This is a genomic window from Leifsonia sp. HAY1-4F (assembly GCF_056755275.1).
In genome coordinates this window covers 1-53,899 of sequence record NZ_JBNDHX010000003.1, presented here as the reverse complement: position 1 = coordinate 53,899, position 53,899 = coordinate 1, and the positions used below count along the sequence as shown (strand labels likewise).

Here is a 53,899-nt window from a genome sequence, read left to right as displayed (position 1 = left end):
CGTAGCGCGGCCGAGAGTAGTGGTCATACCCTTCGGACGCGGAAACGCGCCGGCCCGTGATGGGCCGGCGCGTTCCATGAAGGCATTGCCGGGGTCAGCCGACGCCCAGGTACGCCTCCTTGATGGCCGGGTCGGCCAGCAGTTCGCGGCCCGTGCCGGCGTGGGTGATGTAGCCGGTCTCGAGCACGAAGGCGCGATGTGCGCGGGCCAGCGCCTGGTTGGCGTTCTGCTCCACCAGCAGCACCGTGGTGCCCTGCTTGTTGATCTCGGTGACGATGCTGAAGATCTGGCGGATGAACTGGGGCGCCAGTCCCATCGACGGCTCGTCGAGGAGCAGAAGGCGCGGACTCGACATCAGTGCACGACCGATCGCGAGCATCTGCTGCTCGCCGCCGGACATGGTGCCGCCGACCTGCGTCTTCCGTTCGGCGAGGCGCGGGAACAGCGAGAAGACGCGGTCGAAGTCCTCGCCCATCTTCGAGCGGTCCTTACGCCCGAACGCACCCATGTCGAGGTTCTCCAGGACCGTCATGCCCGGGAAGATCCCGCGCCCTTCGGGTGCCTGCGAGATCCCCCGGATGACGCGGATGTGCGCCTTCATCTTGGTGATGTCCTCGCCGTCGAACATGATGGACCCCGCCGAGGGGTTCAGGATGCCCGAGATCGTCTTCATCGTCGTGGACTTGCCGGCGCCGTTGGCACCGATCAGGCTCACGATCTCGCCCTCCTCCACCGAGAAGGACATGTCGTGGATGGCCTCGATCCGGCCGTACGACACGCTGATGTTCTTCAGCTCAAGCAACGTCATCTTCAGGCTCCCCGAGGTAGGCGGCGATCACGCGCGGGTCGTTCCGGATGGCCTCCGGAGTGTCGTCGGCGAGCTTGCGCCCGAACTCCAGCACGACGATCCGGTCGGTGACGCCCATGACCAGCTTCATGTCGTGCTCGATCAGCAGCACGGTGTAGCCGTCGGCGCGGATGGTCCTGATGAGATCCATCAGGTCCTCCTTCTCCGCCGGGTTGAAGCCGGCCGCCGGCTCGTCGAGGCACAGCACCTTGGGATCTGTTGCGAGGGCTCGCGCGATCTCCAGGCGGCGCTGATAGCCGTACGGAAGCGATCGGGACAACGAGCCGGCGTGGTCGGCGATGCCGACGAACTCCAGCAGCGCCATGCCGCGCTCGATGGCCGACTTCTCCTCCCGCGTGTGCCGCGGGAGGCGGAGCAGCGCGCCGGGCACGGACGTGCGGTGCCGCGCATCCAGGCCGACCACCACGTTCTCCAAGGCTGTCATCTCGCCGAACAGGCGGATGTTCTGGAAGGTGCGCGCCAGGCCCAGCCGGGTGATCTGGTGCTGCTTGCGGCCCCGGATCGTCTGGCCCTCCAGCAGCACATCGCCGCTTGTCGGCTTGTAGACGCCGGTCATGGCGTTGAAGCAGGTGGTCTTGCCCGCGCCGTTGGGCCCGATGAGGCCGAGGATCTCTCCCCGGCGGATGTCGAACGTCACGTTGTCGAGGGCCGTCAGACCGCCGAACTTCACGGTGAGGTTGCGCACCTCCACGATGTTCTCGCCGACCTCGACCGCGATCTCGCGATCCGGTGCCGCAGCCTCGGCGACCGCGAGGTCCACGCCGGCCGCCTCCAGCTCGTCTTCGTTCACGCCGAGGACGGGCTCGTCCTCGGGGACGGTGTTCTGTGCGTCGGTCATCGTGCGCCTCCCTCCGCGCCGTCTCCGCCCAGGGCCCCTCGGTCGACGACGGGCGTCGGCCTCGTCGCGGTCGGAGTCCGGCCCTTCATCGCCTCGGCCACCCGCCGGTAGGCCAGCGTCCCGTACGCCAGGAGCTTCTGACGCGCGGGGAACAGTCCCTGCGACCGGAAGATCATGATGAGCACGAGCGCGACGCCGAAGATCAGGTACTTGTAGTCCGCGATCACGGTGAACCGGAGCGGGATGTACGCCACGATCGCACCGCCGAGCATGGCACCGACCTTGTTGCCTGCGCCGCCGAGAACGACGGCGGCCAGGAACAGGATGGAGGTCTGCACGTCGAACTTCTGGTTGTTGACGAAGCCGACCTGACCGGCGAACAACGCGCCGGACAGTCCGCCGACGCCGGCGCCGATGGCGAAGGCCCACACCTTGTACTTGAACGTGGGGACGCCCATGATCTCGGCGGCGTCCTCATCCTCGCGGATGGCGATCCAGGCGCGGCCTACGCGGCTGCGCTCCATGTTCCCGACCAGCAGCAGGATGACGATGATGATCGTGATCGTCAGCCAATACCAGGGAATGCCGTTGGAGTTGGAGAAGATCGGGACGCCCTGCGCGTTGTTCCCCGGCGGGTGGCCCACGTTCTGGAAGCCGACCTGGCCCTTCATCGCCGGGATGATCGTCGCGAGGATGCGGACGATCTCACCGAACCCGAGCGTGACGATGGCCAGGTAGTCGCCACGGAGGCGCAGCGTCGGAACGCCCAGGATGACGCCGAAGGTCATCGTGATCCCGATGGCGACCGGGATGGTCCACAGGTACGGGATCTTGACGAACGGCGAGTCGGGGCTGGTCAACATCGCGGCGGTGTACGACCCGACGGCGAAGAACGCCACATAGCCGAGGTCGAGGAGGCCGGCGTAGCCGACGACGACGTTCAGGCCGACGGCGATGAGCGCGTAGACCGCCATCGAGAAGCACGCCAGCGACCAGTCGTTGCCGGGCTCCGTGCTGAGCGGGAAGAAGTTCAGATAGGGCAGGGCGTAGGCGATCACCACGACGATCACCAGCCAGGCCCACTGTGCGGGCCGCGACAGCGTGTTCCAGCGGTCTCGAAGCCGCTGGAACGGGCCGTTGCCGCGCTTCGCGCGTGCGGCCTCCTGTGCATCGAGCGCCTGCTCCTCGCGGCCGTCGGGGAGGACCCGGGGACCTTCGGTCATGCTCATGCGCGGCTCCTTCCGAGCGAGGTGCCGAGGATGCCACTGGGCTTGACGAGCAGGACCAGGACCAGCACCACGAAGGCGACGACGTCCGTCCACTGCGAGTCGCCCAGCAGGATCTGGCCGTAGTTGCCGATCACGCCCAACAGCAGGCCTCCGAGGAGGGCGCCGCGGACGTTTCCGATTCCGCCGAGCACTGCCGCCGCGAACGCCTTGACGCCGAGGATGAAGCCGCCGTTGTAGATGACGCCGGATGGCACGAGCATCACGTAGAAGAGCGCGGCCGCACCTGCCAGGATGCCGCCGGTGATGAAGGTGATCTGGATGATCCGCTCCTTGTTCACGCCCATCAGGGTCGCCGTGTCCGCGTCCTGCGCCACCGCGCGGATGCCACGGCCGGTGCGCGTGCGCCGGATGAACCAGTCGGTCGCGATCATCAGGATGACCGCGGCGATGACGATGATCAGCTGCTGGCTGTTCACGATCGTCCCGAAGACGTCGAAGATCGGCTTCGGGATGAACATCGTCACCGCCGGCTCCGCGTTCGCTCCCCGGATCAGGAAGATCAGGTACTGGATCGTGAACGAAGCACCGATCGCCGTGATGAGGAACACGAGGCGTGGCGCGTTCCGTTTTCGAAGCGGGCGGTACGCCACGCGTTCAAGGATCCAGGCGGTGACCGCCGAGGCCAGCACGCCGACGAGCAACGCGAGTATCAGGTCGCCGATGAGTGCGACCGGGCCGAGCGTCGGGGCGCTCGGGCCGAAGCCCAGTGTGGTGAGGGTCACCACGACGCCGTACGCGCCCATGATGAACACCTCGGAGTGGGCGAAGTTGATCAGGTTCAGCACGCCGTAGACGAGCGTGTAGCCGACCGCGATCAGGCCGTAGACCGCACCGAAGGTGAGGCCGTCGAACGTGGCGCTCCAGAAGTTCTGGGCCAGAGCGTTGACGTCGAAGTTGATCCAGGAACTGTCGAGGGCGGGATGGAGGACGAGGGTTTCGAGCATTCGAGCATCCAGAGTTTCAGTGCCGGGTCACCGTCGATCCGGCAGGCAAAGCGAGCGTAGCCGAAAATGGAGGGTGCCGCGGGCCGCCGGGACCCGCGGCACCCTTCATGGGGTCGGCTCAGCCGATGGTGCCGATCGGGACGATCTTGCCGTTGTCGACCTTGTAGCCGTAGACGGCAGGCGCCTGCAGCTCACCGGTGGAGTCCCACTTGTAGTGCTTGCTCAGGCCGTCCGCGTCGTAGCTCTTGACCCAGGCGAGCAGGTCGGCGCGGGTCGTCTTGCCCTTGTCGATGCCGGCGAGGAGAACGGTGGCCGCGTCGTAGCCCTCGATCGAGTAGGTGCCGGGCTCCGCGTTCGCGAGCTTCTTGTAGGCCGACTCGAAGTCCGGGATGAGCTCGCCCGGGATGCAGGGGCAGGTGAAGTACGCGTTGCTGGACGCGTCTCCGGCCAGCTTGATGAACTGGTCGTCCTTCACGCCGTCGGGGCCGACGAACGTGCCCGTGTAGCCCTTGTTGACCAGCTGCTGGTCGAACGGAGCACCCTCGGCGTAGTAGCCCGCGTAGTACACCGCGTCCGGCTTCGCGTTGAGGATCTTGGAGATCACCGCGGAGAAGTCCTTCTGGCCGGTGGTCACCTTGTCGGTGCCGACGAGCGCGTCGCCGAGCGCCTTCGAGGTCTGGGTGCCGAGGCCGATTCCGTAGTCGGAGTCGTCCTGGACCAGGTAGACCTTCTTGGCCTTCAGCTTGTCCGTCAGGAACTTCGCTGCAGCGGGGCCCTGCACGGCGTCGTTGCCGAGGCCGCGGAAGAAGGTCTTCCAGCCGTTCTGCGTCAGGCCCGGGTTGGTGGCCGACGGGGTGATGTGGACCAGACCCTGCTGCTCGAAGATGTTGCCGGTGGCCTTCGACTCACCCGAGAACGGCAGACCGACGACACCGATGATGTCGCTCTCGTTGACCGCCTGGGTCACGGGGCCGGTCGCCTTGTTCGGGTCGCCCTCCGTGTCGAACTTCTTGAAGCCGACCTGGCATCCCTTGTTGGCCTCGTTGTGCTGGTTGATGGCCAGCTGGATGCCGTTGTAGATGTTGATTCCGAGCTGGGCGTTCGGGCCGGTCTCGGCGCCGAGGTAGCCGATGGTCAGCCCGGCAGGACACGTGGCCTTCCCGTCGCCGGCGGGGAGCACGGCGTCCTTGGGGACATCGACCGACGTGATCGCCGGGATGTTCACCTTGGAGGAGTTCCCGTTGGTGGATCCGCCCGTGGACGGCTGGTTCGCACATCCAGCGAGCAACAGTGCGACTGACGCTGCAACAGCCGCACCGATGGTGACTTTCTTCCTTAGCATCTTCTGCCTCTCGACGTAAATCCGTCACGAACTCGCCGTTTTAGCCGGTTCGTGCCACGAATATGTGTGCTGAGAATACATGGCCCGCAACGTTTTGCACCCACGATGCGCGCGCAGATTTACACGATCGAAACCAAAGTGATCCGGTGACTTCACAGCGTGAGGGAGCTCGCATAGGCTGAATTCCCGCGTGAATCGGCTCGAGGAGGTGTGCTGCGATGCGTGTGACGCGGCTCCCCATCCCCGATACGCTGGGAACCCCGGAATCAGCGGCCTTCGAGGAACTCGTCGGCGTGCTCAACGGGATCGTTGTGGACCTCTGGGGCGACGACGATTTCGTCGAGACGGCGGAGCAGGCGCTGGCCGCCCATCGGGAGCAGGACTACACCGAGCGGATCGTGTTCGTCGCGATCGAAGAGGGTGCGATCGTCGGGCGTGTCGAGGCGGTCTTCCCGCTCAACGCGGACTCGGAGACGGCCTCACTGCTCGTGGATGTGGTCCCGGCACTGCGCGGCCGCGGGATCGGGACCGCCCTGCTGGAGAAGGGCCACGAGCTCGCGGCCGAAGGCGGCCGGCGCGTGGTCTCCGCGTACACCGAGCATCCCATCCGCTCTCTCGAGGGCGCCGAGCGGCTGGTGCGGGCGTCGGCAGGGTCAGCCGGACTGCCTGCGGAATCGCCTGCCGTGCGGTTCGTGCGCCGTCACGGCTACGGCCTGGGGCAGATCGAGCGCTCGAGCGAACTGCATCTCCCCCTCCCGCCGGAACGCGAAGCGGGGCTCACCATGCCGCTGAACGGGTTCCGCCTGGTCTCCTGGTGGGGCGCGGCGCCGGACGAGTTGCTGGAGCGTTTCGCGGCGATGAAGGCCCGGATGTCCACCGACATCCCACAGACCGGGATCGCGGTGGATCCGGAGGACTGGGACGGCGAACGCGTCCGCTCCCAGGAGCGCACGCTGGTGGCGCGCGGAGAACCGCTCCTCGTCACGGCAGCCGTGCACGAAGCGACCGGTGAGATCGCTGCGTACACGGAGCTCGCCGTGCCCGCGGATGGGACGAAGGCCGAGCAGTACGACACGCTCGTCGCGCGGGCGTACCGCGGTCACCGCCTCGGCACGGCGGTGAAGCTGCGGAACATCCAGGAGCTGGGACGCCGCGCCCCGCACATCCGCCGCATCCTCACCTGGAACGCGGACGAGAACGACCCCATGCTGGCGATCAACCGGGCCTTCGGCTTCCGTCCGCACGCCCTCACCGGCCACTGGCAGAAGACGCTGGAGTAGCGGCTGGGCGGAGTCCTGACCACCCGCGAAGCTAGAAGTGCAGGGTCGGGTCCATACGCTGGTGCAGTATCCGGATCACATCCACGCCCTCGGCATTCACGACGTAGAAAACGAGATGACTGCCGATCCCGTAGCGGCGGTACCCTCCGCGAATCTCGTCACAGGCGCGACCACGAACGGGATCGTCAGCGACACGCTCGATCGCTGCTCTGATCTCGCTCACGTAGGTCTCGGCCTGACGGATGTCCCAGTGTTCCTCGGTGAAGTCCCAGATCGATGAGAGGTCCCGCTGCGCAGCGGGAGTGAGACGGAAACCCGTCATGACCGCTTCATGGCGATGAAGGCGTCGAAATCGAAAGCCTCCGGCTCACCACTCGCTTCGCCCGCCACAAGAGCGGCACGGAGGGCTGCCAACTGCGCCTCCTGGTCCTCGAGCAGCCTGAGACCAGCGCGAATGACCTCGCTAGCGGACCGATAGCGGCCGGATGAGACCTCATGCGAGAGAAACTCCGAGAAGTGGTCGTCGAGGCTGATCGACGTGTTCTGAGCCATGACGCCATGATACCAATTATTGGTAAATTACGCTCAACCTGCTCTGGCTGATCGTGCAGCGATCCTCACACGCTGGCAGTGGGGACAGAAGTGGGAGCCACGGTTCATGAACTGCTCCCGGACGATCGGCGTGCCGCAGCGCGGGCACGGCTCGCCCTGACGACCGTAGGCGTTGAGGCTGTGCGAGAAATAACCGGAGGCGCCGTTCACGTTGACGTACTGGGCGTCGAAGCTCGTCCCGCCCTCCGCGAGGGCCTTCTCGAGCACGTGGCGCACCTCGGCGAGCAGTGTGCGCACCTTCGCCCGGCTCAGGGAGTTCGCGGGCTGGGCGTAGTGGATTCGCGCAGCCCACAGCGCTTCGTCGGCGTAGATGTTGCCGATGCCGCTGATGAGACGCTGATCGAGCAGCGCGCGCTTGATGTCCGTATTCTTCCGGGCGAGTGCTGCAGCGAAGCCGGCGTCGTCGAATGCCGGGTCGAGCGGGTCGCGCGCGATATGGCTGACCTGGGTCGGGACGAGCGGCTCATCCGTGCCGAGCCCGCCGGGAGCGCCGTCGAGGGTCGGGACCAGAGCATCCACCGCCATCGAACCGAAGATGCGCTGGTCGACGAAATGCACCCACAGCTCGCCGTGCACCGGATGCGCGATGTGAAGGCGGATGCGCAACAGCCCGGCCTCCGCCGTGCCGGGCTCCCGCAGCAGGATCTGCCCGCTCATTCCGAGATGCGCGACGATCGCGCGCCTCGGCCCACCCTCGAGCGGGATCCACAAGAACTTGCCCCGGCGCACCGGGCCCTGCATGAGGCGACCGCCGAGCAGCGCCTCGAAGTCGCCCACGACCGGGTCGTGGCGCCGGAGCGACCGGTGCTCGAAGACCTCCACGCCGAGGATGGTCGCGCCGGTGACCGCCGGAGCGAGACCGGCCCGGACGACCTCAACCTCGGGAAGCTCGGGCACGTCGTCTCGTCAGCTCCGTCCAGGCGCTCAATGCTGCGGCCATCTCGGCCTGCTTCTTGCTGGTGCCGTCGCCCGTGGCCGTGATGAGTCCCCCGACCGCGACAGTGGCATGGAAGGTCTTGGAGTGGTCCGGGCCCGTGTTCGTGACCGTGTACACCGGGAGTCCGGCGCCTCGATGGGCGGCGATCTCCTGCAGGCTCGTCTTCGGATCCATGGCGGCGCCGAAACGCTCGGGGTCGTCGAGCAGCGGCTCGATCAGCCGCAGCACGAGTGCCGTCGCCGCATCGCCGCCGGCGTCGAGGTAGGTCGCTCCGATGAGGGCCTCGACGGTATCGGCGAGGATGGACGCCTTCTCGCGTCCGCCGCTCTGGTTCTCGCCGCGCCCCAGCTTGAGGTACTCCCCCAGACCGATCCGGCGGGCGACCTGAGCGAGCGCGACGGAACTGACCAGGCTGGCGCGCCGCTTGGCGAGCTCGCCCTCATCGAGGTGCGGGTTCTCGCGGAACAGCTTGACCGTGACGGCCTGGCCGAGGATCGAGTCGCCGAGGAACTCGAGGCGCTCGTTGTTCGGGATGCCGCCGTGCTCGTACGCGTAGGAGCGGTGCGTCAGCGCAAGCTCGAGAAGCTCGGGGTCGATATCGACCCCGAGCTTCTCGAGGAGTGCGCTACGGTCCGGATTCTCTCCGACCATGCGACGATCAGACGTCGGCGACCTTGCGGCCCTTGTACTCGAGGAAGAGGGCCGTGCCCGCCGAGTCCTCGACGACCTTCGCGCGGTGCGGAAGGCTGTAGGTGACCTTGCCGTTCTCGATGGTCTTGACCAGGGTGGGGACCTCAGCCTTCCACTGCGAACGACGGGCGTGGGTGTTGGCGCGCGACTGTTTCCGCTTGGGGACGGCCATGACTATCTCTTCTCTGTATTCGTTCCGGCGGTGTTCGGTCCGGCGGTGTTCGGTCGGGGTTCATCGGTGTCGGAAGCCTGGAAGGCCGCAAGCGCAGACCACCGAGAATCGATGATCTGCGAGGACTCGCGGTCCGGTACATCCGCCAGCCTCTCCCCGGTCTCGGGGTCGAGACCCGGGCAGTCCGGCCGGCACACCGGCTGGAACGGCAGTGCCAGCACCACCGTATCCCTGATCAGAGGTTCAAGATCCACGTGGTCGTCGTGAACCTCATGATCGAAAGCTTCGTCAGAAGGATACGCGAAAAGTTCCTGGAAATCGACTTGAACGGGCTCCTCGATGTCGATGAGGCATCGCCCGCACACCCCGACGGCGGTGGTCTGGGCGTCGGCCGTGACGAGGATCCCCTCGTGCATCGACTCCAACCGGAGGTCGAGATCGATGGTCTCACCCTCGGGCACACTGAGCAGCCCCTCGCCCAGCTTCTCCGTCACCGGGATGCTGACGCGCTGCTCGCGCATCGAGCCGGGGTGGCGGATGAGGTCGTACACGTTGACGGCGTACGGGGAGTTTTTCGTGGTCACGAGCAACTATTTTACGCGGCACTCCGGGGACGTGCGGCGGAAGGCCATCCCGCTGGCAGCAAGGACACAGGAAGCAGCGCCGCTTTGAGCCGTAGCGCGGGACCGGCCTGCGCCCCAAGCTCCGACAGGACGAGAGCCAGGTCGTCGGCGAGTCCCCCCTCCCAGCGTCTCGACGGCCGCCCGTACGCATCCCGCTCCAGCTCGGCGAGGAGACGCATCACCCCCTCCTCCGCCGGCGTCCCGGCGACGGCAGCGGCGATCCGGCCGGCGAAGACCCGCGGGGTCTCCGTCGGCGGCGCGGTCCAGCCGAGGTCGCGGACCGTGTCGCGCAGTTCATCCCAGACGAGGGATGCGCCTCCCCATTCGTCGCTCAGCTCGCGCAGTCGCCGTCGTCGCCGGATCCTGCGCCATACCGCGGGAACCAGCAGCACCGCGATGACCAGGATCGCCGTGCCGATCCCGGTCGCGAGCGGCTGGGCGGCGGAGGCTGCGTTCGGTGTCGCGGAGCCGCTGAGGTTGGCCGGGTCCGTCGGCGTCAGGGCCCGTGGCGCTGCTCCCGACGTGGCGCCCGCGGCGGCCGCCGGGGCGGCCGGCCCGGTCAAGGGGCGGGTGTAATCCGGAACGGTGCCGCGACCGACCGTCGGCTCGAACGGCACCCAGCCGACGCCGGCGAAGTACAGCTCCGGCCAGGCGTGCAGATCGTCGCTGGTGACCGTGTATTCGCCGGGGTTCGTGGCCGTGCCTCCGCTGTTCGCGCCGGGGAGATAGCCTTCCGCCACCCGCGACGGGATTCCCAGCGTTCGCGCCATGAGCGCCATGGCCGAGGCGAAATGCACGCAATATCCGCTCTTCACTTGAAGGAACCGGGCGATGACGCGTGCACCGTCGCCGTCGTAGCCCTGCTTGAGTGGCGTCTGGGTCGAATAGACGAAACTGTTGTCGCGGAAGTAGTCCTGTAGAGCGACCGCTTTGTCGTACTCCGTGAGCGCGTCCTTGGTCGCCGTGAGCGCCGTCTGCTCGATGATCGGGGGCATGTCGGACGGGAGGAAGAGGTCGCGCAGCACCCCCGCAGGGACCAACCCGCCGGCGGCCTTGAGCTGGTCGGCGGTCGGTTCCAGGATGAGGCTCGTCGCGATGTAACGCTGTCCTTGAGTCGTCGCGTTGATCCCACCGATCGTCAGGTCGTCCGGATCCCAGGACCAAGTGCCGTTCAGGCCCTTCACCGACTGGACGGGCGCGGGCGTCGGAAGCCAGCGGCTCGTCATGTTCTCGATCGCGACCGTCGTCGTGATCTTCGCCGTCTTCACCTGCTTGGACAGCCCCGCGACGGGGCCGATCTTGACGCCGTCGCCGAGCCTGTTGGTGTCGCGCTCGCGGTGCTTCCAGACGGAGCCGGTGAACTGATCGAGGGAGGCCAGCTTGAGGTACTGACCGTTCGCCGCCGAGGTCGTGTAGGTCAGGGCACGGACCGCTGCAGGCCGGCGCAGGTCCTTCCCGAGGTCGACGAGCGGCGTGACGGTTCCGCCGATGGAGATGCCGCCCGCTGTGAAGGAGGTGGCTCCGCCCGCTTCGAACCCGGGTGCCGTTCCGCCGAGGACCACGGCGACGGCGACAGCCGCGGCGCCGACGGACAGGGCCGCGCCCGACCGCGGTGTCCCGGGCCTCCGGGTGCGGACGTCGCAGCGCAGCAGCCACAGATACGCCGCGGCGGACGCGGCCAGCGAGATCGGCTCGAGGCCGTCGCCGAGGAGCGCGCCGGGCACCACGAGCACGGCGCCGACCCCGAGCGCGGTGAAGGCCGGCGCACGCAGTGCCACGGCGACGGTGTCGAGGATCAGCGCGACCAGGCATCCCCCGCCGACCACCAGGAACAGGAACTCGGGCAGCGCTTCGGCCGGCGTCCCCTGCTGATAGATCGACAGCATCGCTTGCTGCAGGTACTGACCCCAGCTGACGAACGTCGCCGGCGTCGGGATGAGGCCGAGGAGCCCGGTGCCGTGCCCGAAGGTCACGGTCATGATCGCTGCCGACTCCACCAGGAGGAGCAGGGGAACGACGCCGCGAGGCACTCCGAGGTTTCGCAGGGCGGCCCCGGTGACGAGCACCAGTGCCGCCGCCGACACGAGGGCCAACCACCACCCGAAGCCCTGGATGAGCCCCGACAGCGCATAGCTCAGCGCGAGCACCTGCAGCAGGAGCGCCCCGGTGATCCGCCAGTAGCCGGACCTGCGTCGCCCCGCGATCTGCGGCATCGCCAGTGCGAGAGACTCAGTCGCCACCGGACAGCACCCCCGCCCGGTGGCGCTGCAGGGCGCGCTGCCAGCATGCGGCCGGGTCCTCGCCCGCGGCGTACGTCACGCAGAGCCAGCCGGCGTCGGCGAGGACCTCCGCCGTATCGGCGGGCTGCGACGCCGCGACGAACGCCACGGCAGGGTCTCCCATCGACCGCAGCGCGGCCAGTGCGCCGAGCTCGGCGGGTGGAGCTCCGGTGAGCACGAGGAACACCGGGACCGCCCGCCCGGCACGCCGGAGGCCGGCGCCGAGCTCCACCACCGCGTCGTCCCGCTGGGTGGCTGCGGGCTCGACCGCGGCGAGGTCGGCGAGCAGCATCCGGTCGGCGGTGCTCACGTCGTAGGTCGCGGTCGTCGCGCCGAGCGTCCCCGTGCGCCCGGCGCCGCTGCGGCCCGTGAGCTGGCGATCGCCGGTCTCCACGACACTCACGGCGAAGCCCTCGTCGAGCAGGTGGACTCCGATCGAGGCGACGAGATCGACGAGCGTCTCGAACTCGTCGTCGGCGACGTCGTCCTGCCCCTGAGGTCGAACGGGCGCCGGGCGCGTGTCCATCAACATCCACGCCTCGGGATTGCTGCGCTGCTCCTCCTGCCGCACCATCAGCTGGTCGTGCCGTGCCGTGGCGCGCCAATGGACGCGCCGGAGCGGGTCGCCCGGGCGGTACTCGCGCGCGATCAGCTCGTCGGCGCTCGGGATGCTGTGCCGCAGCAACTCGTGCTCCGTGCCCTCGCTGTGCGCCACATCCAGCACTCCCCGGCCCAGCTGCCGGACCTGCGGAGTCACCAGGAGCAGCCGGGGCTGGCCGACGGCGTACTCCGCGTACGCGATGCCGAACGGATCGGCACGGCTCACCACGAGCGGGCCGACCGAGTGCGCGCCGCGCCGGTCCGGCACCACATCCTGTCGCAGCACGACCGTGTCGCGACCGAGACCGCCGTCGACCTGGTGGGCACCGAGCCGCGGGAACGGCGCGGACGGCTGCACGCCGACCGCCGGCGGCGCCGACTCCCGCCAGCCGGCCGCCGGGCTGGGTCTCGGGGACTCGTTGCGTACGGTCGTCACGATGGAGGCCTGCTCCCCCACCCCGACCACGTCGGGATGGAATGCGCGGGCCACCGTGAGGCGGGGACGGTCGATGGTGACGGAGATCATCGCCGCGAGCGGGAGCACCGTGAGGAAGACGCCGACGAACAGCACGTCCGTGCGGCCCAGGATCACGGAGGCGACGAGCGCCACCACGCCGATGCCACCGAGCGTCCAGCCGCGCGCGGTCGGGCGCGGCCGCTTCAGCGGCGAAAAGGCGCGACCGCGGGCGGGCATGCTAGCGGCCTGTCGGACTCACTGCGCCGGAGCCGAGCGGGACCGGAGTTGATGCGACGATCCGCCGGACGATGTCGGCGATGACCGGAGCGCTCTCGTGGTGGTGACCGAGGGCCCGGCTGGTCGGGAGAAGGCGATGGCCGAGAACCGGGACGGCCAGCGCATCCACATCGTCCGGCAGCACGAAGTCGCGGCCCGCGAGCGCAGCCATCGCCTTCGCGGCGCGGATGAGCTGCAGGGTGGCGCGGGGACTGGCGCCGAGTCGGAGATCGCGGTCCTCCCGCGTCGCGCGCACCAGGTCGACCGCATACTGCTTGACCGGGGTGGACGCGAAGACGTTCCGCGCGGTCACCATCATGGCCCGCAGTTCCTCTGTGCTGACGACAGGACGGATGCGCGAGAGCGGACTCGACGTGTCCCGGGTGGTCAGCATCGCGAGCTCCGAGCCCTCGTCCGGGTACCCCATCGCGATGCGGGCCATGAAGCGGTCGCGCTGCGCTTCCGGAAGGGCGTAGGTGCCCTCCATCTCGATCGGGTTCTGCGTCGCGACGACGATGAAGGGAGCGGAGAGAGGATAGGTCGAGCCGTCGACGGTGACCTGGCGCTCCTCCATGCACTCCAGCAGGGCGGACTGGGTCTTCGGGCTCGCCCGGTTGATCTCGTCGCCGATCACGATGTTCGCGAAGATGGCGCCGGGCTTGAACTCGAACCGCCGCTCCGCCTGGTTGTACACCGAGACGCCCGTCACGTCGCTGGGCAGCAGGTCGGGGGTGAACTGGATGCGGCTGACGGTGCAGTCGACCGATTTCGCCAGCGACTTCGCCAGCATGGTCTTCCCGACGCCCGGGACATCCTCGATGAGCAGGTGGCCCTCGGCCAGCAGTACGACAAGCGCGGTCTGGACGGCCTCGTGCTTGCCGTCGATGACGGACTCGACGTTCGTGGTGATCTGGTCCGCGGCGCGCCGCAACTCGTCCAGCTCCATGCCGGGCGCTGCGACCGTCTCCTCGACCGGGGCGACGGAGGACTCGGTCGGCTGACGCGTCGCGTAACTGTTCATGGTCGCCGTCCTAAGTGTCTTGGAGGTACTCGTGCACGACCGGCGGCACGTACGGGCTCACGTCGCCGCCGAGCGCCGACACCTGGCGCACCAGGGAGCTCGAGACGTGCGCGTTCGCCGGGTTGGGCAGCAGGAAGACGGTCTCGACATCCGCCAGGTGACGGTTGACGATCGCCATCGGCGTCTCGTACGCGACGTCCACCTGCGAGCGGATGCCCTTCACCAGGACGTGGGCTCCTACGTCGGTGCAGTAGTCCACGAGCAGGCCCATCGTCCAGGAGGCGATGACGATCCTGCCGACGATTCCCGCGTCCTCGATCGAGCGCTCGAGCAGGGCCACGCGCTGCGCGATGGGCAGCAGAGCCGATTTGTCCGGGTTGTGGACCACCACCACGTGGACCTCGTCCCACAGGCCGGCGGCACGCTCGATCACGTCGAGGTGCCCGAGGGTGACCGGGTCGAACGATCCAGGGACAACGGCGATCCTGTTCATAGACCTCCAGACTATCCCGGGCATCCCGGCATTTCGTTGTGAATCCGTTACCAAACCGTTTCACTCCACGGACGCGGCCCAGCGCCTCCCCGGGGTGGCGGAGGCTAGGACTTGCCGAGGAAGGCGCGTTCGCTCTCGTCCAGCCAACGGGCGAGTGCGGCGGCGAGCGCCGGGTGCTGCGACAGCGCGGGGTCGCCCTCCAGCGTCTCCTCCGCCGCGATGCGTGCCTCGGCGATGAGCTCGCCGTCCGTGGCGACGCGCAGCAGCCGCAGAGACGAGCGGCCGCCCGACTGCCTGCTGCCCAGCACGTTCCCCTCCCGGCGCAGTTCGAGGTCGATGTTCGCCAGCTCGAAACCGTCGAGCGTGGCGGCCACCGCCTCCACCCGCTCGCGGGCCAGGCTGCCCTGCTCAGCGGCCGTCACGAGGAGGCAGAGCCCGGGGATGCCGCCCCGGCCGACGCGGCCACGGAGCTGGTGGAGCTGTGACACACCGAAGCGGTCGGCATCCAGCACGACCATGGCCGAGGCGTTGGGGACATCCACGCCGACCTCGATCACCGTCGTGGCGATCAGAAGGTCGAGGGTGCCGGCGGCGAACGCGCGCATGACCTCGTCCTTGGCGTCGGACGGCAAGCGGCCGTGCAGCACCCCGATCCGGGTCTCGGCGAACAGCGGGTCGGCGCGCACCTGCGCCGCTACCGCCTCGACGCTCGCGATCGGCCGGGCGGGCACGCCCTCCTCCCCTGCCGTCGGCGTGTCGGGCTCCGGCTCCTCGCCGTCGTCCTCCGCATCCTTGCCGGAGATCGCCGGGCAGACGACGAACACCTGTCGCCCCTTGCCGATCTCCTCCGACGCCCGCTCCCAGATGCGGCGCTCCCAGCCCGGGCGGTCGGCCAGCGGGACGACGAAGCTCTCGATGCCCTGCCGGCCGGCCGGCAGCTGCGCGATCGTGGACACGTCCAGGTCGCCGAAGACGGTCATCGCCACCGTGCGCGGGATGGGGGTCGCCGTCAGCACGAGGACATGCGGAGGCGTCCCGCCCTTGGCGCGCAGGGCCTCCCGCTGCTCCACGCCGAAGCGGTGCTGCTCGTCCACGACCACGAGCCCCAGGTCGAAGAAGGTGACGGCATCGCCGAGCAGCGCGTGCGTGCCGACGACGATCCTGGCCTGCCCCGAGACGGTCCGCAGCAGGGCGCGCTTCCGCTCCCCCGCCGAGAGCTGACCGGTTAGGAGGGTCGGCATGAGCTGGGCGGAGAGGTCGGGCCCGAGCATCGCCGCGATGGACCGCAGATGCTGCGCCGCCAGGACCTCCGTCGGCGCCAGCAGGGCCGACTGGCCACCCGAGTCCGCGACGGCGAGCATGGCCCGCAACGCCACGAGCGTCTTGCCGGAGCCGACCTCGCCCTGGACGAGCCGGTGCATGGCGGCGGTGCCCGCCAGGTCCTGCGCGATCTCGCGTCCGACCGCGTCCTGATCGCCGGTGAGCGAGAACGGCAGGGCAGCGTCGAAACGCTCCAGCAGTCCTCCCGGGACCGCCTCTCGGGGCGTCGCGGCGACGGCCCGCGCCGCCGCCCGCTGCTGTAGCAGAGCCGCCTGCAGGACGAACGCCTCCTGGAATCGTAGGGTGTCCCGCGCGCGCTGCCACTGCGCATCCTTCTGCGGCCGGTGGATGCCCTCCAGGGCTTCCCGGTACGGCATCAGTCCGCGCTGCACGACCACCTCGTCCGGGACCGGATCGGCGATCGCTCCGAGTGCGTCGAGCGCCAGCCCGACCGCCTTCTGCACCTGCCAGCTGGCGATCGTCCCCGTCGCCGGATAGATCGGGATGGGCGTCTGCGCCCACTCCTTGGCGGCCGCGCTGCCGGGGCTCACCGCATTCTCGGAGTCCGATTCGAACAGCTCGTAATCGGGATGCGCGAGTTGCAGCGCCCCGCGGTAAGCCGAGACCTTGCCCGCGAAGATCCCGCGGACGCCGGGGACGAGCTCCTTCGAGCGCCAGGCCTGATTGAAGAAGGTGAGCGTCAGGATCCCCTCGCCGTCCGTGATCTTCACCTCGAGGATGCTGCCACGCCGCGCCCGCATCGGTCGCTCCTGCACACGGATGACCTCGGCGATGATCGTGACGTTCTCATCGAGGGGTAGGTTCGCGAGCGCAGTCAACTCGCCGCGCTTGGCGTAGCGGCGCGGATAGTGACTGAGAAGATCGGCGACCGTGCGCATCCTGAACGCCTTCTCGAACGCCGACGCCGTGCGGCCGCCGAGCACGCCGGTCAACCGCGAGTCGAGGCTCACGGCGCCCGCCTCCGCGGAGCCGGGAGCGGCCGGGGCGGGGATCGAGGTCATGAGTCGATGGTATGCGCCTCCTCCGACGACGTCTCGTCAGCGGCCGCACCGGTGGAAGCGCCGTCCTGCGCCATGAGCGCCGCGAGCTCAGCGGCGACCGCCGGCTCCTCGGGGCGCTCGGCCGCGAGCCTCCGCTGGATTTCCAGAGCCTCGCTCCGGCGCCCCAGTTCGCGCAGGCAGCGCGCGAGCGCCCACTCCGCCGCGAACCGCAGGTCGGCCGTCCCGAACGCCCGGGCGAATTCGAAGGCCTGCCGGAACGACTCCACGGCGGCCGGCGCATCCCCCTCGGCGAGCCGCGTCCAGCCCCGCCGCTCGTGCAGTGCGACGCCCCATCGGCGAGTACGCGGGTCGTCCGTGCCAGACAGTTCCGAAAGGCCCTCCTCGATCCACTGATCGGCGTGAGCCTGATCGGCCTCGGCGAGCACCAGCGTGGCGTCGATCGCGAGAAAGGCGTCCGCGTCCCGACGTGCTGCGCGCAGAGCCGCCTCCAGGACGGGAATCGCCTCGTCCATGCGTCCGTCCGCCAGCCGCAACCGCCCGCGTTCGAGCAGCACCCGCACCTCCAGGACTCCGGCGGCGGGCTCGAGCGACTCCAGCAGAGCCTCCGCCTCGGCACGTCGGCCCTGTGCTCCGAGGGCACGCGCGCGCTGCGTCTCCAGCTCCGCGCGGACGACCTCCGGCCGGTCCGGTTCGGCCGCGGCAGCGGCGAGTCGTTCCGCCGAAGCGATCGGGTCTCCGGGGAGCCAGAGCGTGTCCAGCTCGGCCTGCTCCAGGCGTTCCTCCATGGGCATATCTTGGCGGCACATCCCACGTCGAGGCTAGGCTCTTGGAGCCATGACCCGAATCGTCTCCGGTTTCGCCGGCTCGCTGACCCTGCAGGTTCCCAAGAGCGGAACCCGTCCGACCAGCGACCGCGTGCGGGAGGCGATCTTCTCCTCGCTGGATGCCCGGGACGCGGTGCACGGAGCACGCGTGCTCGACCTGTACGCCGGTTCCGGAGCGCTCGGCCTCGAGGCGGCGAGCCGGGGGGCCGCCTCGGTCGTGCTGGTCGAGAAGAGCCCGGCCGCAGCACAGGTGTGCCGGCGCAACGCCGCGGCGCTGACAGCGGCGGCGGCGGCAGCGCGCCGGACCCTGCCAGTCCTCGACGTCCGCGCCACCCCGGTCCAGACCTATCTGAACGGAGCGGCCGGTCCGTTCGATGTGGTCTTCCTCGATCCGCCCTACGATCTGGGGGACGCGGAGCTGCACCTGGTGTTCCGGTCGCTCGCGCCGCTCCTCCCGGACGACGCCGTCGTGTGCCTGGAGCGCAGCGCCCGCACCGCGGAGCCCGCGCTCCCCGACGGACTGACTCTCGAACGTCGAAAGAATTACGGGGAGACAGCCGTCTTCTGGCTGACACGAGACCCGGCGTAGCCGGCGCTGCGACCCTCTCCCCCGTCCTGGCTTCCCGAAGCCGTCAGCCGCGACCGCCGTCCCACTCCAGGTAGGGGTCCCATCCGCCACGCTCATCGAAGAGCCGGCCGTCGACGAGCAGGCCGGAACCGCGGCGCACCTCCCCGATCGGGTGGAAGCCGCCGGGAAGCGGCAGGCCGGCCGGGAACGTCGCAAGCAGACCGTGGTCCTCGCCGCCCGTGAGCGCCGTATGCAGGTCCGGTCCGACGGCGTCCCACGCCGGTGTGGCCCAGTCGCGGACGACCGACGCAACGGCCCGGGAGTCCAGATCGAGGGCGGCACCGCTCGCCTCGGCGATACGGCGCCCGTCGAGCGCGAGCCCGTCGCTCAGGTCGAGCATCGCCGTCGCTCCGGCGGTCGCCGCGAGCGGTCCATCGGCGAGCGGCGGTCGCGGCCGGAGCTGGGCGGCGACGGCCACGGGATGCGCGGCCGCGACGGCCGCGAAGCGCGCGGAATCCGGCTCGCCGTCCGCATCCACAGCCTCCGCGAACAGCAGGCGCAAGCCCTCTGCGGCGTGACCCAGCGGGCCGGAGACCGCGACGACGTCACCCGCGCGGGCGCCGCTGCGGAGAACCGGCGCCCGGCCCTGGAGGTCGCCGAAGGCGGTCACCGCGATCGTGAGGGTCGCCGAGACCGAGAGGTCACCGCCGACGACACCGCAGCCGGGCTGAAGCTGCTCGCAGGCGAGGCGGAAGCCGTCGGCCACGCCCTCGAGCCACGTGACCGGAGTCTGAGGAGGCGCGGCGATCGCCACCACGAGCGCGGTGGGTACGGCGCCCATGGCGGCCACATCGGACAGGTTGGTGACGGCGGCCTTCCAGCCCACATCCATGGGCCCCGACCAGGCCAGGCGGAAATCGGGCCCGTGCACCATCATGTCCGTCGTCACGACGAACCGTCCGTCGGGCGCCGCCAGCACCGCAGCGTCATCCCCGGGACCCACGAGCGTCGCCGCCGACTGCGGGAGCCGCGGAAAGATGCGGCGGAGGGCCTCCCGTTCCGACGCCTCCCCGATCGTGATCCCGGCCGCTACGTTCCCAGAGGTTCCCATGATCTGAAACGGTAGCCTGAAACCGATGAGAACCCGTCGCCCCACCCTCCCGGCCCTGCTCCTGGCCGGCTCGGCGCTCCTCCTCGCGGGATGCGCGCCGACGGTCTCGCTCGACCCCGCTCCGGACGCGAACGCGCCCGGATGCGCAGAGATCAGCGTCCGCCTGCCCGACTCCGTCGCCGACAAGGCGAAGAGGGAGACCGACGCGCAGGCGACAGGCGCCTGGGGCGACCCGACCGCTGTCATCCTGCGGTGCGGCGTCCCGCCCATCGGACCGACCACGAAACCGTGCGTCGACGTGAACGGCGTGGACTGGGTGCTCATGACGGACCCGGCCGCGAAGACGATCGTCTACCAGACCTTCGGTCGCACGCCCGCGACCGAAGTCATCATCGACCATGTCGCCGGGGTGTCCGACTCGGCCGTGCTGCCCGAGTTCGCGAGCGCGATCTCCACCGTGAAGCAGACGCAGAAGTGCCTCTCCACCCTGGACACGGACCCGGGAGCCACGCCCTCCGCCACGCCGTCGCCGTCCCCTTAACACGACGCGACGAGCCGGGTCCCGACGCCCGTAAGCCGCACCGGTAGCAAGCGTCAGACGGAGCCTCGGGCGATGCCGATCTGGATCAATTCGTCGATCAGTGCCGGATAGCTGAGGCCCGACTCCTGCCAGCAGCGCGGGAACATCGAGATCGGAGTGAATCCAGGCATCGTGTTGATCTCGTTGATGACGAAGCCGACCTCGGTGAGGAAGAAGTCGACGCGGGCCAGGCCCTCGCCACCGATCGCATCGAAGCCGCGCACGGCGAGTTCGCGCATCTCGCTGAGTTGCGCCTCGGTCAGATCGGCCGGACACACCAGATCGACGCCCGGAGCATCCAGGTACTTCGCTGCGAAGTCGTAGAAGTCGCGTCCGTTGACGACGATCTCACCCGCGACGGAGGCGCGCGACGGTTCGCCCGGCCGTCCACCGAGTACCGCGATCTCCACCTCCCGGCCGCTCACCATCGCCTCGATGAGCACCCGGTGGTCCTCCGCGAGTGCGGTCTCCATCGCGGCGTCGAGATCCGACCAGTCCGAGACCTTCGTGACGCCGACGCTCGAGCCGGCCCGCGCCGGCTTCACGAAGACGGGGAGCCCCAACGCGCCGGCGTCCGTGCGGACGGCCTCGGGCGCGGTCCGCCACTCGTATGCCGACACGGTGCGCCACGGAGCGACCGGGATTCCCGCCTGAAGCAGCACGGTCTTGGTGAAGTGCTTGTCCATCCCGAGAGCGCTCGCCAGCACGCCACTACCCACATAGGGCAGCCCGACGAGCTCGAGCATGCCCTGCAGCGTGCCGTCCTCCCCCCACGGACCGTGCAGGATCGGGAAGACGATGTCGACCGAGCCGAGCGACGAGCGCGCGCCGTCCCCGTCCACCACCGTGAGCTCGCGCGTGGCGACGCTGTCCGGCCACAGGATGCGCGTGCCGTTGTCCTCGACGGAGGGCAGCTTCTCGGCGTTCAGCGCGAAGCGGGCGGCGTCGTCCGGCTGCAGGGTGAAGGCGCCGTCACGCGTGATCCCGATCGGGATGACGTCGTAGCGGTCGCGATCGATGGCCTCAAGGACGCCGGCCGCCGTCGCGCAACTGATCGAATGCTCGCTTGAGCGACCCCCAAAGAGAAGCGCGACTGCGACTCTGTCCGTCATCCACTGTCCTTTCGCCTTGCGGCTCGTCCGAATCCGTCGTGAGATGCGGTGCGATGTCCCTCGGATCGAGCGTACCGGCGAGCACCTGGCTCACCTGACGCACGATCGGCATCTCTACTCCGCGAGCCTCCGCAAGGCTCAGGATGGGCGCGACGGAGGCGAGACCCTCCGCCGTCTGGTTCATCTGTTTGACCACGTCGCTAAAGCCGTAGCCCTGCCCGAGCAGGCGGCCCGCCGTATTGTTGCGGCTGAGCGAGGACTCGCACGTCGCGATGAGGTCGCCCAGGCCGGCCAGCCCGGACAGCGTCTCGGCTTGAGCGCCGTACGCCACCGCGAAGTCGGTCATCTCGACCAGGCCGCGGGTGATGATCGACGCCTTGGTGTTCTCGCCGTAGCCGACACCGTCGACGATCCCGATCGCGACGGCGATCAGGTTCTTCAGCACCCCGCCGAACTCGGTGCCGATCACGTCGGTGTTGACGAAGCTGCGGAAGTACCGGTTCGTGGCCGCCATCGCGACGGCCTGCGCCGTCTCCAGACTCGCCGACGAGACCACGGCGGCTGTCGGCTGCTCCCGGGCGATCTCCAGCGCGAGGTTCGGGCCGGAGGCGACGGCGATCCGTTCCAACTCGATCGGGAGGCCCTGGGCGATGACCTCGCTCATGCGCAGCCCTGTGCCCTTCTCCACGCCCTTCATCAGGCTGACGACCACCGTCTCCGGACCCAGATACGGGATCATCGCCTCGAGGTTCGAGCGGAGCATCTGACTGGGGATCGAGACGAACACCTGCTCGGCGCCCTGAATCGCCTCGCCGAGACGGGGAGTCGCGCGCAGATTCCGGGGCAGGTTGATGCCCTCGAGGTAATCGCTGTTGCGTTTCACCTCGTTGATCTCGCGGGCGACCTCCGGACGCCTCGCCCACAGCACCACCTCGGAGCCGCCATCGGCGAGGATCTTCGCGAACGTCGTCCCCCAGCTGCCGGCGCCGAGGACGGCGACGCGACGGGGACGGGCGATGGGAGCCTTCACTGCTTTAGCCATCGAAGCGGCCGGTCTCCTTCTGATTGTGTTGCGACGGGTCCCAGCGCTGGGCAGGGGCCTTCTCTCCGCGGAGGTCTTCCAGGAGCGCCGTGATCGCATCCATGATGACCGCGGTCGCCTCGGTCAGGGTGGCGTTGTCGAGGGGCCTGCCCCGGAAGGCGGAAAGGTCGACCGGGTCGCCGATCTTCACGTCGATCGTCTTGCGCGGGAACCAGCTGATCTTCTTCGCGTAGCGTGCCATCACCTGCTGGGTGCCCCAGTGCGCCATGGGGATGACCGGGATGTCGTGCTCGAGGGCCATGCGGGCGGCACCGGCCTTGCCGCGCATGGGCCACATGTCCGGATCGCGCGTGAGCGAGCCCTCGGGATAGATGACGACGATCTGCCCCTCATCGACGATCTTCTGCGCCACCTCGAGCGGCGCAGCGCCCCGGGCGTTCCCGCCGCGGGAGACGGGGACCTGCCCCGACCGGCGCAGGAACCAGCCGGCCACGGGGATGCGGAACAGGCTCTCCTTCGCAAGGAAGCGCGGCAGACGCCCCAGCTTCCAGGCGACCATGCCCATCATCACCGGGTCGATCTCGCTGTAATGGTTGGGCGCGAGGATGAACGCGCCGCTGCGCGGCAGCTTTTCGGCGTCCACGATGCGGAAGCGGGCGAGCATGCTCCCGATCGGGACGAGGATTCCGGCGAGAACCCAGAAGACCGACGGACGGCTCTTCTCGGAGCGCTGCTTCTTCACGGGCGAATCGGATTCAGGCATCGTCCCATTATCCGTGACACAGCATCAGGCTCGGCGCATGAAGGCGGAGCGGCTCAGCCTTCGAGGACGAAATCCGCTCCGAGCAACTGCAGCTTCGTGATGAAGTTCTCGTACCCGCGGCTGATGATCCCGACGTTGCTCACCGTGGACTGGCCCTCGGCCGTCAGTGCCGCGATCAGGTGACTGAATCCGCCACGAAGGTCGGGGACCTCGATGTCGGCGCCCTTCAACTCCACCGGGCCTATGATGACCGCGGAGTGGTTGAAGTTGCGCTGGCCGAAACGGCACGGATGGCCGCCGAGGCACTCCTTGTGCACCTGGATCTTCGCGCCCATGTCGATGAGGGCATCCACGAAGCCGAAGCGCTGCTCGTACACCGTCTCGTGCACGATCGACACGCCCGACGCCTTGGTCAGCGCCACGACGAGCGGCTGCTGCCAGTCCGTCATGAACCCGGGGTGCACATCCGTCTCGATCACGACCGGCTTGAGCTCGCCGCCCGGGTGGTAGAAGCGGATGCCGTCGTCGTTGATCTCGAAGGCGCCGCCCACCTTGCGGAAGACGTTGAGGAAGGTGAGCATCTCGGGCTGGCGTGCTCCGCCGACGAAGATATCGCCACCGGTCGCCAGAGCGGCGGCCGCCCAGCTGGCGGCCTCGTTCCGGTCGAACAGTGCGGTGTGGCTGTAACCGACGAGCGAATCGACGCCCTCGATGCGGATCACCCGGTCGGTGTCGACCGAGATGATGGCCCCCATCTTCTGCAGGACGTTGATGAGATCCATGATCTCGGGCTCGATGGCCGCGCCCTTGAGCTCGGTGATGCCGGCGGCGCGGACCGCTGTGAGCAGCACCTGCTCCGTGGCGCCCACGCTCGGGTACGGGAGCTCCAGCTTGGCCCCGTGGAGGCCGTTGGGGGCCGTCATCCGGATGCCGCTGGGCAGCTTGTCGACCACCGCACCGAACTTGCGCAGCACCTCCAGGTGGTAGTCGATCGGCCGGTCGCCGATCCGGCAGCCACCCAGGTCGGGGATGAACGCCTCGCCGAGACGGTGCAGCAGCGGCCCGCAGAACAGGATCGGGATGCGGCTAGAACCGGCGTGCGCGTCGATGTCCGCCATGTGCGCCGACTCCACCGCGCTCGGATCGAGCAGGAGCTCGCCCTCCTCCGCGCCGTCCGTCACCTTGACGCCGTGCACATCGAGGAGCCCCCGGACCACGCGGACGTCGGAGATATCGGGCACGTTCCGCAGGACGCTCGGGCCTTCGCCGAGGATCGCGGCGACCATCGCCTTGGTGACGAAGTTCTTGGCGCCGCGGATCTCGATGCGGCCCTGGAGCGGGATCCCACCGTTGATCGTGATGCGATCGCCTTTGAGGCCGACGTGGGCTCCTGCCGCCTGAGCGTCCTGAAGAAGAGAGTTCAAAGTTTCACCGGGAGGGTCGTGGGCCGCCAGCTCGCGCGGCCCGATTCGTATTCGGAGATGCGCGCCTCGTCGCGCAGGGTCAGAGCGATGTCATCCAACCCTTCGAGCAAACGCCAGCGAGTGTAGTCGTCGATCTCGAAAGACACGGTCACTGCACCCACGCTCGCAGTCTTGGCAACCAGATCCACCGTGGCGGATATTCCCGGCTGCGCCTCGATCGCCTCCCACAGGCGCTCGGCGTCCTCCTCCGAGATGATCCCGGTGAGAAGGCCCTGCTTCCCCGCATTCCCGCGGAAGATGTCGGCGAAGCGCGGGCTCAGCACCACCCGGAATCCGAAGTCGCGGAGCGCCCAGACAGCGTGTTCGCGAGACGAACCCGTGCCGAAATCGGAGCCGGCCACGAGCACCGTCGCGCCCTGGTACTCCGGGCGGTTGAGGATGAAATCGGGGTCCTGACGCCAGGCGTGGAACAGCGCATCCTCGAAGCCCGTCTTCGTGACGCGCTTGAGGAACACCGCAGGGATGATCTGGTCGGTGTCCACGTTGGAACGGCGGAACGGGACCGCCGTGCCGGTGACTGTCTCGAACTTCTCCATCAGGCGCCCACCTTCTCTCCGATGGCGTTCAGCGTGCCGCCATCCTGCGGCGTGTCGTCGCCTTCGTGCTCCAGGTCCCACGGGCTCGACAGCGTCCCGCGGATCGCCGTCGCCGCAGCGACCAGGGGCGACACCAGGTGGGTGCGGCCGCCCTTGCCCTGGCGGCCCTCGAAGTTGCGGTTGGAGGTGGAGGCGCAGCGCTCCCCCGGAGCGAGCTGGTCGGGGTTCATGCCCAGGCACATCGAGCACCCGGCGAACCGCCACTCCGCGCCGAACTCTTCGACGATCTTGTCGATCCCCTCGGCCTCGGCCTCGATGCGCACGCGGGCGGAGCCCGGGACGACCATGACGCGCACGCCGTCGGCCTTCTTGTGCCCCTTGATGATGGAGGCGAACGCCCGCAGGTCTTCGATACGGCTGTTGGTGCAGGAGCCCATGAAGACCGCATCCACCGGGATGCTCTTCATCGGCGTGCCCGGCTCGAGGTCCATGTACTCCAGCGCTCGCTCGGCGGCGGCGCGGGCGTTCGGGTCGGCGATCGTCGCCGGGTCGGGCACCGCCTGGCTGAGGGAGACGCCCTGACCGGGATTGGTCCCCCAGGTGACGAACGGCTCGATCTCGGCGGCGTCGAGGTACACCTCTGCGTCGAAGACGGCGTCATCATCGGTCTGCAGCGTCTTCCAGTAGGCGACCGCCTCATCCCAGTCGTCGCCGTGCGGCGCGTGCGGACGGCCCTTCAGGTAGGCGAAGGTCGTCTCGTCGGGCGCGACCATGCCGGCGCGAGCACCGGCCTCGATCGACATGTTGCAGATCGTCATGCGGCCCTCCATGGAGAGCGCGCGGATGGCGCTGCCGCGGTACTCCAGGACGTAGCCCTGCCCGCCGCCCGTGCCGATCTTGGCGATGACGGCGAGGATGATGTCCTTGGCCGTGACACCCGGGCGCAGTTCGCCCTCGACGGTGATCGCCATGGTCTTGAACGGCTTCAGCGGGAGGGTCTGCGTGGCGAGCACGTGCTCCACTTCGCTCGTGCCGATCCCGAAGGCCATCGCGCCGAACGCGCCGTGCGTCGACGTGTGCGAGTCGCCGCAGACCACGGTGATGCCCGGCATCGTCAGGCCGAGCTGCGGGCCCACGACGTGCACGATGCCCTGCTCGATGTCTCCGAGCGAGTGCAGGCGGATGCCGAACTCCTCGGCGTTCCGGCGCAGCGTCTCGATCTGGGTGCGACTGGTGAGGTCGGCGATCGGCCGGTCGATGCCGATCGTCGGCGTGTTGTGGTCCTCGGTCGCGATCGTGAGATCGGGACGGCGAACCGGGCGACCTGCCATTCGCAGGCCATCGAAGGCCTGCGGGCTCGTCACCTCATGGACGAGGTGCAGATCGATGTAGATGAGGTCGGGCGAACCATCTTCGCCCTTGGCGACCAGATGGTCGTTCCAGACTTTCTCGGCCAGCGTCAGCGGCCCGGTGGGGGTGCTCATTCTCTTACGAACTCCTTAGCGTGTGAACGGATCAGCCGTCGACGGACTCCGCGGCGAGGGTGGCCTGATGACTAGGACTCGCCGCGGCGGCTAAGGAGGAGAAGACCCGCGTACACACACCCAGAGTACCATCCGGCGCTGAGGGTCCCTCCGGTTGCGCGGCCGGCGCGGCAGCCACCGGCTCACGCCCTCGGTGTCTCCTCGATGACGGATTCGACCAGGATCACGGTGATGTTGTCATGTCCGCCCGCCTCGTTCGCCGCGTCCACGAGGGCCGCCGCCGGGTCGGGGTGGCCTGCCGCGAGGACCTCCGCGATCCGGCGATCGCTCAGTTCGCGCGTGAGCCCATCCGAGCAGATCAGGAAGACCTGCCGGCCCTCCTCGGCGATCAGTTCGAAGTCGGCATCGACGAAGTCCTCGGCGCCGAGCGCGCGCGTGATGACATTCCGCTCCGGATGGATGGCGGCCTGCACCTCGGTGATGAGCCCGGCGTCGACCAGCTCCTGTACGGCCGAGTGATCGACCGTCAGCTGACGCAGGCGTTCGCCGTCCCAGGAGTAGACCCGCGAGTCGCCGACGTTGACGACCATCCATTGCTCCGCCGCCAGTTTCGGCACCCGGACGCGGACGATTCCGGTCAGGGTCGTGCCGGCGACGGCCGGGCCGGACTCGTCCGCCCCGGACAGTGCGCGCACCGCCGCGTTGGCCTCGTCGATCGCACGGATCACCTCGTCGGGAGTCGGACGGCTGCCCGGCTGGAGCGTGCGGGCGAGGCTCTCCACGGCGGTCCTGCTGGCCAGGTCGCCGCGCGCGTGGCCGCCCATGCCGTCGGCGACGACGAAGACCGGGTCCTCGGCGAGAGTGCTGTCCTCGTTCACATGGCGTACCGCACCCGTGTCGCTGCAGACGGTCACCCCGACGCGAGAGCTCATGTGCGGTGATCCTCCTGCTCCGGCGGCGCAGCTCAGCGCGCCTGTCGGACCATCCTATGGCGCACGGTTCTCGGTGGGCTCCTCGGCCGGGGCGGTTTCCGCATCGTCCCCGCCGATGGCCTCGGCGACGCTGGAGCCGCTCATCCTCAGCTTCACCAGACTGGCAACGGTGGCGACGAGCATCGAGCCGACGATCACGATGAGGGATGTCCACGTGCTGATGTCCGGAGCCCACTCGATGTGGTTCCCGCCGTTGAGGAACGGCAGCTGGTTCTCGTGCATCGCGTGGAACACGAGCTTCACCCCGATGAACGCGAGGATGAACGCGATCCCGTACTTGAGGTACACGAGCTTGTCGAGAAGGTGGCCGAGGAGGAAGTACAGCTGGCGCAGGCCCATCAGCGCGAAGACGTTCGCCGTGAACACGATGAACGGGCTCTGGGTGATGCCGAAGATCGCCGGGATGGAGTCCAGCGCGAACAGCACGTCCGTCGTCCCGAGGGCCAGGAAGACGATGATGAGCGGCGTGAACATCCGCCGGCCGGCCACCGTCGTGCGCAGCTTGTTGCCCTCGTACCGGTCCGAGACCTTCAAATGCCGGCGCGCGAATCGGACGAACCAGGAGTCCGCTTCACCCACGTCGTCGTGGGAGAGGAAGGCCTGGTTGAACGCGGTCCACAGCAGGAACGCGCCGAAGAGGTAGAAGATCCAGCTGAAACTCGCGATGAGGCCGGCGCCGAGGACGATGAAGACGCCACGGAACACCAGCGCCAGGACGATGCCGACCATCAGCACTTCCTGCTGATACTTCCTGGGCACCGCGAACCTGGCCATGATGATGACGAACACGAACAGGTTGTCGATGCTCAAGCTGTACTCGGTCAGCCAGCCGGCGAGGAACTGCCCGGCGTGCTCCGCGTCCCCGATCAGCAGCATCAGGAGCGCGAACACCAGCGCCAGCGCAACGTAGAAGCTCACCCACAGGGCCGACTCGCGCGGGCTCGGAATATGGGGCCGCTTGAAGATGATCAGCAGGTCGGCCGCGAGGATCAGCAGCAGAACGACCAGGGAGCCGACCTCGAACCAGAGGGGCAGAACAGTTTCCACGAGGGACCTTTCGAAGGGCGTCGGACATCGCCGAAAGTCTCTCCCGCACCTTTCGGTGCCACTGCGCCCGGGCCCACTGCTTCGCGGACCGTGATGACGTGCACAGCGCCGGCCCTGCAGCAACCTGCCTGCGGAACCGTCCGGGATACTCCCCTTCGCTCCCACCATCGTACCGGACAGGTCGCCGGCCCGCTGGGGTGGAACGCGGAGAATTCCGCGATCGCGACGGCATCGAGGCTTGCCGGCTGGATACCGCGCCAGTAGCGTGTGGATCAGGGGGTGGGGTATGAACGCACTGATGGCGGACCTCGAACGGGACGAGCGGCGACGCCGGAGCGTGAGGCTCCTGGTCGTACTGGCGATCCTGACCGGAGCGGGAGCGTGGCTGACGGGCCCGTGGGGCATCGTAATGCTGACCAGGGGTGAGGCCATCGGCTGGCTGCTCGTAGCGAGCGGCGTGGTGCTGTTCGCCGCTGCCGTGACGGCCATCATCGTGGCGCGCCGTTTGCGCGTCTCCGTGGAAAGCCTCCCCGGCAAGCCGAATTCGCGATTTGACGAGCCGGAGCCGTCACGCAATCCGAACGGCGGGTACTCCCTGACCGGCACGCAGATCGGGTCGCGCTAGTCTCCACGAGCGGACACTAGGACCGTTCGGCACTCTGCCCCGTCGAGCCGCCGCGTTCGGGTCCGGATTCGCCAATCGTCTCGGGTGAGGCGACGAACTTGGTCAGCAGGGCTTCAAGGATCTCCAGCTCCCCCTGGGTGAATGACCCGAAGAGGTCTTCTGCAGCCCCGGAGGCCAACCGCTGTGCCGCGTCGAAGGCATCGATTCCTTTGCTTGTCAGAGTGAGGTCGGCAACTCGTCTGTCAGTGGCGGACTGCGTGCGGCTGAGGTAGCCGAGATTCTGCAGATCCTCGACGGTTCGGACCATTCCGGCCTTGTCGCTGCCGGTCTGGCGGATGAGGTCCCGTTGAGTGGAGACGCCGGCGCGTCGCAGAAGCATCATCACGCCGAAGTGCCGGCCGGTCAGACCGAGCTCGGACAGGGCGGTATTGAGCGATCCGGCGGCTCTTCGGTGCGCTTGACGGAGCAGTAACCCGAGGTTGAGGTTCACTCCGCGTGGTTTCGGCATTCCCCCATTCTATGTTAGATTCACTTGAATCCGATTCATCTGAATCTATTGGGGGGGCGAATGACGACACGATCAGAAACGGCTGCGGCTACGGCACGCAGACCCGTGCCTGGCTGGCCCTCATGGGTATTCCGCATCACCAGCACGGTCGCTGCGGTCATGTTGTTCAATCAGGCGGTCTTCGCGGGTCAGTTCTTGGACGGAACATACGACTCCTTGCACGCGCACCGGGAGAATGCGACGTACGCCGGGATCTCTGTGCTGATCTCTGCGGTCGCGGCGGTGCTGGTGCGCTGGCCGGGCCGGGGACCGTGGTGGCCGATCCTGGCTTCGATCGGCATCTTCGGGCTTATCGCGCTGCAGATCGTTCTGGGTTTTGCCAGGGCGATCTCGCTGCATGTGCCGCTGGGCGTCGCGACCATCGTGCTCGCGGTCGGTCTCGCCGTGTGGGCTTGGCGGCGATCGTGACAGGGAAGGGCGACCGGGTCGAGTTCAGCCGTCGTGGGTTCATCGGCGCCGGCCTCGTCGCCGGAGTCGGGCTGGGCATCGGGATCCCGTTTTTCCAGGGTGCCGATGGCTCGAGTTCCACCGGTAATCTGCTTCGAAGCGGTCGACCGCTCCCCCAGCCGTTCACGCTGCCGTTCCGTACTCCGCCCGTGCTTCAGCCCACACGCAGCGACAGGGATGCGGACTACTACGACATCACGCAGACCGCGGCGATGGCCTCCATCCTGCCCGACGTCAAGACCGCGATCTGGGGTTACAACGGAATCTTTCCCGGGCCCACGATCAATAGCCGACGCGCCCGCACATCCGTCGTGACGCACACCAACAATCTGCCTGTGCCCACCGTCGTCCATCTTCACGCCGGCCGAACACCCCACGACAGCGACGGATATCCGATCGACTACGTCTTCCCGGTAGACCGGTCCTATATGAAGCAGCACACGAGCATGGATCACATGGATATGGGAGGCGCGATAGCGGGAGACACAAGCGATGGTCACCGCGCCTATGCCTACCCGCTTGATCAGCGTGCGGCGATGCTCTGGTACCACGATCACCGGATGGACTTCACCGGCCCCAGCGTGTGGCGCGGACTCGCCGGGATCCACTTCGTCCGCGACGAAGAGGAAGACGCCCTCGGGCTCCCTTCGGGCCCGCGGGAGCTTCCGCTGATGATCACCGACCGGAGCTTCGCTGCAGACGGCTCACTCGCCTATCCGAGCGTCGATGAGACCTTGATGACCACACCAGGAGTCACCGACGCCTTCGTGGCAGGGGTCCTCGGTGATGTCATGCTCGTCAACGGGACCCCCTGGCCGGTCGCGAAAGTCGACGGCGCCAAATACCGGCTCCGTATCGTCAACGCGTGCAACGCTCGACGGCTCGACCTGCGTCTCGACCCTCAACCCAAAGGGGCGTTGACTCAAATCGGCACTGACGGGGGTCTCCTCGCGGCACCGATCCGCCAAGAACATTTTGAGCTCGCACCCGCCCAGCGGGTGGACCTCATCATTGACTTCTCAACCTTCAAGCCCGGAACACGTGTGACACTTGTCAACGATTTCGGCGACGCCAACATGTCCCAGGTGATGCGCTTCGTCATCGGAGAAAAGATCGATGACCCGTTCACCGTGCCCGACAAACTCTCCACGATCGAAACACTGACGGCCGCACAGTCCGTCATCACGCGCACCTTCCGTTTCCGATCGGGCGACGTCGGCCACACGAAAGGATGGCTCATCGACGGGCAGCCATTCAGCCCCGACAACATCTCCGCGTCTCCGCGACTCGGCACAGTAGAGGTCTGGCGCCTGATCGCCGATTTTCACCATCCCGTGCACATCCACCTGAACCCTTTCCAGGTGCTCTCTCGCGGCATCGGAGGACCCGGCCCATTCGACGCCGGCTGGAAGGACACCATCGACCTCCGTCCCGCCGAAGAGGCATCCATAGCGATCAAGTTCGACGGCTACGCCGGAAAATACGTCTTCCACTGCCACAACCTCGAACACGAGGACATGGCCATGATGGCCAACTTCACCACGCGAAGTCTGTGACCACCCTTCAGCGAAGAGCTGGGGAACGGCCTTCCACGGGAGGCCCGTAGTCGGCGACGACGGAATGAGTCGCACCATCGAGGGTGATGGTGCCGCCGTGGGGAATGATCCACTGGGGCCGCGTGTGGCCGAAGGGCACGCCGACGCAAACGACCGCGTCGGAGTTGTACCGGCCGATCTGCTCGATGACGATGTCCCGCTGAGCCGCCCGCAGCTCGGCGCGCTCTGCCGCGGAGGGCACCGGCGAGTGCAGTTCGCTCACAGGCGGCCGGGCGACCAGTACGCTGGCGATGGCCTCGAGCACGCCTCGCTCACCGAGGGCACGCACCCAGCGCTTCACCTGATCCGCAGACGGTGTCTCCTCACTGGTCTCCAGCAGCAGGATCGCGCCGTCCAGGTCGGCGGCGGAGGGCATCCGACCTGCCACAGCGATCTGGTCGATGACCTCGATGCAGCCGCCCCAGCTGCGACCCGAGACGGTCTTACTCGGCCCGGCCCACGCCCACGGCTCGGTGGCCTCGCGGTCGCCGAACTCCGTGAGCGCGCGCGGGTCGTCCCAGGACCGTCCGAAGTCCTCGGATTCACCGGGTTCGGTGAGCTCCAGACTGCCACCGTCGAGCAGAGCGGCACGCAGAGAACGCCGATGAACGTCATCCAGATGTGGGCCAGGACCGAGGTGCACTTGGGTGGAGCCGCCGTAGAAGCTCGGAACGCCGAGACTCCAGAGCAGGTTGTGCAGGTTCGTGTTGTCGCTGTAGCCGAGGAACGGCTTCGGGTTGGCGGCGAGGACGTCAGCGTCGATGTGCGGGATGACGGTCACCTGGTCGTCGCCGCCGATCGTGGCCAGCACCGCGCGAATGCTCGGGTCGGCGAAGGCCGCGATGACATCCGCAGCGCGTGCCTCCGCACTCGCTCCGAGTTGCCGCGTGGTCGGGTACTCGACGGGGATCAGGCCCGTTGCCTCGGTCAGCCGTCGCATCGCCTGCTCGTGCAGAACCGCCGAGACAGCAGGTGCCGCGAAGGCCGGCGAGAGCACCGCGACCCGATCTCCCGGTACAGCCTTCGGTACGGCTCTGAACGATTTCGCACTCATCCACCGATTGAAGCAGAACGCAACGAGAACCCGCGGCCGGATTGCGATCGCAATCGGTGCCCTTGATCGACCGCGCTTCGGACGGGCTGTGTCGGCGATGAGACCCGCGGAACGATCGCTGGCTGACCGCGTGTTGCTGACGACGCTGACGTTCTCGACCTGGATGCGAACGTCCACAACTCACTCCCGCTCAACGCCCAAGTAGCGATCGGTTGAGTTCGCCGGGGTCTGAGTATCGTGAACGGTAGGGCCCGGCGCGAATTCTTGCCCGTGACACTGGCGAACGCTCCATCCAACCGGCTCCATCGGTACCTACCCTGAACGTATGGACGATCGACTTGCCGCACAGACCCGCGCCGGATACGACGCCGCTGCCTCGGCCTACGCGGAGAGCCTCCCGGACACCAGTTTCGAAGCGGGAATCGATCTGGCGATGATCGATCATTTCGTCGCGCAACTACCTGACGCATCAGCGGTCTTGGACGCTGGCTGTGGCACCGGACGCATGCTCACCTACCTACGGGGTAAGGATGCGTCGCTGACACTCGCAGGAACTGACTTGTCCGCCAACATGCTCGCCGAAGTGAAGAAGCTCGAAGTCGACGTGGATCTGGTCCAGGCGGACTTCGCCGCCCTCCCCTACACCGACGGCACCTTCGACGGTGTCCTCGCCTGGTACTCCATCAGCCACACTCCCCCGCACGCGCTGAAGAGGATCTTCGCCGAGTTCCGGCGCGTGCTGCGGCCCGGGGGTGTCCTCCTGCTCGGCTACCAAGAAGGAAGAGGGGAACGGACGATCAAGAACCCCTACGGGCAGCCGATCGAGTTGACGGCGTTCCTCCACGACTCCCCCTCCGTCATTGAGGCACTGGCCGCAGCCGGGCTCAGTACCGACACCACCCTCACCCGCGCGCCTAGAAGAGCCGAGAAGCACAGCCAGGGCTTCGTGCTCGCCCGGAAGTGAACTCGCCTGCGCGCAGGCGTTTCGCATTCCAGGGGGCGCGAGTGGATTCAGCGAGGTTCCCAACTCAAGACCGCGTCGCGCAGCTCAAGTACAGACTTCGCGCTGTCCAGGCGCAGGACCGGTAGATCAAGCTCATTGAGCCATGCTTCATGGGCGATGCGGCTCCTGCCGTCGAACGCCGGGTCGTCGTAGCCGCTGGCCCAGTCCCGGAATTCCGACCACGCGAATTCATCGAACTCTTTGCTGGCTCGACGTTGGGCCTCCCGCGCTTCAAGGCGCCGTAGCCGCTCCTCCGGGTCAAGCGTCAAGAACACCACGGCATCGCACTCCGCGACGATGCTGTCTCCCCAGCCACTCATCGACCCGGACAAGACCCATGCTTCGCGTGGGACGAACACATCGCGCATCAGGGCCAGCCGCGCATCCTCCGGTCGCTTCTGAACGAAGGGAGGGTTCGTGGGCACCCAGTAGTAGTCGTCCGTGTCCGCGTGAGGAACCGACCAGTAGTCGGCCAGCGCCCGGCCGAGGCTCGTCGTGCCGCTGCCGCTGGCTCCCAAAACGTGAACTCTCGACCGTCGCATGAATCGATCTTCACGCATTTGCTGACCCGTGCGTGGCCGTGACCGGCCGCAATTCGCTCGACGCCCGTTGTCGAACAAGCCGATCGGGCGACAAGGACCGAGCGGGGGCGGCTAACCGAGGGCGTGCGGTCGTTCCCTAGGCTGGTTGCATGAATCGGACCGCGCTGATCGAGCACATCCGTGCTGAACGGAGCGCTTCATCGCGCCCGCTCATCGTTGGTGTCTCGGCTTCGGCGGCTCGGGTAAGTCGACCCTCGCCCGTGAGCTCGTGGAGGCGATACCCGGTGCCGTGCGCATGCGCGGCGACGACTTCCTGGACCCCGTCCGGTCGCACGAGCGCTCCACCGATTGGGATGGGGTGGAGCGCCAGCGCTTGGTGTCAGAAGTCCTGACGCCCGTGCGACTTCGACAGCCTGGGCACTTCCGCCGATTCGACTGGGTAAAAGGAACGCTCGGGGAGGCGGAACCCGTGCCGGAAACCGACGTCCTCATCGTCGACCTCATCGGTCTGTTCCACCCGGAAGCATTGCCCAGCATCGACATCACGGTGTGGTGCAACGTCGATCTCGACACCGCTGCAGAGCGCGGCATCGCGAGAGACAGGCAGCTCGGCCGTGACCATGAGACCCTCTGGCGCGAAGTCTGGACCCCGAACGAGCGCGACTTCGCAATGCGCTACGCACCGCGTAGCCGCGCGGACGTACTTTACGAAGAGCCGCGGGAGAGGATCACGGGCCGGGCAGCGGACGGAGCTTGAAGATCAGGATCCCGAGGTACTTGTTCATCCACTCCTGCTTGTGAGGGAAGCGCTGCGCGATGTCCTCGGGCAGCTGCGGCTCGACGGCGGCCTCGATCCAGAGCCCTGCGGCACTGAAGGTGTTGATCAGCCCCGACATCGTGTACGGGCGTTTGGTGAGAGCGATCTGGTCGTTCCAGCCGGTGCGATACGAGAAAGTAGGCGCGCTGGTGAAGTACTCCTCGCCGAGGGAGGTGCCGTTTTGCTCGGCGCGTTCGAGGGCGTACCGGACGGGTTGCGTCCTGGTCAGCAGGATGAAGCCGTCCGTGGCGAGCATCGCCCGCGCAGCGCTCAACGTGCGCTCTGGGTCGGACGCGTACCCGAAGGACTGAAGGAACATTATTCGGTCGAACTCTCGGCCTGTAAGCTCCGCGATCGACCCGAGCTCGGACAGGTTGCCCGGGACGAGCTGCAAACCGGGCGGCGCGGCGAGGAAGTTGCCGCTGATGTCTACGCCGACGGAATCGACAGCACCGTCTCGCATCAGCTCGATGAGCTTCCCGCCGTTCCCGCAACCAAGATCGAGGACCGAGCACCCAGAGACGGGGCCGAGCATGTCGCGCTGCGCCGGCCACTCCACGAGTTGATCGAGCGAGTCCTCTTTGCTCCGGGCCTGCTCGTAGTTGGGAGCCAGTCGTCTCCAGGACTCGGTCGGGTCCTGCACGGCAGTGCGTTCGGATGCCGCCGCGCCCTCGGTGCGTTCTTCCCTAGCCACCTCTGAAACATAGCCGTCGTATGCCCCGTTAACAGATCCGCCAAAGCGTGGCAGCTCCAAGTCTTCGACACCGTCACGCGACGGAACGTCAATCCGAAGGGCGGCGCCTTCTTAACCGGCTACGGGTCGGTGCGGCGGGGCGGCTCGTTACTCGACGACGTACTACCTCGATCGGCTTGCCCGTCGCCAGAGACAGGAGCCTCAGTAGGGAAGGTTTCCTCGTAGTCAGGGTCGGTTTTGGTTGAGTCCGCATCGCAGGTGACGGTGCCGATCCCGAACTTGCCGATCACCGTGGCCCCGTCCGACTGGTAGACGCTGATGCATCCGATGCCTCTGAAGGCGCCGAACTCCTTCACGTAGATGAAGCCGCGTTTCCCGTTCGTGGCCTGCGCCCCTTGAAGATCAGGGAACCCATTCTTCGCATTGGGGGCACCATATGTCTGGTCGTGAGCATTCACGCCCCAATCGCTCGTAGTCGAGCCGGCGTATTGGGCTATCGCCTTCCAGCTCGTGCCCGGGTCGGCCGTGATGGTAATTGATGTGCTGCCGGGAGCGAGAAAGCCGTCTTTGATATGCACGGTCGTGGAGCGCTGAGCACAGTTCCACCCGGTCACGCCGATAAGCGGCGTGACCTTGCCGGAGGCGTCTTGTACGAATCCGCTCTCCGAGGGGACCGAGACATTTCCGGTGTCGCTCATGCAGGTGACGTCGAGGATTACGGAGTTCGCTCCGTTCGCGGCATGCCCCAGGTGGAGGGTCGCCGTGCCGGTATGCGTGACGATGACAGCTTTCCCGATCGGTAAGACGGTGGTGCCGCCAGGAAAGCTGTTGGCATCGTTCATCAGCTGATCCCTTCGGCGGGGAGCGGTGCGGGGTTGAGGTCGTGGAGGTCCGCGCGCAGGCGTACTCGTGCTAGCTGTAGCCGAACCCGGGCCGTCGATGGCTTGATGTCGACCGTCTCAGCGGCCTGGTCGATTGAGACGCCTTCCAGCACTGTGAGATTGGGGATGATGGTTCCGGGATCCAGTAAGTGCATGACCACCTCTCTAGGTCGAGTCATGGCGGGCGCGGGGTCGACCTGTCGCTGCGGTTGCAGAACCAAGCATCTCTCGCAGAGCACGAATCTCGCCCGCAAGCGCTGAGGCGGGATAGGCCTTCGACCTGCGCGGAAGATAATCGCGCACGAGTGACTCTGTCTCAACGAGCTCCGTCGCGAACCAGGCTCGGACCTCGCTCGGATCTTCGAGGCCCTCCGGAAGGCGATGCCACACGATGAAACGCCGCTGCGTCCGACCTACAGGACCCGCCGAAGCTCCCAACGGGAATTCGTCGGGGCCGTAGTTCCGCCCGGTGATGAACGCGATGTCGACGACGTAGTCGTCCTCGCTTTCGGGAGGCGCAAATCGCGAGATCTCCCGCGAAATAATCTTGTGCGCTTCGAGAGCGGCCCCATGCTCAGAGAAGATCCCTCCGCTCACGATCGCCATACGGGCAAGCTCCCCGGCTCAGAAGCGTTCACGTCGCGAACCTAGCGCACTCACAAGGCGTCCTTTCGGAGGACACGAATCCGAGACAGAACGAGTGAACCAATGATCAAGGAGATGTAGCAGACGACGAACCCAGCAGAAAAGACCATACGAGCCAAGACAAGGAGACGAATGCTCAAGGCAAGACGAGAGTGACAGAGGGCAATGCACGCAGGCACCTTAAGTGAGGCTCTTCGGCAGCCCAGTGAATGACAGGGGTGGCTTGTAAACCCTGTTGCATGGCAAATCGGGGGAATTCGAGCAAGGCGAACCGGCGCGCAGCGTCCTACGCGCGACAACGCCAAGCACACGACGCGGCTGCCGTACGGCATGCTGAGGACCGCCAGCGAGAGGCCGCACAGCGGCACGCCGCCGACGCGGATGTTGGAGCTGGAGACTAACTGGGGCACGCGCGTCGACGCCCTCCATCGGCTTGGTGAGGTCTCGCGAACCATCGAGCGACTCCGCCGCGAACAAGACACCGCGATCCGCGAGCGAGACGAGTTGATCGTCAAGCTTCGAGAGGCAGGCGAAGGCGGGAACTCGTTGTCTGCGCGAACGGGACTGAGCCGGCAAGGCCTGAGCCGGCGATCTCGAGACCAAACCGCTGAGACCTAGTGAACTCGCGGAAGCTCGAGAAGTGCCGCAGCGATAGTCTCTACTAGCCGCCCCAACGCCGAAGCTGCTCGTGGATCGTCGATTCGTAGGCTTCCGAGCAAACGTGAACGTGACGGGCTCGAGCCCCTCGAAATCGGGTTTCTCGCTCAGCCCTGTTTGATATGCCACGCTCGACCACCGGACTTTCGTGTGCTCAAAGTCGATCCGCGCGCTGATGGTTGCGCAGTCCAAATCCCCGCACTGAGAGCAATACAAGATCGCCGTGCGACCGTCGGCAAAGCGCACCCACGTCTTGTCGTTCGGCTGATACCCATCGAGCAACGCGCGTAGGCTTTCGACGGGATGCGCACGGCCTTCCGTCCCGCGTACCATTTCTGTTCGCTCGTCTACGACGCTGCCGTCGGGCATTCGGAGATGAGAGCGGAGCGCGACGCCATTGATCGTCCAATCGAGGAAATGGACGGGGATTCGTCTCTTCTTACTGCGCCAGCCCCCTCTGATGTCGACAATCACGTCTTCCGTGGCCACCCACTCCGTTCCGAGGACATCAAGCGTTGCCTCGGGGCTTCCGCGGAGTAGTTGGACATGCCGTCAGGTTAGTAGGCCATTTCGTGGCACGGTGCGCGGATCCCAATCAGCATCACCCTCGATGTTTACGCCGACCTCTTCGAGGATGGCCTGGACGCCGTTGCCATCGCACTGGATGACGCAGCTATGAAGTCGAATGTTGCCAAAGTGTTGCCACGAACCCGGTTTCTCCACCGACGGCCGACGAAGAAAAAAGCCCGCTTCCCTTGACAATCAAGGGAAGCGGGCTGATGTGACCCCAGCGGGATTTGAACCCGCGTTACCGCCGTGAGAGGGCGACGTCCTAGGCCGCTAAACGATGGGGCCGTTCTTGCAACTAGAAAATCATGCCACAGATGGGGTGAGGCTACCAAAACGGCGCCGTCTTCCCGGGCGCGTCGTCGTGCACCTTCGACGCGAAGGCGCGCGCTCTCAGGCGAGCACGCGCAGCGACCCGGGAACGACCGTGACCTCGATCGGGAGCGGGCCGATCCGCTCCCCGTCGGCGTAGGCGACGACATCCTCCGCTTCGATGCGGACGCTGCTCACCGGCAGGATGCTGACCTCGGGCAGACTGGTGTGCTCACCCCGGAACACCTTCGGGAACATGCGCAGGAAACGGAGCGGCGACATCCGCTCGACGATGAAGAGATCGAGACGGCCGTCGGCCAGGTCCGCGTCGGGCACGATCAGCATGCCGCCGCCGAGCGACCGGTTGTTGGCCACCGAGACGAGCATCGCATCCACTTCGATCAGGCGGCCGTCGGCGTGGATGCGGTACGGGCGAGGCGCCAGCGTCGCGAGCTCCCGCAACAGGGCGATGATGTAGCGGCTGCGTCCCCGGGGACGCGTCATCAGGTTGGCGCGCTCGTTCACCGTGGCGTCGAAACCGGCCGAGACGACGCAACCGAACCACGTCGTGAGTTCGCCGTGACGGATGGTGCCCGCGTCGATCGTGCGCGGCTCCCGCTGAAGCGCATCCAGCAGGAAGGCGATGGCCGCCTCCGTGTCGCGGACGGGGAGGCCCAGGCCGTCGGCCAGGTCGTTCCCGGTTCCGCTCGGCACGATTCCGAGCGGGACGCGACGTCCCGCGACGAGGTCGATGCCGAGGTTCGCCATCCCGTCTCCGCCCACGACGACGAGTGCGTCCGCGCCGGCGTCCAGCGCCCGGGCGGTCTCGCGCCGGAGCAGCTCGAGATTCGCCTCGTCCATCACCACGACACGATGACCGGCCTCGCGGAGGCGTTCGACCGTGCGCGGGCCCACCTCGCGACGGTGGCCGAAGGACGCCATCGGGTTGACCGCGACGACCACGGCCAGCGAAGTTCCGGTCACAGTGCCGATGATGACACACGACGGCCGACGCAGGGGCTTGCGGCGGGCCGGCGTCAGCAGCGGGCCGGCGTCAGAGGCGCAGCCGGCGCAGGAGCTGGGCGTTGACCGCTACGACGATCGTCGAGACCGACATGAGCACAGCGCCCACGGCCGGCGACACGAGGATGCCGAGACCGATGGCGACACCGGCCGCCAGAGGGAGCGCGACCACGTTGTAGCCGGTGGCCCAGGCGAGGTTCTGAAGCATCTTGCGGTAGGTGGCGCGCGACAGCGCTATCACCGCCGAGACGCCTCGCGGGTCGCTGGAAGCGAGAACCACGCCGGCGGACTCGATGGCCACGTCCGTCCCGGCGCCGATCGCGATGCCGACGTCCGCCTGCGCCAACGCCGGAGCGTCGTTGACGCCGTCCCCGACCATCGCCACCCGCGAACCGTCGGACTGCAGCCGCGCCACGGTGCCGGACTTGTCCCCCGGCAGCACTTCCGCGAACACCTCGTCGATGCCCAACTCGCCCGCGACCGCGTCCGCCACGGCGCCGGAATCCCCGGTGAGCATGGCGACGCGGACGCCGCGCTCGCGCAGCGAACGGACCGCCTCCCGCGATTCGGGACGGATCACGTCGGCCAGCGCGACCATGCCGGACACCTGGTCCCCACGGAGGACGTGGACGACGGTCTGGCCGGCCGCCGCAGCGCGATCGGCCGCCTCGCGGACAGCACTGCCCGCCGTCAGGCGGCGTTCGGCGAGGAGGCGCGGAGCGCCGACCGTGACCGGCTCGCCCTCCACGACGGCGGATGCACCGCGCCCACCGAGCGCTTCGAAGTCGCGCACCGGCGGGACCGGGAGTCCCCGCCGTCGTGCCTCGCGGACGATGGCTGCGCCGATCGGGTGCTCAGCGGGTGCCTCCACGGCCGCGGCGAGGGCGAGGAGCGCATCCTCGTCCCCCTTCTCCGCCACTACTGTAACGACCCCCTGGCGGCCTTCGGTCAGCGTGCCGGTCTTGTCGAAGAGGACCACGTCGATGTTCCGTGCGTCCTCCATCGCGTGGCGGTCGCGGATGAGCAGGCCTTTCCGGGCCCCGATCGATGTGGAGATCTGGGCGACCAGCGGGATGGCGAGCCCCAGCGCGTGCGGGCAGGCGATGATCAGGACGGTCACCACACGCTCGAGGATGAACGCCGGATCGCTGGGGCGGAGGATCAGCCACACGACCAGCGTGACGATGGCGACGGCGAGCGCGACATAGAACAGCCACGCGGCGGCGCGGTCGGCGAGCACCTGCGTGCCCGACTTGCTCGCCTGAGCCTCGGAGACGAGCTTCATGATGCCGGCCAGGGCGGTATCGCCCCCGGTCCGGGTGACCCGGACGACGAGCGACCCGCTGCCCGAGATGCTGCCGGCCACCACCTGCTCCCCCGGCCCGCGCGTCACCGGCTTGGACTCGCCGGTCAGCAGTGACTCGTCGAGCTCGCTCCGCCCATCCACGATCTCGCCATCGGCTGGGACCGCCGAGCCGGGACGGACGCGCACCAGGTCGCCCACTCTCAGGTCGGCGACGGCCACGGCCTGCGGCTCGGCGTGGATGTCCGGAAGCCTCTCAGCGGTGTCCGGCAGGAGCTTGGCCAGCTCGCCCAGTGCATCCTGAGCCCCCATCACAGCGGACATCTCGATCCAGTGACCGAGCAGCATGATCACGATGAGGGTGGCGAGCTCCCACCAGAAGTCCATCCCGGGCAGGCCGAACGTCACGGCGACGCTGTAGCCGAACGCGACCACGATCGCCAGCGAGATGAGAGTCATCATCCCGGGCTGCTTGGCGCGCAGCTCATCGACGGCGCCGCGGAGGAAGACGAGGCCGCCGTAGAAGAAGATCGCGACGCCGAACACGGCGGGGATGTACTGGCTGCCGGGGAACCTCGGACCGGCCAGGCCGAGGATGCCCTGGAGTCCCGGTGAGAAGACCAGCGCCGGAATGGTGAGGACCAGCGTCAGCCAGAACTTCCGGCGGAAGATGGCCGGATCGTGGCCGGCGTGTGCGGAGTGGTCGTGGCCGCCGTGTGCCTCGTGCCCTGCGTGAGCGTCGTGCCCGGCATGAGCATCGTGTCCCGCGTGTGGGTCGTGGTGCTGGTGATGCGAGGCGTTCGGGTCGAGGGCTGTCGGCGTGTTCTTCTCGCCCATGTCAATCGAAACGGTACCCCCTAGGGGTATATTCCTCAAGCGCGCGCTTGCACTCCTCATCCCATCCGGTATTTCCTAAGGACATGAGACTCACGAAGTTCGAACATTCCGGCCTGGAGCTCGAAGAGCGCGGCGCGAAGCTGTTCATCGACCCGGGCGCCTTCACGTCGCCGCTCACCGACACGGCCGGCGCGGTGGCCGTGGTCATCACGCACGAGCATCCCGATCACTGGACGCCCGAGCAGCTGAACCGGGTGCTCGAGCTGTCTCCCGAGGCGAAGATCTACGGGCCGGAGGGTGTCGCCGCGGCAGCATCCGGCTTCGACGTCACGGTCGTGCACCCCGGCGACACCATCGAGGCGGGACCCTTCACGCTCCGGTTCTTCGGGGGGAAGCACGCCGTCATCCACTCGAGCATCCCGGTGGTCGACAATGTCGGCGTCCTCGTGAACGACACCCTCTACTACGCGGGCGATTCGTTCGCCGAGCCGGAGGGCGTGGAGGTCGATCTGCTCGCGGCACCGGCAGGTGCGCCCTGGATGAAGATCGCCGAGGTGATCGACTACGTGCTCGCCCTCAAGCCCAAGCGGAGCATCCCCATGCACGAGATGGTGCTCTCGCGGGCCGGCAAGGACATGTCGAACGCGCGACTGAAGTGGGCGACCGAGCAGAACGGCGGAACGCACTACCCGCTGGAGCCGGGCGACTCCCTGGAGCTCTGACCGCCGTCAGCGGCCGTGCTCGGCGAGGATCTGGTCCACGTCGATCCGCCGCAGCAGCGCCTCCCAGTCGATCGAGCGGGCCTCGTCGGCGACATCCTCGTCGGCGAGCACTCGCCCGCTCCGCTCGACGACGATGCCGCGCGGCAGCGTCCCGTTGAGCTCGGCCAGGATGGCGTCGTCGACGGCCTCGGTGTCGAAGTCGGCGCCGACGCGTGCGTAGTAGTCGCCGGAGAGGGTGTAGGACACGATTCCGGTTTCGATGCGGCTCATGCGACGCATGCTAGCGCGTCTCCGCCGCTGGTGGTGAAGCCGATGAAGCCTCAGATGGATGCGCACGGCGCCGTGAGCGGACCGGCCGGAAGCGTACAGTGCCGGGCATGAGTGATCGACCGGATGACACGGAAGAACTGCGCGACGCGGACCAGCCGCGGGATGCGGACGAGCCGCGCGACCCGGACCAGCCGCGCGACGCGGACGAGCTTGCGGATGCCGTCAGCGACCTCGGCGAAACGAACACCGACAGGCTGGAGACCGTGAGCGAGCGCAACGAGTCCCTCGCGGAGCGTGTGCCGTCGGACGATGACCTACCCCGCACGAAGGGGTCACCCGGTCAGGGGTAGGCAGGCAGAACTGTCCCCGGGCGGGGACTGGGGGCGGGTGACCGCGCTCGATACGTTTGGCCTGTGAGTTCAGAGCGGATGCGCGATCGCGCCCCCGGCGTAGCCGTGATGGAGCACGTGGTGCGACTCCGCGAGGCGTTTCCGGGCCGTTCGGCGCTGGCTCGCGCGTTCGGGGCCGATCCGCTTCCCGCTGAGGCGCATCCCTGGTTCGCAGGGGCTCTGGGCGAGCGCGAGGTCGGCGCAGCGCTGGCGCGCCTGCCGCGTGGGTGGAGTGCCTTCCATGCGGTTCCGGTCGGTTCCGGGGAGGCGGATGTCGACCATCTCGTCGTCGGTCCCGGCGGCGTGTTCGTCGTCAATACGAAGCATCACCGCGGGGCACGGCTCACGGTGTACGAGCGGTCGATCCTCGTCAACGGCGTGAAGCAGCCGTACCTGCGGAACGCGGATCTCGAGGCATCGCGGGTGCGCGGCCTGCTGCTGCGCGCCGGTATCAAGACGCGCGTGCATCCGGTCATCGCGGTGGTCGGCGCCAAGGAGGTGCGCTTCCGGCAGCACCCGGCGCACGCGACAGTGCTGAGGGCGGAAACCCTCGTCCGCTGGTTGTCGCGACGGCCGGCGGGTCTGGATGCGGACACGGTCGCTCGCGCAGCGCAGCTGTTCGACGACCCGGCGACGTGGCGAGCCGTGGAGTCGCGCCCGGGCACCCTCGAGCGGTTCGACGCGATCGCGCGCGAGGTGAACACGGCGCGGTTCGTGCGCGCAGGGTGGGGCCTCGCCGGTGCGCTCGGCGTGATCGCCGTCGCCCTGTCGTTCCTGCCGCACTGAGACGTTCATAGGCGCGAACCGGTAAGCCTTTGCTCAGGCGAGGTGGACCGTCGTCCGCATCGTAAGGGCGAGCGCACCCTCCGTCTCGGCGAGCTCGAGCCGGACTTCCGCGGCCGACAGCTCGGACAGCGACCGGAGGTGCGTCCCACCGCACGGGATCTCGACCGTGCCGTCGGGCAACTCAGCACACCAGCGACGGCGGTCGCCGAGGCCGAAGGCGCCGGGATCGCGGACGATCGAGACCGGTGCGCCACTCCCGATCCACGCTGCGAGGATGCGGTCCACGGCGGCGGACGCCTCTTCCCGTAGGCCCGCGAGGTCCGCCGCGGCGAATCCCTTCTTCCGGAGGCTTTTGCCGATCCGGTACTCGTCCACCGAGCCGGCTTCGAGGATGCGGGAGCTCACGATGGCCAGCTGGTCGAAGTTCGGACGGCCTCGTCCATCCACAGGCACATCCTTCGTCCACAGGCCGGACAACGCATCGTTCAGCGCGAGCGAGGCGAGGTGGCAGGCCGTGTGCCCGGCCGAAAGCGCTCGCCTGCGCTCGGGATCGACCCGCACGACGGCCGCCGCGCCCGGTTCGATCCCCCCAGCGTCCTCCACGAGGTGACATACGACGAACGCCCAGCCCTCTGTCCCGGTTCGCACCGGCGCGTCGCCGACGTGCAGCACGGTGCCATCGGTGGTCCCGACGACAGCGTCCACCACGGCGTACGACCGGTCGCCGACGAACAGGGTGCCGACGTCCGCGGGCTGATCCGGCCACACCGGGTCGACGGGGTGCAAGGCCGTCCGGTCCAGGAGGACGGCGGCGCGTCCGTCCGGGAGCGGCTCGACGTGGACGACGGCGCCAGTGGAGGTGAGGTCGCCGTCGGGGTAGGTGACGACCGTGTCGATGCGGGGCAGGCTCATCCCTCCAGCCTAGGTCGGCGCCTAGGGTGGATCCGGTGCGTAACGCGGCGAAGGCTTTCGCAACAGGTCGTCATGTTCCTGGCAGCGGTACGTGCCGGCGCGGTAGAAACGATCGATCATGTCCCGCATCTTCACGAGCAAGTTCAGCCCGGGCCGCGCCCGCTGGGAGCTGGTCGCCAGCCCGCAGGGCGACGTCTACGCGTTCCCGCTCACGCTGCCGCTCGCGCAGCGGCAGGCCCGGGGCGGCCATCGGCGCTACCTCGTGGGGCGGGTCAGTAAGGGCGGGGAGGCGTGGACGGCCGCAGGCCCATCCGGGCTGGTGTACGGGACGACGTTCCCGTCGCTCCCGTCCGCACTTGAAGCGATAGCGGACGAGGTCGACCTGGCCCCCGTGCCGTGACGGCCGGCCGCAAGCGCTCGCACCCTTCGCCGAGGTGCTCCATCCTTCGCCGAGGTGCTCCGTCCTTCGCCGAGGTGCTCGTTGTTGCACCGGCGTTCGGCGTGTCGTCTGCAACAACGAGCACCTCGGCGCAGGGAAAGGCGCACCGGGGACCGCGCGGAGGAGCGGAGGGGCGCGCCGAGGAGCGGAGGACCGCGCCGAGGAGCGGAGGGACGCGCCGAGGAGCGGAAGGCGCGCCGGGCACCGCGTAGAGGGGCGGGCAGCGTCGAGGGTGGAGGGGCGGCCTCAGGCGGACTTGAGGAGCGCGTCCTCCAAAGCCACCCACGGCAGCATCGCGCACTTCACCCGCGTGACGTACTTGGAAACGCCGGCCAGCGCGACGGCGTCGCCGAGCAACTCTTCGTCTCCCTCCAGCGCACCCTTCGAGTGCATCAGCTCACGGAATGCGGCGATGGAGTCCGCCAGCCGGGCACGGTCGGCGTCATGCACCAAGTCGCTCAGCAGGGAGGCCGAGGCGGTCGAGATCGAGCATCCGTGACCCTCCCAGCCGATCGAATGGATGCGGCCGTCGGCTGAGGTGCGCACCCCGACGGTGACTTCGTCGCCGCAGGTCGGGTTGAACTGGCGGGAGCTCGCGGCCTCGTCGCCCGCGATGCCGTAGCCGTGCTTCTCGCGCGCATGGTCGAGGATGACCTGCTGGTAGAGGTTCTGCAGGTCGCTCATCGGGCGGCCCCCGTGGCCGCGCCGAAGAAGACGCGGGCGTCCGCGATCGCGGCGACCGCCGCATCCACTTCGTCTGCGGTGTTGTAGAGGTACGTGCTGATACGCGTGCTTGCCGTTGCACCGAAGCGGCGGTGCACGGGTTGGGCGCAATGGTGCCCGACGCGGACCGCGATGCCGCGATCGTCCAGGAACTGGCCGACATCGTGCGCGTGGATGCCGTCGACGACGACGCTGGCGAGGCCGACGCGCGGGATGCCCGCACCGGGACCGAGGATGCGCACCCCTTCGAGCTCGCCCAGGCCGGCGAGGAGCCTCTCGCCGAGCGCCTCCTCATGCGCCTGGATCGCCGGCATGCCGACGGCATCCAGATAGTCCACGGCGGCCGCCAGCGCGACGGCCTGCGACACGCGCTGCGTGCCCGCCTCGAAGCGCTGTGGCGCCGGGAGGTACTCGGCGCCTTCGAGGGTCACCTGCGTGATCATGGAACCGCCGGTGAGGAACGGCGGCAGCGCGTTCAGCAGTTCGCTGCGGCCGTAGAGGGCGCCGACGCCGGTCGGACCCAGCATCTTGTGGCCCGAGAACACGGCGAAGTCGACGTCGAGCGCCGGGAAGTCGACGGGCAGGTGCGGGACGGACTGGCAGGCGTCGAGCACGACGAGGGCGCCGTGCTCGTGAGCCAGCGCGGCCAGCTCGGCGACAGGATTGATCCCGCCGAGGACGTTGGAGACGTGTGCGAAGGCGACCACCCGGGTGCGCGGCCCGATCAGCTCGGCCGCCTCATCCAGGCGCAGCAGCCCGTCGTCGGTGAGGCCGATCACGCGGAGCGTCGCACCGGTGCGCGCCGCGAGCTCTTGCCAGGGGATGAGGTTGGCGTGGTGCTCCGACTCCGTCACGACGAGCTCGTCGCCCGGGCCGAGACGGAAGCGTTCCGCGGCGGCGCCACCCCGTCCCAGCGATGCGTTCGACATCCCATAGGCGAGCAGGTTGATGCCCTCGGTGGCATTGGAGGTCCAGACGAGCTCGTCCGGCTGCGCGCCGACGAAGCCGGCCACCCGAGCGCGGGCCTCCTCGAACAGCTCGGTCGCCTCCCCCGCCACGGTGTGGGCGCCGCGGTGCACGGCGGAGGTGTACCGCTCGGCGAACGCACGCTCGGCGTCGAGCACCTGGCGCGGCTTCTGCGAGGTCGCCCCGGAGTCCAGGTAGACGAAGGGGTGGCCGTTCACCTCCCGGGAGAGGATCGGGAAGTCCGCCCGCAGAGCGGCGGTGTCGAGAGGTTCGGTGCGCATACGGGCTTCAACGTTACCGGCGCCTACTTCAATCCCGCTGTATGTTTCGCGTCCTCCCGTAGGCTCGGTACATGGTCGAGCGGACGAACGGATCGCCGTGGTTCTTCATCCTCGGGATCGCGCTCGTCGTGGTCGGACTGGGCGGTCCCCTGCTTGTGGACGCGGCGGCCGGGGACGTGCAGTGGCTTGCCCGCGGCGCCGGGGTCCTGGTGGCCGTCGGCGGCGGTGTGCTGATCGGGTTCGGAGTGCGCCGGCGCCAGGGGCGCTGAGCCGCGGGGCGCTGAGCCGCGCGGCGCTGCCGCCAGGGGCGCCAACGGCAAGCGCGCGCACGCCCCTCCCCCTGCGCCGGGGCTCGCCTCCCATCGCCGAGGTGCTCGTTGTTGCACCGGCGCTCGGCGTGTCGACAGCAACAACGAGCACCTCGGCAAGGGGAAAGGGCGGCCAGGGGAAGGGCGGGAAAGCGGGGAGGGGGTACGCTGGCGTGCCATGAGCACGGTCACTTCGTCCGACGGCAGCAGCATCGCGTTCGAGATGGAGGGGTCGGGACCGGTGGTGGTCCTGGTGGACGGCGCGATGTGCTTCCGCGACGCAGGGCCGATGCGGGCGATCGCCGCCGCACTGCGTGACCGCCTCACCGTCGTGCTGTACGACCGGCGTGGCCGGGGCGAGAGCAGCGACCGCCTCGCCGATCCGTCCTCCCGCGCCGACGCTGTGGCTCGGGAGATCGAGGACCTCGGCGCGGTGATCGACGCGGCGGGAGGTCCCGCTGCCCTGTTCGGGATGTCGTCGGGCGGCGCGCTCGCACTGGCGGCGGCGGCCGGCCTCGGACCCGACCGGGTGTCCCGCGTCGCGGTGTACGAGCCGCCCTTCCTGCCCGACCCCATGCTGTCGTCGGCCGAGGCGTACACGCGCGACCTGCAGGCCGCACTCGGGACGGGTGACCGCGCGGGCGCCGTCGAGCTGTTCCTCCGCCGCGTGGGCGTTCCGGAGGAGGGCATCCAGGGGATGCGGAACGCGCCCTCCTGGGAGGCCTCCCTCGCACTCGCGCCGACCCTCGCGTACGACGACGCCGCGATGGGCGACAGCCGCGTCCCGGACGAACTGCTGCAGGCCGTGACGGTGCCCGTGCTGGGCCTCGCCGGCGAGCAGTCCCCCGGCTTCCTGCGCGTGGGCGCCGAAGGAGTCGCCTCCGGCGCCCAGGACGGCGTCTTCGAACTGGTCGCCGGCCAGACGCACGACATCTCGGGCGAAGCCGTCGCACCCCACCTCATCCGCTTCATCGCCGGCTGAGCGCGAGCCGGCTGAGCGCGAGCCGGCTGAGCGCGAGCCGGCTGAGCGCGAGCCAGCCGGGATGGTCAGCTGCAGAGGGCGTCGGCGTCCGCCGGCCTCCCGGCGAAGCCCCGGATCGGGGAGGCCGCCTGCTCGGCTTCGTGATCCGGCCCGAGCGGGATGCCCGTGCGGTCACCAAGGGCGAGCGTCGCGAGCTCCTTACGCGCGTCGCAGTGACGAACGAGAGCCGGCCGTCGTCTCCCAGGGACTGAAGAGCGGGACGCCGAAGGTCTCGAAGTCGCGGACATTGCGCGTCACCACGGCGAGTTTTCCGACCTCGGCCGTCGCCGCGATCAAGGCATCGCGTTCCGGCCGCGGATCGGGCACGTGATACGCCGCAGCGATCCCGGCCACCTCATGGTCGACGGGCAGGATGCGCTCCGAGAAGATCATGTACACGTCGTCGATCCACCGCCGGAGGTCGGCACCCTGTTCGGGATCGGTGCGTTCTTTGCGCGCGGCGCCGAGCTCGATCTCGAACACGGTGATCGCCGAGAGGTACAGCGAGTACGGGTTCTGAGCCTCCAGCCACGAGACGACACCCGGGTCCGCTCGGTCGGGTCGACGTGTGGCCGAGAGGACCATGGTGTCGAGCAGCCACTTCACAGGTCGAAGTCCCTGGCCTGGATGGTGGCACGCGGGAACTCCACATCGAAATCGCCCCGCTCATCCTGTCGAAGCAGTTCCACGACGTTGCGCAGCGGTCCCGAGAGCCGCTCGTACTCGGCGAAGGTCAGCAGGACGAAGGAGGGCTCGCCGCGATCGGTGATGATCAGCGGTTCGGTCGCGGCGCTCCGCTTCGCGGCGGAGACATCCTGATTGAAGTCGCGTGCGGTCACGATCGCCATCTCGCCTCCCAGTGAATGTAGCTACGTAGGTACATTAGCATGGATGGCGCGGGTGTACGGGAAGATATACGATCCAATTCGGGACCTGTCCCGCCTCCGACGCCGAAGGGAGCCCTCCGTGCTCGACCGTCCGACCATCCAGGCCATCGCCGACGAGCTCGCGGCAGCCGCCCGCGACCGTGCGACGGTCCCCTTGCTGACCACCCGCCACCCGGAGATGACCGTCGAGGACTCGTACGCGGTGCAGAAGGTGTGGGTCGAGCAGGGCATCGCGGCGGGTCGCCGCCTCGTCGGACGCAAGATCGGCCTGACGTCGAAGGTGATGCAGCAGGCGACCGGGATCACCGAGCCGGACTATGGCGCCATCTTCGCCGACATGGTGTACGAGACGGGATCCGTCATCCCGTTCGACCAGTACTCCAATGTCCGCATCGAGGTGGAGCTCGCGTTCGTCCTGGCGGAGTCGCTCACCGGTCCAGATATCACTTTGTTCGACGTGCTGAGCGCGACGCAGTACGTCGTCCCGGCGCTCGAGATCCTCTCCTCGCGCATCGAGCTGCCCGGACGCACCATCGTCGACACCATCGCGGACAACGCCGCGATGGGCGGCATGGTCGTCGGCGGCCGGCCGGTGGCGGTGGATGCGGTCGACCTGCGCTGGGTCGGCGCCCTGCTGTACCGCAACGAGACGATCGAGGAGTCCGGCCTCGCTGCGGCGGTGCTCGACCATCCTGCGACCGGCGTCGCGTGGCTCGCCAACAAGCTCGCCCAGCACGGCACACGCCTGGAGGCCGGCGACATCGTCCTGGCCGGCTCCTTCACCCGCCCGTTGTGGGTGGAGCGCGGCGACACCATCCACGCCGACTACGGAACCCTGGGAGCGATCACATGCCGATTCAGCTAGAGCCGACGCCGACCTTCGCCGACCGGCTCCGGAGCGCCGACCGCACCTTGTACGGGATGTGGTCGTGCGCCGGTAGTCCGCTGGTGGCGGAGATCTGCGCCGGCAGCGGACTGGACATCGTCCTCGTGGACGGCGAGCACTCCCCCATCGGCCTGGAGTCGATCCTCGCCCAGCTGCAGGCGATCGCCCCGTACCCGGCCGTGCCGATCGTGCGCGCTCCGATCGGTGAGCCGGTCGTGCTCAAGCAGCTCCTCGACCTGGGCGCTCAGAACATCCTGGTGCCGATGGTCGACAGCATCGCCCACGCCGAGGCGATGGTGCGCGCGGTCCGCTATCCGCCGCACGGCGTTCGCGGCGTGGGGAGCGCCCTGGCCCGCTCATCCCGGTGGAGCCGCATACCGGACTACCTCGCCCGCGCCCACGACCTCGTCTCGCTGACGGTACAGATCGAAACCGCCGACGGCATCGCAGCCGCCGCAGATATCGCGGCCGTGGACGGCGTGGATGCGGTGCTCGTCGGCCCGGCGGACCTCGCCGCCTCGATGGGCATGCTCGGACAGCAGAACCACCCGGACGTGGTCGCTGCGGTGGAGAGCGTGATCGAGGCCGGTCGCTCCGCGGGAACGCCGGTCGGGGTGAACGCGTTCGACCCGGCCACCGCGGATCGCTATGTCGCGGCAGGTGCGGCGTTCGTCCTCGTGGGCGCGGATGTCACCCTCCTGGCACGCGCGTCGGAGGCGCTGGCCGACCGCTTCCTGGCCGACGCTTCCGAGCCCTCCGGCCCTACCGGCGCGACGGCCTACTGACGTTGCCGCATCCGACGGCATCGTATACGATTCCAAATATGCCCTTTCCGACCGGTCCGCGACGATGAGGAGCCCGACGATGTGCAAACCGACGATCTGGAGTCGCCATGAGCGCCCCTAGCCTGTTCTCCGGTAGCGCGCGGCCCGGAAAGATCATCGCCGTGCACCTGAACTACGGCTCGCGCGCAGCGCAACGCGGCCGGACCCCGGCGCAGCCGTCGTACTTCTTGAAGCCGTCCTCCTCCATCGCTGCGAGCGGCGATGAGCTGGAGCGCCCCGCCGGCACCGAACTGCTCGCCTTCGAGGGCGAGATCGCGCTGATCATCGGCCGCCCGACGCGCCGGGTCTCGCCGGAGGACGGCTGGGCCGCAGTCTCCGGCCTGACCGCCGCGAACGATTTCGGGCTTTACGACCTGCGCACAGCCGACAAGGGATCGAACGTCCGCTCCAAGGGCGGCGACGGCTTCACCCCGCTCGGGCCGGACATCCTCCCTGCGGCCGACCTCGACCCGGACGCCCTTCGCGTGCGGACCTGGCTCAACGGCCAGCTCGTCCAGGAGGGCACCACGGACGATCTGCTCTTCCCGTTCGGCCGCCTGATCGCAGACCTGTCACAGCTGATGACCCTGGAGCCAGGGGACGTCATCCTCACGGGGACCCCGGCCGGCTCCTCGGTCACGCAACCGGGAGACACCGTCGAGGTCGAGGTGGATGCGCCGGCAGCGCCGGGCGCACCGAGCACCGGCCGGCTGCTGACCCGCATCACCGAGGGCAGCATCCCGTTCGGCGACTTCGGGTCGAAGCCCAGTGTGGACGAGACGCAGCGAGCGGAGGCGTGGGCGGTGGAGCCCGCCACCGAGTTAACGCCAGCAGGACTCACGGATGAGCTGCGGGAAGCGCTCGCCTCCCTTTCCACGGCGACCCTCAGTTCGCAGCTCCGCAAGCGCGGCCTGAACAACGTCTCCATCGACGGCCTCACCTCCACCCGTCCGGCCGCCAAGGTCGTCGGCACCGCGCGCACGCTGCGTTTCGTCCCGAATCGCGAGGACCTGTTCGCGTCCCACGGCGGAGGGTACAACGCGCAGAAGCGCGCCTTCGACGCCGTCGGGCGAGGCGAAGTGCTCGTCATCGAGGCCCGCGGTGAGCGTGGCAGCGGGACCGTCGGCGACGTTCTCGCCCTGCGCGCGCAGGTCAACGGCGCGGCAGGGATCGTGACCGACGGCGGCGTTCGCGACCTCGCGGTCGTCGCGGCCCTCGACATCCCGACCTACTCGGCCGGTCCGCATCCCGCTGTGCTCGGCCGCAAGCACGTGCCCTGGGACACCGACGTCACCATCGCCTGCGGCGGCGCAACCGTGCAGCCGGGCGACGTGATCGTGGGCGATGCGGACGGCCTGCTCGTCATCCCGCCGTCGCTCGTGGCCGAGGTGGTCGCCGACGCGATCGAGCAGGAGCGCGAAGAAGAGTTCATCGCGGAGCAGGTCGCCGCGGGCAACCGGGTCGAGGGCCTGTTCCCCTTGGATGCGGAGTGGAGAGAAAGGTACCGCGCATGGCGGACGCAGCAGTGAAGGCGGCGGCGCCGAGCAAGTCTCAGCTGGCCTACGAGTTCGTGCGCGCGCGCATCGACGACGGCCGGTACGTGTCCGGGTTCCGTCTCGTGCTCGGGCAGATCGCCGGCGAGCTCAGCATCAGCGTGGTCCCGGTGCGCGAGGCGATCCGGCGGCTCGAGGCAGAAGGGCTGGTCACGTTCGAGAAGAACGTCGGCGCCCAGGTCGCCCTGCTGCAGGAGGCCGAGTACACGTACACGATGGAGACGCTCGCTCTCGTGGAGGGTGCGGCGACGCGGCTGTCAGCGCCACTGATCACCGACGACCACCTCCGGCGGGCCCGCGAGATCAACCGCGAGATGATCGCGTGCCTCGACGACTTCATTCCGCACCGCTTCACGCAGCTGAACCAGGAGTTCCACGCGGTGCTGTACGAGGAGTGCCCGAACCCGCACATCCTGGACCTCGTGCACCGCGGCTGGAACCGGCTGACCGTACTCCGCGACTCCACCTTCAGCTTCGTGCCCGGCCGTGCCCGGGAGTCCGTGGACGAGCACGAGCACATCCTCACCCTCATCGAGTCCGGCGCCGAGGCGCTCGAGATCGAGCTCGCGGCGCGTCGGCACCGCCTGGCGACGCTCGATTCGCTCCACGCGTACCAGAGCGAGCACAAGCAGCGCTGATCTGTCCCCTCAGAGCAGCGAGTCCCGATCCACAGGAGGCAGCGCATGGCGCAGCACACCGTATCCACTCATCACATCCCGGAGAATCTGCCTGGGAGGATCCAGCACTTCATCGATG

General features: G+C 68.2%; 59 protein-coding genes and 1 tRNA gene. 18 read left to right on the top strand and 42 right to left on the bottom strand.

What is annotated here, in order from left to right:
* Nucleotides 1-94: 94 nt before the first annotated feature.
* From ACPYOG_RS01375 to ACPYOG_RS01355, 5 genes are all read right to left on the bottom strand, one after another.
* Complete coding sequence (locus ACPYOG_RS01375; protein ID WP_090041565.1) at nt 95-808, bottom strand: ABC transporter ATP-binding protein; 714 nt, start codon at nt 806-808, stop codon at nt 95-97.
* Nucleotides 795-1,706: an ABC transporter ATP-binding protein gene (locus ACPYOG_RS01370; protein ID WP_481292465.1), complete on the bottom strand. Its 912-nt coding sequence runs from the start codon at nt 1,704-1,706 to the stop codon at nt 795-797. Before ACPYOG_RS01370 ends, ACPYOG_RS01375 begins: the two co-directional genes overlap by 14 nt.
* A complete protein-coding gene (locus ACPYOG_RS01365) occupies nt 1,703-2,935 on the bottom strand; it encodes a branched-chain amino acid ABC transporter permease (RefSeq protein WP_481292464.1) in 1,233 nt (410 codons plus the stop codon). The genes ACPYOG_RS01370 and ACPYOG_RS01365 overlap by 4 nt, the downstream gene beginning before the upstream one ends.
* Nucleotides 2,932-3,939: a branched-chain amino acid ABC transporter permease gene (locus tag ACPYOG_RS01360; protein WP_481292463.1), complete on the bottom strand. Its 1,008-nt coding sequence runs from the start codon at nt 3,937-3,939 to the stop codon at nt 2,932-2,934. The genes ACPYOG_RS01365 and ACPYOG_RS01360 overlap by 4 nt, the downstream gene beginning before the upstream one ends.
* A gap of 118 nt (nt 3,940-4,057) precedes the next feature.
* A complete protein-coding gene (locus ACPYOG_RS01355; RefSeq protein WP_481292462.1) occupies nt 4,058-5,281 on the bottom strand; it encodes a branched-chain amino acid ABC transporter substrate-binding protein in 1,224 nt (407 codons plus the stop codon).
* Between the two features lie 218 nt (nt 5,282-5,499).
* On the opposite strand from ACPYOG_RS01355, the gene ACPYOG_RS01350 reads away from it, so the two are divergent.
* Nucleotides 5,500-6,561 carry a GNAT family N-acetyltransferase gene (locus tag ACPYOG_RS01350; protein ID WP_481292461.1) on the top strand — a complete coding sequence of 354 codons (1,062 nt, stop codon included), beginning with the start codon at nt 5,500-5,502 and terminating at the stop codon, nt 6,559-6,561.
* 31 nt (nt 6,562-6,592) lie between these two features.
* On the opposite strand, the gene ACPYOG_RS01345 is transcribed toward ACPYOG_RS01350, so the two are convergent.
* From ACPYOG_RS01345 to ACPYOG_RS01290, 12 genes are all read right to left on the bottom strand, one after another.
* Entirely contained in the window at nt 6,593-6,883 is a 291-nt protein-coding gene (locus ACPYOG_RS01345) for a type II toxin-antitoxin system RelE/ParE family toxin (protein WP_481292460.1), read from the bottom strand.
* Nucleotides 6,880-7,113 (bottom strand): type II toxin-antitoxin system ParD family antitoxin, encoded by a 234-nt coding sequence (locus ACPYOG_RS01340; protein ID WP_481292459.1) that lies wholly within the window; start codon nt 7,111-7,113, stop codon nt 6,880-6,882. The genes ACPYOG_RS01345 and ACPYOG_RS01340 overlap by 4 nt, the downstream gene beginning before the upstream one ends.
* Before the next feature lie 33 nt (nt 7,114-7,146).
* Nucleotides 7,147-8,070 carry a bifunctional DNA-formamidopyrimidine glycosylase/DNA-(apurinic or apyrimidinic site) lyase gene (mutM, locus tag ACPYOG_RS01335; RefSeq protein WP_481292458.1) on the bottom strand — a complete coding sequence of 308 codons (924 nt, stop codon included), beginning with the start codon at nt 8,068-8,070 and terminating at the stop codon, nt 7,147-7,149.
* Nucleotides 8,048-8,761 carry a ribonuclease III gene (gene rnc / locus ACPYOG_RS01330; RefSeq protein ID WP_481292457.1) on the bottom strand — a complete coding sequence of 238 codons (714 nt, stop codon included), beginning with the start codon at nt 8,759-8,761 and terminating at the stop codon, nt 8,048-8,050. Before rnc ends, mutM begins: the two co-directional genes overlap by 23 nt.
* Before the next feature lie 7 nt (nt 8,762-8,768).
* Nucleotides 8,769-8,972, bottom strand: coding sequence for a 50S ribosomal protein L32 (gene rpmF, locus ACPYOG_RS01325; protein WP_018190667.1), 204 nt, complete (start codon nt 8,970-8,972; stop codon nt 8,769-8,771).
* Between the two features lie 2 nt (nt 8,973-8,974).
* On the bottom strand, nt 8,975-9,556 hold the full coding sequence (locus tag ACPYOG_RS01320) for a YceD family protein (protein ID WP_090041676.1): 582 nt from the start codon (nt 9,554-9,556) through the stop codon (nt 8,975-8,977).
* An 11-nt stretch (nt 9,557-9,567) separates the two neighbouring features.
* Nucleotides 9,568-11,835: a transglutaminase TgpA family protein gene (locus tag ACPYOG_RS01315; RefSeq protein WP_481292456.1), complete on the bottom strand. Its 2,268-nt coding sequence runs from the start codon at nt 11,833-11,835 to the stop codon at nt 9,568-9,570.
* Nucleotides 11,825-13,168, bottom strand: a complete 1,344-nt coding sequence (locus ACPYOG_RS01310) for a DUF58 domain-containing protein (protein WP_481292455.1) — start codon at nt 13,166-13,168, stop codon at nt 11,825-11,827. The genes ACPYOG_RS01315 and ACPYOG_RS01310 overlap by 11 nt, the downstream gene beginning before the upstream one ends.
* A 1-nt stretch (nt 13,169) precedes the next feature.
* Nucleotides 13,170-14,228 (bottom strand): AAA family ATPase, encoded by a 1,059-nt coding sequence (locus ACPYOG_RS01305; protein WP_481292454.1) that lies wholly within the window; start codon nt 14,226-14,228, stop codon nt 13,170-13,172.
* 10 nt (nt 14,229-14,238) lie between these two features.
* Nucleotides 14,239-14,721, bottom strand: coding sequence for a pantetheine-phosphate adenylyltransferase (gene coaD, locus ACPYOG_RS01300; protein WP_090041587.1), 483 nt, complete (start codon nt 14,719-14,721; stop codon nt 14,239-14,241).
* Nucleotides 14,722-14,825: 104 nt separating this feature from the next.
* Nucleotides 14,826-17,063: an ATP-dependent DNA helicase RecG gene (locus ACPYOG_RS01295; protein WP_481292453.1), complete on the bottom strand. Its 2,238-nt coding sequence runs from the start codon at nt 17,061-17,063 to the stop codon at nt 14,826-14,828.
* Nucleotides 17,060-17,848: a hypothetical protein gene (locus ACPYOG_RS01290; protein ID WP_481292452.1), complete on the bottom strand. Its 789-nt coding sequence runs from the start codon at nt 17,846-17,848 to the stop codon at nt 17,060-17,062. Before ACPYOG_RS01290 ends, ACPYOG_RS01295 begins: the two co-directional genes overlap by 4 nt.
* Before the next feature lie 49 nt (nt 17,849-17,897).
* Between ACPYOG_RS01290 and rsmD the strand changes: the two genes are divergently transcribed.
* Nucleotides 17,898-18,476 (top strand): 16S rRNA (guanine(966)-N(2))-methyltransferase RsmD, encoded by a 579-nt coding sequence (gene rsmD / locus ACPYOG_RS01285; RefSeq protein WP_481292451.1) that lies wholly within the window; start codon nt 17,898-17,900, stop codon nt 18,474-18,476.
* 43 nt (nt 18,477-18,519) lie between these two features.
* On the opposite strand, the gene ACPYOG_RS01280 is transcribed toward rsmD, so the two are convergent.
* The gene (locus tag ACPYOG_RS01280; protein ID WP_481292450.1) at nt 18,520-19,566 is read right to left on the bottom strand and encodes a thiamine-phosphate kinase; all 1,047 of its coding nucleotides are present in this window, start codon (nt 19,564-19,566) and stop codon (nt 18,520-18,522) included.
* Nucleotides 19,567-19,591: 25 nt separating this feature from the next.
* Here ACPYOG_RS01280 and ACPYOG_RS01275 point away from each other — a divergent pair, with 25 nt between their 5' ends.
* Nucleotides 19,592-20,107 carry a DUF3515 family protein gene (locus ACPYOG_RS01275; RefSeq protein ID WP_481292449.1) on the top strand — a complete coding sequence of 172 codons (516 nt, stop codon included), beginning with the start codon at nt 19,592-19,594 and terminating at the stop codon, nt 20,105-20,107.
* 53 nt (nt 20,108-20,160) lie between these two features.
* Here the strand turns inward: ACPYOG_RS01275 and ACPYOG_RS01270 are convergent, their stop codons facing one another.
* From ACPYOG_RS01270 to ACPYOG_RS01235, 8 genes are all read right to left on the bottom strand, one after another.
* Nucleotides 20,161-21,258: a D-alanine--D-alanine ligase family protein gene (locus ACPYOG_RS01270; RefSeq protein WP_481292448.1), complete on the bottom strand. Its 1,098-nt coding sequence runs from the start codon at nt 21,256-21,258 to the stop codon at nt 20,161-20,163.
* On the bottom strand, nt 21,170-22,300 hold the full coding sequence (locus ACPYOG_RS01265) for an NAD(P)H-dependent glycerol-3-phosphate dehydrogenase (protein ID WP_481292447.1): 1,131 nt from the start codon (nt 22,298-22,300) through the stop codon (nt 21,170-21,172). The genes ACPYOG_RS01270 and ACPYOG_RS01265 overlap by 89 nt, the downstream gene beginning before the upstream one ends.
* Nucleotides 22,293-23,063, bottom strand: a complete 771-nt coding sequence (locus ACPYOG_RS01260; RefSeq protein ID WP_481292446.1) for a lysophospholipid acyltransferase family protein — start codon at nt 23,061-23,063, stop codon at nt 22,293-22,295. Before ACPYOG_RS01260 ends, ACPYOG_RS01265 begins: the two co-directional genes overlap by 8 nt.
* A gap of 53 nt (nt 23,064-23,116) precedes the next feature.
* Nucleotides 23,117-24,487 (bottom strand): UDP-N-acetylglucosamine 1-carboxyvinyltransferase, encoded by a 1,371-nt coding sequence (murA, locus tag ACPYOG_RS01255; protein WP_481292445.1) that lies wholly within the window; start codon nt 24,485-24,487, stop codon nt 23,117-23,119.
* A complete protein-coding gene (leuD, locus tag ACPYOG_RS01250) occupies nt 24,484-25,083 on the bottom strand; it encodes a 3-isopropylmalate dehydratase small subunit (protein WP_192629853.1) in 600 nt (199 codons plus the stop codon). The genes murA and leuD overlap by 4 nt, the downstream gene beginning before the upstream one ends.
* Entirely contained in the window at nt 25,083-26,567 is a 1,485-nt protein-coding gene (leuC, locus tag ACPYOG_RS01245; protein ID WP_481292444.1) for a 3-isopropylmalate dehydratase large subunit, read from the bottom strand. Before leuC ends, leuD begins: the two co-directional genes overlap by 1 nt.
* Nucleotides 26,568-26,749: 182 nt before the next feature.
* Complete coding sequence (locus ACPYOG_RS01240) at nt 26,750-27,499, bottom strand: PP2C family protein-serine/threonine phosphatase (RefSeq protein WP_481292443.1); 750 nt, start codon at nt 27,497-27,499, stop codon at nt 26,750-26,752.
* A gap of 54 nt (nt 27,500-27,553) precedes the next feature.
* Complete coding sequence (locus ACPYOG_RS01235) at nt 27,554-28,606, bottom strand: TerC family protein (protein ID WP_481292442.1); 1,053 nt, start codon at nt 28,604-28,606, stop codon at nt 27,554-27,556.
* Between the two features lie 286 nt (nt 28,607-28,892).
* Between ACPYOG_RS01235 and ACPYOG_RS01230 the strand changes: the two genes are divergently transcribed.
* Nucleotides 28,893-29,231, top strand: coding sequence for a hypothetical protein (locus ACPYOG_RS01230; protein ID WP_481292441.1), 339 nt, complete (start codon nt 28,893-28,895; stop codon nt 29,229-29,231).
* Between the two features lie 16 nt (nt 29,232-29,247).
* On the opposite strand, the gene ACPYOG_RS01225 is transcribed toward ACPYOG_RS01230, so the two are convergent.
* Nucleotides 29,248-29,721 (bottom strand): MarR family winged helix-turn-helix transcriptional regulator, encoded by a 474-nt coding sequence (locus ACPYOG_RS01225; RefSeq protein ID WP_481292440.1) that lies wholly within the window; start codon nt 29,719-29,721, stop codon nt 29,248-29,250.
* Between the two features lie 177 nt (nt 29,722-29,898).
* Between ACPYOG_RS01225 and ACPYOG_RS01220 the strand changes: the two genes are divergently transcribed.
* A complete protein-coding gene (locus ACPYOG_RS01220) occupies nt 29,899-30,207 on the top strand; it encodes a hypothetical protein (RefSeq protein WP_481292439.1) in 309 nt (102 codons plus the stop codon).
* Nucleotides 30,192-31,802 carry a multicopper oxidase family protein gene (locus ACPYOG_RS01215; RefSeq protein ID WP_481292438.1) on the top strand — a complete coding sequence of 537 codons (1,611 nt, stop codon included), beginning with the start codon at nt 30,192-30,194 and terminating at the stop codon, nt 31,800-31,802. The genes ACPYOG_RS01220 and ACPYOG_RS01215 overlap by 16 nt, the downstream gene beginning before the upstream one ends.
* Nucleotides 31,803-31,809: 7 nt before the next feature.
* Here the strand turns inward: ACPYOG_RS01215 and ACPYOG_RS01210 are convergent, their stop codons facing one another.
* Nucleotides 31,810-32,895, bottom strand: coding sequence for a S66 family peptidase (locus ACPYOG_RS01210; RefSeq protein ID WP_481292437.1), 1,086 nt, complete (start codon nt 32,893-32,895; stop codon nt 31,810-31,812).
* A gap of 325 nt (nt 32,896-33,220) precedes the next feature.
* On the opposite strand from ACPYOG_RS01210, the gene ACPYOG_RS01205 reads away from it, so the two are divergent.
* Nucleotides 33,221-33,859, top strand: coding sequence for a class I SAM-dependent DNA methyltransferase (locus tag ACPYOG_RS01205; RefSeq protein WP_481292436.1), 639 nt, complete (start codon nt 33,221-33,223; stop codon nt 33,857-33,859).
* A gap of 47 nt (nt 33,860-33,906) precedes the next feature.
* Here the strand turns inward: ACPYOG_RS01205 and ACPYOG_RS01200 are convergent, their stop codons facing one another.
* Nucleotides 33,907-34,440, bottom strand: coding sequence for a P-loop NTPase family protein (locus ACPYOG_RS01200; RefSeq protein ID WP_481292503.1), 534 nt, complete (start codon nt 34,438-34,440; stop codon nt 33,907-33,909).
* Between the two features lie 268 nt (nt 34,441-34,708).
* Here ACPYOG_RS01200 and ACPYOG_RS01195 point away from each other — a divergent pair, with 268 nt between their 5' ends.
* Nucleotides 34,709-35,197 carry a uridine kinase family protein gene (locus ACPYOG_RS01195; RefSeq protein WP_481292435.1) on the top strand — a complete coding sequence of 163 codons (489 nt, stop codon included), beginning with the start codon at nt 34,709-34,711 and terminating at the stop codon, nt 35,195-35,197.
* On the opposite strand, the gene ACPYOG_RS01190 is transcribed toward ACPYOG_RS01195, so the two are convergent.
* The 7 genes from ACPYOG_RS01190 to ACPYOG_RS01160 form a co-directional block, all read right to left on the bottom strand.
* Entirely contained in the window at nt 35,169-35,951 is a 783-nt protein-coding gene (locus tag ACPYOG_RS01190) for a class I SAM-dependent methyltransferase (RefSeq protein ID WP_481292434.1), read from the bottom strand. The genes ACPYOG_RS01195 and ACPYOG_RS01190 overlap by 29 nt on opposite strands.
* Nucleotides 35,952-36,070: 119 nt before the next feature.
* Nucleotides 36,071-36,793, bottom strand: a complete 723-nt coding sequence (locus ACPYOG_RS01185) for a hypothetical protein (RefSeq protein ID WP_481292433.1) — start codon at nt 36,791-36,793, stop codon at nt 36,071-36,073.
* Entirely contained in the window at nt 36,793-36,987 is a 195-nt protein-coding gene (locus ACPYOG_RS01180) for a hypothetical protein (protein ID WP_481292432.1), read from the bottom strand. The genes ACPYOG_RS01185 and ACPYOG_RS01180 overlap by 1 nt, the downstream gene beginning before the upstream one ends.
* A 10-nt stretch (nt 36,988-36,997) precedes the next feature.
* Entirely contained in the window at nt 36,998-37,438 is a 441-nt protein-coding gene (locus ACPYOG_RS01175; protein ID WP_481292431.1) for a hypothetical protein, read from the bottom strand.
* Nucleotides 37,439-38,916: 1,478 nt separating this feature from the next.
* Nucleotides 38,917-38,989: transfer RNA gene (locus tag ACPYOG_RS01170), tRNA-Glu, on the bottom strand.
* Nucleotides 38,990-39,094: 105 nt separating this feature from the next.
* On the bottom strand, nt 39,095-39,997 hold the full coding sequence (locus tag ACPYOG_RS01165; RefSeq protein ID WP_481292430.1) for a diacylglycerol kinase family protein: 903 nt from the start codon (nt 39,995-39,997) through the stop codon (nt 39,095-39,097).
* 70 nt (nt 39,998-40,067) lie between these two features.
* Nucleotides 40,068-42,176, bottom strand: a complete 2,109-nt coding sequence (locus tag ACPYOG_RS01160) for a heavy metal translocating P-type ATPase (RefSeq protein WP_481292429.1) — start codon at nt 42,174-42,176, stop codon at nt 40,068-40,070.
* An 83-nt stretch (nt 42,177-42,259) separates the two neighbouring features.
* Between ACPYOG_RS01160 and ACPYOG_RS01155 the strand changes: the two genes are divergently transcribed.
* Nucleotides 42,260-42,898 (top strand): MBL fold metallo-hydrolase, encoded by a 639-nt coding sequence (locus tag ACPYOG_RS01155; RefSeq protein ID WP_481292428.1) that lies wholly within the window; start codon nt 42,260-42,262, stop codon nt 42,896-42,898.
* A gap of 6 nt (nt 42,899-42,904) precedes the next feature.
* On the opposite strand, the gene ACPYOG_RS01150 is transcribed toward ACPYOG_RS01155, so the two are convergent.
* Nucleotides 42,905-43,168 (bottom strand): hypothetical protein, encoded by a 264-nt coding sequence (locus tag ACPYOG_RS01150; RefSeq protein WP_481292427.1) that lies wholly within the window; start codon nt 43,166-43,168, stop codon nt 42,905-42,907.
* A gap of 107 nt (nt 43,169-43,275) precedes the next feature.
* On the opposite strand from ACPYOG_RS01150, the gene ACPYOG_RS01145 reads away from it, so the two are divergent.
* Nucleotides 43,276-43,518, top strand: a complete 243-nt coding sequence (locus ACPYOG_RS01145) for a hypothetical protein (RefSeq protein ID WP_481292426.1) — start codon at nt 43,276-43,278, stop codon at nt 43,516-43,518.
* Nucleotides 43,519-43,581: 63 nt separating this feature from the next.
* Nucleotides 43,582-44,343, top strand: coding sequence for a nuclease-related domain-containing protein (locus tag ACPYOG_RS01140; RefSeq protein ID WP_481292425.1), 762 nt, complete (start codon nt 43,582-43,584; stop codon nt 44,341-44,343).
* Nucleotides 44,344-44,376: 33 nt separating this feature from the next.
* Here ACPYOG_RS01140 and ACPYOG_RS01135 read toward each other — a convergent pair whose 3' ends face one another.
* Nucleotides 44,377-45,255 carry an alanyl-tRNA editing protein gene (locus ACPYOG_RS01135; protein ID WP_481292424.1) on the bottom strand — a complete coding sequence of 293 codons (879 nt, stop codon included), beginning with the start codon at nt 45,253-45,255 and terminating at the stop codon, nt 44,377-44,379.
* Nucleotides 45,256-45,373: 118 nt separating this feature from the next.
* Between ACPYOG_RS01135 and ACPYOG_RS01130 the strand changes: the two genes are divergently transcribed.
* Nucleotides 45,374-45,655, top strand: a complete 282-nt coding sequence (locus ACPYOG_RS01130) for a hypothetical protein (RefSeq protein ID WP_481292423.1) — start codon at nt 45,374-45,376, stop codon at nt 45,653-45,655.
* A gap of 285 nt (nt 45,656-45,940) precedes the next feature.
* On the opposite strand, the gene sufU is transcribed toward ACPYOG_RS01130, so the two are convergent.
* Together sufU and ACPYOG_RS01120 are read right to left on the bottom strand one after the other, a co-directional pair.
* Complete coding sequence (gene sufU / locus ACPYOG_RS01125) at nt 45,941-46,378, bottom strand: Fe-S cluster assembly sulfur transfer protein SufU (protein WP_481292422.1); 438 nt, start codon at nt 46,376-46,378, stop codon at nt 45,941-45,943.
* On the bottom strand, nt 46,375-47,664 hold the full coding sequence (locus ACPYOG_RS01120; RefSeq protein ID WP_481292421.1) for a SufS family cysteine desulfurase: 1,290 nt from the start codon (nt 47,662-47,664) through the stop codon (nt 46,375-46,377). Before ACPYOG_RS01120 ends, sufU begins: the two co-directional genes overlap by 4 nt.
* 71 nt (nt 47,665-47,735) lie before the next feature.
* On the opposite strand from ACPYOG_RS01120, the gene ACPYOG_RS01115 reads away from it, so the two are divergent.
* Nucleotides 47,736-47,933: a hypothetical protein gene (locus ACPYOG_RS01115; protein ID WP_481292420.1), complete on the top strand. Its 198-nt coding sequence runs from the start codon at nt 47,736-47,738 to the stop codon at nt 47,931-47,933.
* Between the two features lie 217 nt (nt 47,934-48,150).
* Nucleotides 48,151-48,954, top strand: coding sequence for an alpha/beta fold hydrolase (locus ACPYOG_RS01110; RefSeq protein ID WP_481292419.1), 804 nt, complete (start codon nt 48,151-48,153; stop codon nt 48,952-48,954).
* 198 nt (nt 48,955-49,152) lie between these two features.
* Here the strand turns inward: ACPYOG_RS01110 and ACPYOG_RS01105 are convergent, their stop codons facing one another.
* Complete coding sequence (locus ACPYOG_RS01105; protein ID WP_481292418.1) at nt 49,153-49,599, bottom strand: PIN domain-containing protein; 447 nt, start codon at nt 49,597-49,599, stop codon at nt 49,153-49,155.
* A complete protein-coding gene (locus ACPYOG_RS01100) occupies nt 49,596-49,841 on the bottom strand; it encodes a type II toxin-antitoxin system Phd/YefM family antitoxin (protein ID WP_481292417.1) in 246 nt (81 codons plus the stop codon). Before ACPYOG_RS01100 ends, ACPYOG_RS01105 begins: the two co-directional genes overlap by 4 nt.
* A 118-nt stretch (nt 49,842-49,959) precedes the next feature.
* On the opposite strand from ACPYOG_RS01100, the gene hpaH reads away from it, so the two are divergent.
* The 4 genes from hpaH (at nt 49,960) to ACPYOG_RS01080 (ending at nt 53,781) form a co-directional block, all read left to right on the top strand.
* A complete protein-coding gene (hpaH, locus tag ACPYOG_RS01095; protein ID WP_481292416.1) occupies nt 49,960-50,745 on the top strand; it encodes a 2-oxo-hept-4-ene-1,7-dioate hydratase in 786 nt (261 codons plus the stop codon).
* Nucleotides 50,730-51,551: an aldolase/citrate lyase family protein gene (locus tag ACPYOG_RS01090; RefSeq protein ID WP_481292415.1), complete on the top strand. Its 822-nt coding sequence runs from the start codon at nt 50,730-50,732 to the stop codon at nt 51,549-51,551. The genes hpaH and ACPYOG_RS01090 overlap by 16 nt, the downstream gene beginning before the upstream one ends.
* 107 nt (nt 51,552-51,658) lie before the next feature.
* Nucleotides 51,659-53,119: a fumarylacetoacetate hydrolase family protein gene (locus tag ACPYOG_RS01085; protein ID WP_481292414.1), complete on the top strand. Its 1,461-nt coding sequence runs from the start codon at nt 51,659-51,661 to the stop codon at nt 53,117-53,119.
* On the top strand, nt 53,101-53,781 hold the full coding sequence (locus ACPYOG_RS01080) for a GntR family transcriptional regulator (RefSeq protein WP_481292413.1): 681 nt from the start codon (nt 53,101-53,103) through the stop codon (nt 53,779-53,781). The genes ACPYOG_RS01085 and ACPYOG_RS01080 overlap by 19 nt, the downstream gene beginning before the upstream one ends.
* Nucleotides 53,782-53,899: the final 118 nt, after the last annotated feature.

Excerpts from the sequence above, each read along its gene's own strand:
- ACPYOG_RS01375 (WP_090041565.1), bottom strand. The coding sequence starts at position 808 with ATGACGTTGCTTGAGCTGAAGAACATCAGCGTGTCGTACGGCCGGATC.
- ACPYOG_RS01370 (WP_481292465.1), bottom strand. The coding sequence starts at position 1,706 with ATGACCGACGCACAGAACACCGTCCCCGAGGACGAGCCCGTCCTCGGC.
- ACPYOG_RS01365 (WP_481292464.1), bottom strand. The coding sequence starts at position 2,935 with ATGAGCATGACCGAAGGTCCCCGGGTCCTCCCCGACGGCCGCGAGGAG.
- ACPYOG_RS01360 (WP_481292463.1), bottom strand. The coding sequence starts at position 3,939 with ATGCTCGAAACCCTCGTCCTCCATCCCGCCCTCGACAGTTCCTGGATC.
- ACPYOG_RS01355 (WP_481292462.1), bottom strand. The coding sequence starts at position 5,281 with ATGCTAAGGAAGAAAGTCACCATCGGTGCGGCTGTTGCAGCGTCAGTC.
- ACPYOG_RS01350 (WP_481292461.1), top strand. The coding sequence starts at position 5,500 with ATGCGTGTGACGCGGCTCCCCATCCCCGATACGCTGGGAACCCCGGAA.
- ACPYOG_RS01345 (WP_481292460.1), bottom strand. The coding sequence starts at position 6,883 with ATGACGGGTTTCCGTCTCACTCCCGCTGCGCAGCGGGACCTCTCATCG.
- ACPYOG_RS01340 (WP_481292459.1), bottom strand. The coding sequence starts at position 7,113 with ATGGCTCAGAACACGTCGATCAGCCTCGACGACCACTTCTCGGAGTTT.
- rnc (WP_481292457.1), bottom strand. The coding sequence starts at position 8,761 with ATGGTCGGAGAGAATCCGGACCGTAGCGCACTCCTCGAGAAGCTCGGG.
- rpmF (WP_018190667.1), bottom strand. The coding sequence starts at position 8,972 with ATGGCCGTCCCCAAGCGGAAACAGTCGCGCGCCAACACCCACGCCCGT.
- ACPYOG_RS01310 (WP_481292455.1), bottom strand. The coding sequence starts at position 13,168 with ATGCCCGCCCGCGGTCGCGCCTTTTCGCCGCTGAAGCGGCCGCGCCCG.
- ACPYOG_RS01305 (WP_481292454.1), bottom strand. The coding sequence starts at position 14,228 with ATGAACAGTTACGCGACGCGTCAGCCGACCGAGTCCTCCGTCGCCCCG.
- coaD (WP_090041587.1), bottom strand. The coding sequence starts at position 14,721 with ATGAACAGGATCGCCGTTGTCCCTGGATCGTTCGACCCGGTCACCCTC.
- ACPYOG_RS01295 (WP_481292453.1), bottom strand. The coding sequence starts at position 17,063 with ATGACCTCGATCCCCGCCCCGGCCGCTCCCGGCTCCGCGGAGGCGGGC.
- ACPYOG_RS01290 (WP_481292452.1), bottom strand. The coding sequence starts at position 17,848 with ATGGAGGAACGCCTGGAGCAGGCCGAGCTGGACACGCTCTGGCTCCCC.
- rsmD (WP_481292451.1), top strand. The coding sequence starts at position 17,898 with ATGACCCGAATCGTCTCCGGTTTCGCCGGCTCGCTGACCCTGCAGGTT.
- ACPYOG_RS01280 (WP_481292450.1), bottom strand. The coding sequence starts at position 19,566 with ATGGGAACCTCTGGGAACGTAGCGGCCGGGATCACGATCGGGGAGGCG.
- ACPYOG_RS01275 (WP_481292449.1), top strand. The coding sequence starts at position 19,592 with ATGAGAACCCGTCGCCCCACCCTCCCGGCCCTGCTCCTGGCCGGCTCG.
- ACPYOG_RS01270 (WP_481292448.1), bottom strand. The coding sequence starts at position 21,258 with ATGACGGACAGAGTCGCAGTCGCGCTTCTCTTTGGGGGTCGCTCAAGC.
- ACPYOG_RS01265 (WP_481292447.1), bottom strand. The coding sequence starts at position 22,300 with ATGGCTAAAGCAGTGAAGGCTCCCATCGCCCGTCCCCGTCGCGTCGCC.
- ACPYOG_RS01260 (WP_481292446.1), bottom strand. The coding sequence starts at position 23,063 with ATGCCTGAATCCGATTCGCCCGTGAAGAAGCAGCGCTCCGAGAAGAGC.
- leuD (WP_192629853.1), bottom strand. The coding sequence starts at position 25,083 with ATGGAGAAGTTCGAGACAGTCACCGGCACGGCGGTCCCGTTCCGCCGT.
- leuC (WP_481292444.1), bottom strand. The coding sequence starts at position 26,567 with ATGAGCACCCCCACCGGGCCGCTGACGCTGGCCGAGAAAGTCTGGAAC.
- ACPYOG_RS01240 (WP_481292443.1), bottom strand. The coding sequence starts at position 27,499 with ATGAGCTCTCGCGTCGGGGTGACCGTCTGCAGCGACACGGGTGCGGTA.
- ACPYOG_RS01230 (WP_481292441.1), top strand. The coding sequence starts at position 28,893 with ATGAACGCACTGATGGCGGACCTCGAACGGGACGAGCGGCGACGCCGG.
- ACPYOG_RS01220 (WP_481292439.1), top strand. The coding sequence starts at position 29,899 with ATGTTGTTCAATCAGGCGGTCTTCGCGGGTCAGTTCTTGGACGGAACA.
- ACPYOG_RS01210 (WP_481292437.1), bottom strand. The coding sequence starts at position 32,895 with ATGAGTGCGAAATCGTTCAGAGCCGTACCGAAGGCTGTACCGGGAGAT.
- ACPYOG_RS01205 (WP_481292436.1), top strand. The coding sequence starts at position 33,221 with ATGGACGATCGACTTGCCGCACAGACCCGCGCCGGATACGACGCCGCT.
- ACPYOG_RS01200 (WP_481292503.1), bottom strand. The coding sequence starts at position 34,440 with ATGCGACGGTCGAGAGTTCACGTTTTGGGAGCCAGCGGCAGCGGCACG.
- ACPYOG_RS01185 (WP_481292433.1), bottom strand. The coding sequence starts at position 36,793 with ATGAACGATGCCAACAGCTTTCCTGGCGGCACCACCGTCTTACCGATC.
- ACPYOG_RS01180 (WP_481292432.1), bottom strand. The coding sequence starts at position 36,987 with ATGCACTTACTGGATCCCGGAACCATCATCCCCAATCTCACAGTGCTG.
- ACPYOG_RS01175 (WP_481292431.1), bottom strand. The coding sequence starts at position 37,438 with ATGGCGATCGTGAGCGGAGGGATCTTCTCTGAGCATGGGGCCGCTCTC.
- ACPYOG_RS01160 (WP_481292429.1), bottom strand. The coding sequence starts at position 42,176 with ATGGGCGAGAAGAACACGCCGACAGCCCTCGACCCGAACGCCTCGCAT.
- ACPYOG_RS01155 (WP_481292428.1), top strand. The coding sequence starts at position 42,260 with ATGAGACTCACGAAGTTCGAACATTCCGGCCTGGAGCTCGAAGAGCGC.
- ACPYOG_RS01150 (WP_481292427.1), bottom strand. The coding sequence starts at position 43,168 with ATGAGCCGCATCGAAACCGGAATCGTGTCCTACACCCTCTCCGGCGAC.
- ACPYOG_RS01145 (WP_481292426.1), top strand. The coding sequence starts at position 43,276 with ATGAGTGATCGACCGGATGACACGGAAGAACTGCGCGACGCGGACCAG.
- ACPYOG_RS01135 (WP_481292424.1), bottom strand. The coding sequence starts at position 45,255 with ATGAGCCTGCCCCGCATCGACACGGTCGTCACCTACCCCGACGGCGAC.
- ACPYOG_RS01130 (WP_481292423.1), top strand. The coding sequence starts at position 45,374 with ATGTCCCGCATCTTCACGAGCAAGTTCAGCCCGGGCCGCGCCCGCTGG.
- sufU (WP_481292422.1), bottom strand. The coding sequence starts at position 46,378 with ATGAGCGACCTGCAGAACCTCTACCAGCAGGTCATCCTCGACCATGCG.
- ACPYOG_RS01120 (WP_481292421.1), bottom strand. The coding sequence starts at position 47,664 with ATGCGCACCGAACCTCTCGACACCGCCGCTCTGCGGGCGGACTTCCCG.
- ACPYOG_RS01115 (WP_481292420.1), top strand. The coding sequence starts at position 47,736 with ATGGTCGAGCGGACGAACGGATCGCCGTGGTTCTTCATCCTCGGGATC.
- ACPYOG_RS01110 (WP_481292419.1), top strand. The coding sequence starts at position 48,151 with ATGAGCACGGTCACTTCGTCCGACGGCAGCAGCATCGCGTTCGAGATG.
- ACPYOG_RS01100 (WP_481292417.1), bottom strand. The coding sequence starts at position 49,841 with ATGGCGATCGTGACCGCACGCGACTTCAATCAGGATGTCTCCGCCGCG.
- ACPYOG_RS01090 (WP_481292415.1), top strand. The coding sequence starts at position 50,730 with ATGCCGATTCAGCTAGAGCCGACGCCGACCTTCGCCGACCGGCTCCGG.
- ACPYOG_RS01085 (WP_481292414.1), top strand. The coding sequence starts at position 51,659 with ATGAGCGCCCCTAGCCTGTTCTCCGGTAGCGCGCGGCCCGGAAAGATC.
- ACPYOG_RS01080 (WP_481292413.1), top strand. The coding sequence starts at position 53,101 with ATGGCGGACGCAGCAGTGAAGGCGGCGGCGCCGAGCAAGTCTCAGCTG.